We start from the raw sequence: 57,671 nt of genomic DNA, 5'->3' as shown, positions 1-57,671 counted from the left end.
AAGACGTATTAAAGCGATTAATAAAAGTAGAGTTTGCTTTATTTTCTTTTTTATTATGTGGTTTTAATAATAAAGCGCAAAGAGCAGGGGACAGTGTTAGGGCATTGATGGCTGAAATAACTATAGAAATAGCCATAGTTACACCAAACTCACGATAGAAAGTACCTGAAGTACCACTTAAAAACGAAACAGGAACGAAGACGGCAGCCATAACAAGAGTGATAGAGATGATAGCACTTGAGAGTTCGTTCATGGCATCAATAGAAGCCGTTAAGCTTCTTTTATATCCTATGTCCAGCTTAGCGTGTACGGCTTCCACTACTACAATAGCATCGTCTACTACTATTGCAATAGCGAGTAATAAAGCAGATAGAGTGAGCAGGTTAATAGAGAAGCCAAACATCCATAAGAATAAGAAAGTACCTATTAATGAGACAGGGACAGCAATCAATGGGATAAGTGTAGAACGTAAGTCTTGTAAGAAGATATATACTACAAGAAATACTAAAGCCAAGGTTAAGAATAGTGTAAAAAACACTTCTTCGATAGAGGCAAATAAGAAGTCGGTAACATCAACAACGACATTCATCTTCATGCCGGGAGGGAAATTTTTTGCTTGGTTTTCAAATTCTTTTTTTACGCCATTAGCCACTTCGGTTGCATTCGATCCAGATACTTGTTGTACCGCACCAATAACGGCAGGCTTACCATCGCTTTCCATACTAACAGCATAAGATAATCCTCCTAATTCTATCTTTGCCACATCGCGAAGATATAAAGTATGTCCGTCGGTATTACTACTAATAATAATGTTGTTATATTCTTGTGGATTTTTTAAACGTCCTTTATAGCGCATAGTATATTCATACGCCATATCGCTCTGTTCTCCAAACTTTCCCGGAGCAGCTTCTATGTTTTGCTCTGCAAGAGCAGCAACTATGTCTTGCGGCATTAGGTTATATTGCTTCATCTTATCAGGTTGTAACCAAATGCGCATACTATAAGTTAATGCACCAAAAATCTGCACATTACCTACTCCCTTTACACGTTTTAGGGCAGGAACGATGTTTATATCACTATAATTGGTTAAGAACTTTTCGTCATAACGTCCGTCATCGCTTGTTAGAGCAAATATTATAACATTACTACTCTGACGTTTAGAGGTTGTTACTCCTACTTGTGTTACCTCCGAAGGTAATAGTGCCTGTGCTTGAGTTACTCTGTTTTGTACATTAACGGAAGCCATATCAGGGTCTGTACCTTGTTTAAAGTAGATAGTGATTTGAGCTTTACCTTCGTTAGTAGCTTGAGAGGTCATGTAAGTCATGTTCTCTACACCATTTATACTTTCTTCTAAAGGAACAATTACAGAGTTTAATACGGTTTGAGCGTCAGCACCTGCATAGCTTGTCGATACTTGTATGGTAGGAGGAGCTATGTCAGGATACTGCTCAACGGGTAAAGCTATTAATCCGATTATACCTAATAGAACAAAAAAGATAGATATTACTGTTGATAATACCGGTCGCTTAATAAAATTAGAAAAAGTCATATTTGTTTATCCTATGTGAGAATATTAATATTATTTATTGTCATTACTTTGCATAGCTTTTACAAAGGCAGAAGCAGAAGATTGACTCTTGCTTAACTCTTGTGCCTTCTTAATGGCTTTAGCGTATTCGGCTTCTGTTAAAGCCTTTATCTTTTCACCATTAGTAAGAGCAGATACTCCTTTGACAACAATTCTCTCACCCATCTTTAGCCCATGAGTAACAATGTAGTTTTTGCCATCGTTCTCTGTAGCAACGATAATTTCGGTATAATGCACTTTGTTATATTTATCTACTTTATAAACAAACATTTTGTCTTGAACCTGCACCACTGCTTCTTGTGGGATAACTATAGCATGGTTGTCAGTCTTTGCTATTATAATCTGACCACTACCACCACTCTTTAATAATCTTTCTGGATTAGGAAAACGAGCTATAACGCTGATAGTCCCTGTTGCGGCATCTACTATACCACTTGTTTTCACTATAGTACCCTCATGGTTATAGATAGATCCATCTATGAGCTGTAAGCTAACAGAAGGGAAAGTCCTAATAGCTTTAGTTAATCCATTTTCTGTGCGTGATAGTTTTAGCATATCTGATTCTGTTAAGGAGAAATAAACCTCCATAGTAGAAACATTGCTCACAGTAGTAACAGCCTGTATAGAAGAAGGGCTTACCAGTGCCCCCTCCTTATATGGCAAACTTCCGATATATCCAGAAGTAGGACTCTTTACATAACAGAAGCTTAGGTTGTTCTTAGCTGTTGATAATCCTGCTTGAGCTTGTTTTACTTGTGCTTGAGCTTGGCGCACAGCTGCTTCAGCCTGTGATATTCCGCTTTGTGCTTGGCGCACAGAAGCTTCTGCTGTGGTATATGAATTTTTTGAAGATTGTAGCTCATATTCCCCAATAACCTTGTTAGCATAAAGATTTTTACTGTTACTATAAGTTAAATAGGCAGTAGCTCTTTGTGCAGTAGCCGAATTTAAATTAGCTTTAGCAGTAACAACTCCTGCTTGAGCTTGCATTACAGTGCTTTGTGCTGCTGCTACTTGTGCTTGTGCTTGGCGCACAGCTTCTTGGTAGGTAGAGTTGTCTATAACGAATAATACTTGCCCCGTTTTAACATATTGACCTTCATGCACATTAAGTTGAGTAATAAACCCACTAACTTTTGGTCTTATCTCTACATCTTGAATACCTTTTATAGTGGCAGGATATGTTGTTTTTGATTGTGCATTTGATGCTCCTATAGTAATTACAGGATATTCATCACTTGTAGGCAGGGTATGCTGGCTCTTATTGCAACCAACTAAAATTATAGACAAAGTGATTGTAACTAATAATAATTTGTTTATTTTCATATATTGTTTTATTATAATATTATTTCAGTTGGGAGATATTTAACAACTCATTTTTAGATGTTCCTAATAACTATTAAATTAATAAAGTACTAAAAGAAATGATAACTTGAGTTGTTAAAATGCTTATCCTTTTAATGCAAAAGTACTCAATTTCTTTTGTAAATATATAAAGTGGTGTGCTCTTTTTAACAATATTTACTTTGTAAAAATAAAAGAGTTAAAACTTATATTAAGCCTAACTCTTTTGCAGTTTCGTTTAGTAATTTTAGTAAAGGCTCACGTTCGTTTGGCACTTTGTTGTCTAAGATAGCTTCTTTTAATGATTTTTTAAGTAAGCCTACTTCATAGCTTGGTTTTAAATGGAATATTTCCATAATTTCATTTCCATCAATACATGGTTGTAGAAGGCGTTTGTAATCTTGTTCTTTAAGTGCTTCTATCTTTTCCCTTACTATTTTAAAATTATTTAAAAAGCGTTGTTTGCGTACCTCGTTTTTGCTTGTTATATCTGCTTCACATAGTGTCATAAGGTCGTCAATATCATTTCCAGCGTCATTTATAAGTCGTCTTACAGCAGAGTCGGTTACCTCTTTATCAGCAATAGCAATAGGACGCATATGCATATCTACAAGTTTGCGTACATATTTCATTTTCATATCCATGGGCAACTTCATTCTTCTAAATAGTTTAGGTACCATGTTTGCACCTACTATGTTGTGGTTATGAAATGTCCAACCTATAATGTTATCCCAGCGTTTACATTTAGGTTTCCCAATATCATGTAATAGAGCTGCCCATCTTAGCCAAATGTTATTTGTTTTTTTACAAATATTATCAAGCACCTCAAGTGTGTGATAAAAGTTGTTTTTATGTGCCCTACCATTTTTTATGTCTACAACGTCCATAGATGTAAGCTCTGGCATAATGATTTGTAATAGCCCACAACGTTGCAAGTCTACAAATCCTTTACTGGGAGTTTTAGTCATAATTATCTTATTTAGCTCTTCTATAATGCGCTCATTGCTAATTATTTTTATGCGTTCCGCATTACGTTCAAGTGCGGCAAAAGTGTCGTCTTCTATGAAAAAGTTGAGTTGTGTAGCAAAACGTACACAACGCATCATGCGCAATGGATCATCAGAAAAGGTAACATCAGGGTCGAGAGGTGTGCGTATTATACCGTCCCAAAGGTCATCAATGCCTCCAAAGGGATCTATTAGCTTTCCAAAAAGATGGCTGTTTAGGCATATTGCCATGGCATTAATAGTAAAGTCGCGACGATTTTGGTCGTCTTCTAAGGTGCCATTTTCCACTAAAGGCTTTCTGCTATCATGGCTATAGCTTTCTTTACGAGCACCAACAAACTCTACTTCTATGTTTTTATATTTTACCTGAGCAGTGCCAAAATTCTTAAAAATAGATATATGTGCTTGCTTTCCTAAGATATTTTTCAGCTCATGAGCTACCTTAATGCCGCTTCCTACTACCACTACATCTATATCATTAGATGGGCGTTCTAAAAACAAATCGCGAACATAACCACCTACAACATAGCATTCTAATCCTAATTTATCGGCAGCTTTGGAAATATTATGAAATATATCTTTATTTAATAAATGTGCTAATTGTGCATCTGAGAGATCTTGCATAATAATAGTTTAATTCTAAATATGCAAAGGTAGTTAAAAAGAATGATATTTCAAAGTCTTATATATCTTGATAATAAAAGAAAGAACATCTACAAGGTTTTATACCTTATAGATGTTCTTTACATTATATATATACTAAGTATTATATTTATGTGTTTTTTATTTATATATTTCAGACAAGACTTTTTGCAGCTCTTCTCCCATTAGGTCTATCTTTACTATTTTGCCTTGTGGGTCTATTAGTATGTTAGAAGGAATGGTCGTGATGCCATAAGTCTTAGCAGCAGCACATTGCCAACCCTTTAAGTCGGACATTTGTGGCCATGTCATGCCTAAGCTCTTTACTGCAGCTGCCCATGACTCTTTCTTTTGATCAAAGCTAACACCTACTATTTCAAATCCTTTAGGGTGAAATTGTTTGTATGCTTTTACGACATTAGGCATTTCCATACGACAAGGGGCACACCATGAAGCCCAAAAGTCTACGAGGACATATTTGCCTTTACCTGCATAATCGCTAAGGGTAACAGCTTTACCATTAAGGTCTGCCATTTTTAGTTCATGGAATTTTATTCCCGGCTGACGAAGTTGTAATGATTCCCATCTTTTCTTTACCAATTCCATGCTTTTGTCATTGTAATAGCCAGAAGAAGGGTCGCACACCTCTTTCATCTCGTCAAAGTCGAAGCTATATACTAAGTCAGAAACATATTTGGCAGGGAAAGTAGTGTTTTTAAATTTACGTACTATCTCTAAAGTTGTTGCTTTCTGTAAGGAGTCTAAGCGTTCAGCTTTAGCTTTTATCTCTTCTATCTTATTAGCATCTTCTGTTGTGATAGATGTTTTAGATCTTTTCTTAATAGCTTGATATTCATTGAGCAATACTTTGTATTGAGCTTCAATACTATTCATTTTCTCCTCATAAGGCTTAGTATCTTGAGCATGTAAAGCAAAAGTGCACACTGCAAGCGTAGCCATTATTAAAAACTTTTTCATAATCCTGTATTTGTAGTTAGTTTCAATGCGTACAAATGTAGTAATATTTATTTATATAGGACGCAGGTTTTATAATAAAAACACTACTTTTACTTTTTATTCATATCTTAAAATGTATATGTTACTAAAAGTTACAATATTTTTTGTAACTTTGCACCACTTTAATTATTACAGGGGTACTTGCTAAACCCTCTTTAAAAAAACAAGATATGCAAAAAACAAAACAACAGGTAAGCGTACTGTTCCTGCTTTTCAGTGTGCTTTTTTGTGTTTGCCTTATTGCGGCAAACCTATTGGAAACAAAGCAGATTTCAGTGTTAGGTATTAGTTTGACAGGTGGTTTGATAGTGTTTCCTGTGTCTTACATTATTAATGACTGTGTATGTGAGGTATGGGGGTATAAGAAAGCTCGTCTGTTAATATGGTTAGGCTTTGCCATGAATTTCTTTTTTGTAACAATGGGTGCTATATGTGATTGGATTCCGGGTGCTCCTTATTGGAAAAATGATGCAGGTTTTCATGCAGTCTTTGGCTTAGCCCCTCGTGTAGCAGTAGCTTCTTTTATAGCTTTTGTGTTAGGCTCGTTTGCAAATGCTTACGTTATGAGTAAGATGAAATTGCGTGATGGAGGTAAGCGTTTCTCTGCTCGTGCTATTCTTAGTACTATAGCAGGTGAGAGTGTAGACTCTATAATATTTTTTCCTCTTGCTTTATCAGGAGTTGTTCCTACGGAAGAACTACCCAAGCTGATGCTTTGGCAGGTGTTCCTTAAAACATTTTATGAGGTGTTAGCCTTACCTATAACGATAAGAGTAGTTAAGGCTTTGAAGGCGCATGAAGGTGAAGATGTCTACGATACAGGTATTAATTATAGTATTTGGAAGGTATTTAGTCTTAATTAAACACAACTAATTTTCCCCCCAAGCATATTAAAAATGCTTGGGTATATATTTTAAAAGATGGATAGAGAAGAAGATAAACTACAGTTATTAGGTAAAAAAACTGAATATAAGAGCGATTATGCTCCAGAGGTTTTAGAGTCTTTTGAGAATAAACATCAAGGTAATGATTATTGGGTGCAGTTTAATTGTCCAGAGTTTACCAGCTTGTGCCCTATTACAGGTCAACCAGATTTTGCTGAAATAAGAATATCATATGTTCCTGATGTGCGTATGGTGGAAAGTAAGAGCTTGAAGCTCTATTTGTTTAGTTTTCGTAATCATGGCGACTTTCATGAAGATTGTGTAAATATTATCATGAAAGACCTTATAAAGCTGATGAGTCCTAAGTATATAGAGGTAATAGGAATATTTACTCCACGTGGCGGTATAAGTATATATCCATATGCTAATTATGGTAAGACAGGCACAAAGTATGAGAAATTAGCAGAATATAGGTTTATGAATCATAAGATGTAGCATATCTTTTAAAGAGTAAAATTATTAATAAAGATGTAGCCTTTCTTTAGAATATTCTTTTTATAGCGTATTAGAATGATAAAGAAAGGCTTTTTAGTAGTAATTATACCGTGCAAGAAAACTGTTCTTTTATTTGTTTAAAATAGCTCCTATTTGCTTCTTTCCATCCATCATTATTGTTAATGGGTGTGTAAAACGTATATGACGAATATGCTCTGTTTCATATATAGCAGGCATAGCATCGAGCATATTTTTATTGAATAGGCTCCCTTCTTCAGGCTTATTAGTGTCTACCATGAAATATCCTACTCCGAAAGAAGTGAGATTTTGAAAGAAGTGTGTACCTTGACTAGGGTCTATATTATAGTTTTTCAGAGCTACTTCCACTATTACTCGTGCGGCAGATATATGTGCCCATTTTACAGGTATTCCAAGCCATGGCTCGCTACTTCCCCAGCGTCCCGGCCCTACAAGCACATAGCTTTTGCCATTGGCAAGGAATTGGTCGTTAATTTTTTCTATTTCTAAAGCTATTTGTGAGTTGTAGCGAGCATCATATTTATCATTATATTTCACATAAACAACATCGTAAACATCATTTGATATACCATGTCCTAAAGAGTTATTGCTACGTAAGATACATTTTTCATCAGGTATTTGTTCTATATCTTCATCTAAAATCTGTTTAGAGTCGACTATTGGTCGTATTTGTAAAAGATAGAATTCTGCTGTGCGGTCTGGGTTAATATTACAAGCAAACTCTATTTCTACGGGGCGACGCATAGCTTCTTCACCATAACGCATCGACATACGTAGTAGTTCGGGTAATGGTATAACATCATATTGTAACACGCCTGCAAAGGAAATAATTTTAGGACCTTTACCTATATGTGTGTCGCGAATGCGTCGATCGTTTATGTCATAAGTAGAGGCTATGAAATTAAGAGAGTTGTCTTCGATAGCTGTTTGTATATCAAACTTTTTTATGTTAAAGCCATCATCTACCTTAAAGTCAGTGCCAGCGAGAGTCATATCTATAGCATAGAAATAATTTTGTGTGTCTCGCATAGCGAAATCGTTGCGTGAAAGCTGAATAATATGATTAGGGTGATAGGGTGATACACGCAGAGTTTGTCCTCCATCTACAATATATTTACCCAGCCCTAAAGCTAACGAGGCTATACCTTCTTCTGCTTTTTCGTTATTAACAGGGTAATAATTAATGCTACGTAGCACTCCAGAGATGTTAGGATAGTAGTGATCACCATAAGTTTTTCCTACTACTTCTTGAAGAATGACAGCCATTTTTTCTTGATCTATAACATTGCTTGTTGCTGTCATATATGCTTTTGACTCTTTATAAAAGACCGAAGCATATACACCTTTTATAGCAGCAGCCATCATGTGTAACATCTGTTCGTGGTTACTTAAGTAAGGTATCATATAAGTGGAATAGACACCCGCAAAAGGTTGGTAATGGCTATCTTCTAAAAGAGAGGAGGACCTAATAGCTATAGGCGAGCGAGTGGCATCTATAAAGGTTAGAAAGTCGTCATGATAGCTGTCGGGTAATTGCGCTTTAAGGAAAGCTCTAAGTATCTCTTCATCGTTAGCATTGCTTAAAGCAAGCTCGTATAGGTTATTATTTTCCATGAACTGATCGAACACATCAGTGCAGAGAACTACTGTTTTGGGTATCTGTACTTTAACATTGTCATACTTGTTAAAGTCGGTTTGTCGCTTAATGACATTATCCAAGAAAGCCAGCCCACGCCCTTTGCCTCCTAAAGAGCCGTCGCCAATGCGTGCAAAATGTGCATAACGGTCGAAACGTACACGGTCGAATTCTGCAACAACGCCAATATTTTTCATTTGTCTATATTGCACTATAGCATCGAAGATAATCTGCCTATGTGCATTAATATCTTTAAGCTCATGCCATGTAACGTGTTTTAAGAAGCTACTTACAGGAAATATAGCACGTGCACAGAGCCAGCGGCTCATGTGATTGCGTGATACATGATAAAGCATAGAGTCGTTAGGAATAGTAAAGATGTTGTCTTGTAGCTCTTTTAGGTTATGAATGCGCATTATCTCTTTGTGTGTCTTAGGGTCTCGAAAGATAAAATCGCCAAAGCCCATACGCTCTTCCATAAGGTGGCGAAGGTCTACGCTAAGCATTTTAGAGTTTTTATCTACAAAATTAAATCCTTCTTTTTCTGCACGTTCACGGTTACTTGTTTCGGTGCTTTCCATGATAAGAGGTAGATATTCATCTTGAGCACGGATAGTTTCTAATAGTTTAAATCCAGCTTCTTCATCTTTCTCTTTTAGTGTATATCCAGCCATGGCTATTTCCGACTCTTCTATTGTTGACATAGGGAAACGCACATCGCTAATTACTCCTAAGCAGTTTTCTTTATATTTTTCATATATCTCTATGGCTTCTTTATATGTACGTGCTAAAACTACTTTAGGGCGTCCTCTCATACGCATAGTAGCTGCATGCCTGTTAAGAGCTTCTGTGGCAAAGTTTTTGCTTTGTTTTAAGACATAGCTATACAGATTGGGCAGGATAGAGCTGTAATAACGTATGCTATCCTCTACGAGTAGCAGCATTTGTACCCCTGCTTGTGCTATGTCGTGCTCAATATTCATTTTATCTTCTATGAGCTTTATTATAGAGAGAATGAGATTAGTGTTTCCAAGCCAACAGAAGACATAGTCGAAGATACTTAGGTCTTCGTTTTTCATACGGCGTGTTATACCATGGGAGAAAGGTGTAAGAACCACACAGGGCATTTGTGGAAACTTTTCTTTTATACCATGTGCTATAGTAAAGGCATCGTTGTCAGCATTGCCAGGCATACATATAACAAGGTCTATCTGTGTGGAAGCGAGTATGTCTTCGGCTTCTTCTGTCGTAGAAACTTGGGTAAACATAGGGGGATAGCGTAACCCTAACTCCATATATTCATTATATATTTTTTCCTCTATGCGTCCATCGTCCTCTAACATAAAGGCATCATAGGGATTTGCCACAATGAGAACGTTAGTTATTCGTCGTAACATAAGATCTACAAAGTTGGCATCTTTTAATATAAATTTAGTCCATGATTGTGGTATGTTAGTTAGTTTTCCCTCGTTTTCCATACATATAAAAAGTGTATATAGTTATTTTGCGAAGTTACAAAAGAATTTTAAAAGGCAAGATAATTTACTGTGTTTTATTTTATTGTTATTTTATAATAAAACTTATTGGGCTAAAAACGAAGTAATATCTTTTCGGAATTAAGATTCAAAAATGCTCTTATAATGTTAGTGTAGATGATGTACACTATCGGTGTAGGTGATATACACAAGTAGTGCAGGTGATGTACACTACTTATGTATGTGTGTTACATTTATGATTAGATAATGTTTTTTAGTTATGCTTTATCCCAGTCGATAGACTTAATATACTCATCAAAGGTAGGTGGCGTTATTTTATAACTATTAAAGATATTAATAATTTCAGCTTGCTGTGTAGGGTGTAAAAGGCGTTCGCCATTGCGATAGTAGAAAAAGACGCGTTTACTTCCAAAAACGGCTATTACGGCTTTGCGTATTTGAGGGTATATAGCCATAGGCACTTTATCAAAGATATGTGTCATGCCTTTTGCAAAAAGTAATTCTTCCTTAGAGTTATAATATTCGCATTCACCCTCTTTTTGTACATGTGCAAGATATGATGGCGACACGGTTAGCTCTATTTTGTTGTTTATAGCGTCTTGGTTACGAAGTTTTGCAACATGCTGATGTATGCAGTCGTTAATGTGTTTGCACTGGCTATTGTTAGCATAGCATGAGATGGAATAGGTTGTAAGGTCTTGTTTGTTCATTGTTATGGTTTGTGTTATTTAGTTGTTATTTTTTTATTAGCAGTTATTGGTATAGTTTTTTGAGCTTCTTGTGCTCTTTTATTAGCTTCTATTGCACTTGCTTTGCGATGATATTGCATTATTTTTTTTCCAAATTTAGCAGCCATCGAGTCGGCTGAAAGAAATATCATCGTACCGTCATCATGCCCAACGGAGTCGTTAGGTATACGTTTCCCATGGTTATCAATAGTATCTTTATATAGGTATAACTTTCCGTTATAAATGTGCCATGAAGTGTATACAGTTACTTTAGGATATTCTACCGGGCTTTCGTCCTCTAAAGTGTTATTTTTCTTAACATATCCCACGGGTGAAGCTTGGTTAAAACTTTTTAGAGTAAATCCATATTCGCGTGGTATAAATAGTGCTTGTTTTAGAGAGTCGCTCATTTCTGCCATTATTTGGCTTTCTGTTTTTAAGGGATTTGGCTTTAAAGTGGGTATTACTTGGAAAGTCCATGTGCCTTTCATTTGTTCTAAGTCTATAACAAGTATGGCTTCTTTTTTGTTGTGTGGGTTAAGTAATATTGCTATTTCGTCGCCTATATTAAGTGTTCCAAACACCTTATTGTTCTTGCGTGCGTTGACAATGTTTAATCGAATAGGGTTACCACCATCGTTAGGCAGGAATACAACGATAGAATCGGAACACCCATCACAGGCTAAGCCATATAATGTTTTGTCGCCTTTTAGCTTCGTGCTATTATTTATAGCTCCATAATCGTATGTAGCTTTTTTATTATAGCAAGATACTACACAAAGTAAGGTGATAATTAGTATATATATATTCTTCATATTAGTGTGTTAAAATCTATTTGCAAAGATAGTCAATTATTGCAAAAAGTAGGTCGTTAGCACTTGTTTTTGGTATTTTTTATCTACTTTTGCACTACTTATTGCGTATGTGCAAGAGGTATACATTAGCAAATTATAGCATTAAATATGGCAAAACAAATAAAATTTAGTCTCATTTATAGAGATATGTGGCAGAGCTCAGGAAAGTTTCAGCCACGCAAAGATCAGTTAGTAAAGATAGCTCCGGTGTTCATAGAAATGGGTTGTTTCGCACGTGTAGAAACAAACGGTGGTGCTTTTGAGCAAGTTAATCTGCTGGCTGGTGAGAATCCTAACGAGTCAGTTCGTGCTTATACAAAGATACTTCATGAAGCAGGTATTCAGACACATATGCTTGATCGTGGATTAAATGCTTTACGTATGTACACTGTTCCTGATGATGTTCGTGCTATGATGTATCGTGTAAAGAAGGCACAGGGTGTAGATATTCCTCGAATATTTGATGGTTTGAATGATATCCGTAATATAGCACCTTCAATAAAGTGGGCTAAGGAAGCAGGTATGATACCACAGGCAGCTCTTTGTATTACTACTTCTCCTATCCATACAATAGATTATTACACTAATCTTGCAGAAGAGTTGATAGCTGCAGGTGCAGAAGAGATATGCTTGAAGGATATGGCAGGTATTGGGCAGCCAGCTTTATTAGGACAGCTAACTAAGAACATAAAGGATAAGCACCCTAACATTGTTATAGAATATCATGGCCATTCTGGTCCGGGTCTTTCTATGGCATCTATGCTTGAGGTGGCAAAGAATGGTTGCGATATCCTTGATGTTGCTATAGAGCCTTTGTCATGGGGTATGGTACACCCTGATGTTATTTCTGTTCAAAGTATGTTAAAGCATGCAGGCTTTGATGTGCCAGAAATAAATATGGACGCTTATATGAAGGCGCGTGCTATGACTCAAGAGTTTATTGATGAATGGTTAGGATATTTTATTAATCCTAAAAACAAAATATCCAGTTCTTTACTTCTTGGCTGCGGCTTACCCGGAGGTATGATGGGTTCTATGATGGCAGATTTAGGTGGTATTCATGCTACTATAAATAATCTTCGTAGAAAGAAAGGAGAGCCAGAGCTTTCTACAGACGACCTTTTAATTAAGCTCTTTGACGAAGTAGCTTATGTTTGGCCTCGTATAGGTTATCCTCCATTGGTAACACCTTTCTCACAGTATACTAAGAATATAGCTTTAATGAATTTGTTAACGCTTGAGCAAGGCAAAGGACGCTTTGTCATGATGGACGATTCTATGTGGGGAATGATATTAGGTAAGAGTGGTAAGGTACCGGGCAAGATAGCTCCAGAGATAGTAGCTTTAGCCAAAGAGAAAGGATTAGAATTTACTACAGCCGATCCTCACACCCTTATACCTTTATCATTAGACGATTTCCGAAAAGAGATGGATGAGAATGGTTGGGATTATGGACAAGATGATGAAGAGCTATTTGAGCTTGCTATGCACCCAGAGCAGTATCGTAACTATAAGAGTGGTCAGGCAAAGAAAAATTTCCTTGCCGACTTGCAAAAAGCTAAAGATGCAAAGTTGGGCGCAAGTGTTAGCATAGAAGAGGCTACTGCTTTCAAACATGCTAAAGCCGATGCGTTAGTAGCTCCTGTTAAGGGACAATTGTTCTGGGAGTTCCAAGGAGATGGCGAGGCAGCACCTGCTATAGAGCCATTTATAGGTAAGGAATATAAGGAAGGAGATGTCTTCTGTTATATTGTAGCTACTTGGGGTGAGATAGTTATAGTACCAGCAGCTCTTGGTGGTAAACTTGTAGAGATTAATGCAAAGCAAGGAGCTAAGGTAAATAAAGGAGATGTTATTGCTTATATAGAGCGAGAGCACAAAGATTGATAACTTTCTATAATAAATAAAAATAGCAATCCATACGATAGAACACTTCTTACGTATGGATTGTTTTATTTTATAAGATCATTTTATTAATGGATTATATTGCTATAATAGATAAATATTATTCTGATAATGATAAGTTAAGACATCTTTTGTTAGAACATAGTATGGATGTTGCAGATAAAGCTCTTGCTATAGTAGACTCTCATTCTGACTTAAAGGTAAACAGAGCCTTTATAAAAGAGGCGGCAATGTTACATGACATAGGGATTTTCCTTTGTGATGCTCCCAGCATATTTTGCTTTGGAAGTGAGCCTTATATTTGTCATGGGCGTTTAGGAGCTAACCTGTTGCGTAAAGAAGGTTATCCGTTACATGCTCGAGTTTGTGAGCGACATACAGGAGCAGGTATAACAAAGCAGCAGATAATAGATTGTAATTTGCCTCTTCCCAAGCAAGACTTTTTACCAGAAACGGTTGAAGAAGAAATTATTTGTTATGCTGATAAGTTTTTCTCAAAAAGCAAACCTAATGTTACTAAAACGTATGAGCAGGCTATAAAGAGTCTTTCTAAGTTTGGTGAAGAAGGTATAATACGTTTTAAAAACTGGGCAGTGAGGTTTGAATAACATTTAATAGTAGTGTTTTTATATTATAAAAGTAGATGCGTTTTCTTATGGTGAGACATAAGGATAAATATAAAATAAGACCGTGTATTATTATAGCATAAAACTATTAATACACGGTTGATAATATTATTAAAGACAAAACAAGTAAAACGTTCTCTATTTATTTAGCTCTATAGTTTTTTCTACATCTAAAGCATCTGCAATAATAGATATAGGATTAAGCACCTTATAGCCTGAAGACATTTCTATTTGCCATTTGCAAGTTTCACAATCTGTAGTAACATAGTCGGGATTAACGTCCTTAATCTGCTTGAAAAGGTCATTACCTATTGCTTGAGAATTGGCATAGTTTTCTTTTTTGAAGCCATAAGTTCCTGCTATACCACAGCATTGAGAGTTGAGTATAGTGAGTTTTAACCCAGGTATCATACGTAAAAGCTCTGTACTATAAATAACCCAGCCCATACGTTCCATGTGGCAAGCCGAATGATATGCAGCATGCATCTTGAAATCTTTGCGGAAAGCGAGTTTTATTTTCCCCTCTTCTATAAGGCGATATAAGAAACGAGTAGCTAAAGTTATGCCTTCGCGTATATCATCATTATCTATATTGAGAAGATGTTTATATTCGTCTCGCATGGTAAACGTACAAGTAGAACTTGTTGTAAGGACTATACGATTATCATTCTTGTATGATTTTCGTATGCTTTCCATATTTATTTCTCCCTGTCTGCGCGCTTGCTTTGATAGTCCATTAGCTATTAAAGCTACTCCGCAACATTTTTCTTTTTCCAACAAGTGGACACCATAGCCACAAGCATTCATGATTTTTACAAGATCTTTTCCAAGTTGTGGGAAGTTATAATTTACATAGCAACCATGAAAATAGCTGACATGCTTATCATAATCATTTTGTTTAGATGCAGCATACTTCTTATACCATGTTTCAAATTTTTGAGTAGTATATGCAGGGAATTGTCTGTGTTTGTCTATTCCCATGACATTATGAAGTATAATCTTTGTTGGTTTTAAGGATAAAGAAAAATTGACAAGTGGTGCTACCATGTTTGACATTGTTCCGACAAAGTCAGTATTTGCCAACATTACATCGCGCAACTTAGGAGTCTTTTTACTATATTTAATACGCGAACTTTGTATGATGTCTGCAATTCGTACATTATGTGGGCAAGCTACTTCACATCTTTTACAGTTAAGACACAGCTTGAGTATCTCTTCAAAATATTTTTCGTTCTTTAAGCGATAACGTTCTACGTCAGGACCTGAATGTTTAGGACCGGGATACTTAGGCTCAACAGCTGATACAGGGCAATATGCTGTACAGATAGAACATTTTAAGCATTGTTCTAAGTTGTTTTTACTTATGTTTTTTAATTGAATACCTTCCATAGTCATTAGCTTATTACTTTAATATATCCTTTGTTACTTGCAAAGCTGTTAATAATGAAACACCAGTACCATCAGCTTGCTTGATATGGTTATGCCCTTCGAGCACAGAGCCTATGGCATACATATTAGTAATGGTAATATCTTTTTTAAAAGGATGAAACTTTGAGTCGGTTGCAACTCCATAGTTCATATAGGCTTGAGGCTCGAAAACCGATTCTTCCGACCATTCTTCACGATTAGAAGAGGCATGTACGTCGAGGTTAAGAATAGGCTCAAAGATATGTTCATAATCACTTACTAATCCTTGACTCATAAATGATCCTGTTGCAAGAATATAATTGTCAGCTTTTAATTTCTCTTCAGGAAGATGGTCGGCAGTAAGGTATTGTACCTCACCATCATTTATTTTACCACCATTTATCCTGTTGCTTACAAGCTCAACTCCACCATGTGCCTTAAAACTATTCATCATTGTCATAGCAACGCGTACTCCCATCACAGAAGGGGGCATAGGCATTATATAATATAAAGGTGTAGTTACCAGTTTGCGTAGCATTTCATCTTCGGTAGAATTGCGTAATCCTGCTACTGCAGGGAAAAGAATAGTATCATATCCTGATAACTTATTTATTTCTATAGCTATACGTTCTATTAGATTTTTGTCGTGGATTACCTTAGCTATATTTGTAGCTCGCATTTCAGTAGGATTGCGACGTATATAATCGAACTCTTTTAAATGAATGCTTTTTAATTCTATATTTAAGCCACAGTTGGAAAGTCCGGCTAAAATAAAGTTAGTAGGAAGATCCAAAAAACCAGCAATATTTACTAAAGCAACCTTTTTATGTGCAAGTTTTTCTCCCATTTTACATGTAGCCATTCCCTTAATACTTATCCATGTTGGCTTTAATGTTCCCATTGGGGTGATACGATAGTGGTTTCTTTCAGCACTTCCTATGGTTTGGATACCGCATGAATTTAATAATACTTGTGCTTCATTAGCTAACAAAGCTATCTTTTCTGCCCCTATTTTAGTATATGGATGTTTTGCATTTAGATACTTTATAGCCTCTAAAGTTTTTTCTATTTCTTTGCCATTAGCATCATATCCTAATAAATCGAACGAACCAGACGCGAAATGTAAGCTGCTTTGCCCATTAGTAATAATAGCTACCCGTTGTCCTTTTGTAGCTAACACATTAGCTGCAGTTAAGCCACTTAGTCCACCTCCTATAATAATAGTATCAAATTTCATTATTTTTCCTCCAAAGATGCTTTAAGTTTGTCTAATCCACATAAATCTTGATAGATATGTGCTGATAGCTGCGCCTCGCTAAGCGATTGTCCCCATGCTACAGGGCGCATACCTTTCCATCGTTCATTAATAAATTCTAATAAATCTTCTTCTGACTTTTTTACATTATTTCCACAGATAAAATTAGCTGCACGACAAGTACAAAGCTCTCCTTGGCAAGTACCCATACCTACACGAGTGCGTCGACGAAGATTTAATAGGTTATGTACATGTAATTTCTCTATTGCAAATTTTGCTTCTGCAACACTGACTTCTTCACATTCGCATATAAGAGCAGAATCTTCAACGGTGTCTAATTTTAGGTCTTTCGCAAACTGTCCATGTCTGCCTTCAGCAGCATTTATTGACGTGCTGTATCGTTTGCCATGTGAATCTTTTATGATTTCTTCTGATCCTGGTAATGGTATGGTTGCAGTTTGGCAAGGCTTATTAATGTTAAGTTTTTTACAAGCAAGGTTAGTTGCTTCTTCTGCCATTAAGCGATAAGTCATCATCTTGCCGCCAGTGATGGTGATAAATCCCTCCATTCCATCTCGTGAGGCATGATCTAAACATACAATACCTCGGCTAATATTCCTTCCTGAGGGATCGTTATCTGCTGCAACTAATGGGCGTACACCAGCATATGCACGTAAAACACGTGTAGTAGCAAGGCTTGGAGCTAATTTTTCGCCTTCTCTTATTAATAAATCTACCTCGGCGTTTGTAACCTTTAGATTGTCTATAGTATCGAAAGGAACACGATCGCTCGTAGTACCAATAACACAAACGGTATCATCTGGCACTAATATGTCGGCATTAGCAGGCTTACGACAACGATTTATAACCATATTGTTAACACGATGTCCAAATATAAGCAATGTTCCTTTGGCAGGAAACATATTAACAGTTATTCCTGCACGTTTAGCTACAAGATGCCCCCATATTCCTGCTGCATTTATTGTTAATGAGGAGTGTATATCATAAACGTCTCCTGTTAAGTTGTTACGAAGAGTTACACCTACCACTTTGTCTTGTTTTACAATAAGGTTTGTTACTTCATGGTAAGTTAGAATATCAGCTCCATGATTTCGTGCGTCAAGAATGTTAGCTGCAGTTAGGCGGAAAGGGTCGATAGAAGCATCAGGGATACGTACCGCACCTATTAGATCAGGGTTAACCGCAGGCTCTATGTGGCGCGCTTCTTCGGGATCTATGATCTCTGCGTTAATGCCAGCTTTTTGACAAGCTTCTACAAAAGTAGCCTGATAAGCCAAATCGTCTTCGGGAAGAGTGATGAAAAGTCCATCGGTTTCTTCTACGCAATGGCGTGCTACTTTGCGAAGGATCATGTTCTCTTTAATACATTCTGTAGCCGAGCTTTGATCTGTTACGGCATAACGTGCACCACTATGGAGTAATCCGTGATTACGTCCAGTAGCCCCATTAGTAAGGTCATCTTTCTCTACCAATAGTACTTTCATGCCTCGCATAGCACAATCGCGTGCTGTTCCTGCACCAGTAATACCACCGCCAATGATAATTACATCATAATGTTTAGTTGTAAAATCCTTCATTTTAAATATGTCGGTTGTTTAATAGATTATTGTTTATGTTCAACGAGACTAAGACCAGTTGTTTTTTTTTGATACGAAATATAAAACATTTCTTTGCGAAACAAAAATACAATAAGACGTTTTTATATCCAAAGAATAGCTTTATTTTTAACTATTTTTTAAGATAAGAAAGTCTTTCTTCAGTGTTCTTTTTAGCTGTTTGCGCAAACATTTCACTAAGTTATAGTAAATGTATATAGTATGTTGTATAAAAATAAGTGTTTGGTAGTGTGTCTTTAAAATGTAAAATAATATGATTTTTACGTAATGAAAGTGTTTTTTGAAGCCGTTAATATCATATAAAAAAGTTATAAAAAAGCACTATTCCCTAAAAAAGTAAATAACTTTGAGAAAAAGTATTATCTTTATTAGTACCTTTGAAAAATATATTTAGTATACTATTAAATAAATAAGAAATAAAAACTTATCTTCATATGACAAAAGAAGAAAGACATTCTATCATTTTAGATCAGCTAATAAAGAAAGATTCTGTTCTTGTTACTGATTTAGCTTCCATACTTAATGTAACCTCGGTAACAATCCGTAAGGATCTAACAGAATTAGAAATACAAGGTAAGCTATATCGTAGTCATGGTAAAGCTATTCTTATAGATCCGTTTACAATTAACCGTTCTGTTAATGATAAAGAGCGTTTATATCAAGAGGAGAAGATGTCTATAGGTTACGAAGCAGCTCAGCTTATTACTCACGACGATTCTATTTTGATAGCATCAGGTACTACGTTGCATAATTTTGCTCGTTGTATTCATCCTAAACATAGGCTAACGGCTATGACCTCTTCTACATCTATTTCGCAAATTCTATCTCAAAAAGAAGATATAGATATTATACAGTTAGGTGGAACACTTCGTCACAGTTCGTTATCAGTAGTGGGTGATTATAGCAAAATGATGTTAAGCGAGTGTTCTTTTAGTAAGCTTTTCCTTGGAGTAGATGGTATAGACTTTGATTTTGGCATTACAACAACTGATATACGTGAAGCCCGCCTTAACAAAGCCATGATGGAAGCATCTCAAAAGATTATAGTTTTGGCCGATTCATCTAAGTTTGGTAAGCGTGGCTTTGCAAAAATTTCTAATTTAGAAGAGATTGATATAATTATTACAGATGAGCATATAAAGAAGGCTGATGTATTACGCATAGAGGAGTTAGGTATAAAGCTGGTTATAGCTCGCGGTAATACACAAGTAAATAGTAAACAATAATTACCTTTTTCTTATACGAAAATTAAACAATAAAATATTTTTTAAATCAATGAAAATTCCAGATATCTTTAATGATATTCGCCCTTTTGAGCCAGAGGAGTTGCCTGCTGTGTACGATAGGTTGCTTGCTAACCAACAGTTTAGGGCTGTTTTAAGTTTTTTATATCCAGATGTACCTTTGGAAGTGATAGCACAACAGATGCGAGCTTGTAAGACTAATTTAGACTTTCAGTTAGCTTTTTGTTATAAGTTTTTGAAAGAATTGCTTGCTAAGCAAAGTACTGGTTGCGATATGGATATATCAGAGATTTCTAATAAGGAGTGTTATACTTTTATGAGTAACCACCGTGATATAGTGCTCGATTCAGCTTTATTAGATATGTTGCTCATAGAAAAGAAATTTTCTACTACTTGCGAAATAGCTATTGGAGATAATTTGCTTAGTATTCCATGGGTACTCGACATAGTACGTGTTAATAAAAGTTTTATAGTAAAGCGTGGGTTATTGGCTCGTGAGCGTTTAGCCTTTAGTCATACGCTGTCTGCCTATATGCATTTTGCTATAAAAGAGAAACATGAAAATTTATGGATAGCACAACGTGAAGGTCGCTCAAAGGACTCTAAAGATAGAACACAACGTTCTATTCTTAAAATGTTAACTCTCGCAGGAGAGGGTAGTGCTTTAGACAGGCTTAAATCTTTACGCATATCGCCATTAGCTATTTCATACGAATATGATCCTTGCGATTATCTTAAAGCTGCAGAGTATCAGGCACGGCGAGATAACATTAATTGGGAAAAAGGTCCTATGGACGATGTTATAAGTATGCGTACTGGTATAATGGGATATAAAGGTAAGATTCATTTGCATGCAGCTTGCTGTATTAACGATTACCTTGATTCTTTAAAAAAGGTAGAAATGAACAATTCTGAGCTGCTTGACACTGTAGCATTACATATAGATAAAGAGATATATCGTAATTATAAATTGTTTCCAAATAACTATATTGCTTTAGATCTATTAAATGGTTGCGAGGATTATAAGGATTATTATACGTTAGAAGAGGAGCGTAAGTTTGAGCAATATCTTAATAACCAGCTCAATAGGATAGAGATACCTAATCGTGATGAGGAGTTTTTAACTAAACGTATGCTTGAGATGTATGCTAATCCGGCTAAGAACTATTTAGACTCTATTTAGTAAACTGCTTTTTATGACTTCTGTTTTTTAATTTTATATATAAAAGTTGTTGTGCTATTTATGTTACAAAACAGCATTTATAAGTAAAAAATGAGGGTGTGCCAAAAATGGTATACCCTCTTTCTTTATAAGATATAATCTTGTTAATGTATGGTGTTTTATATACTACAACTTACCTGTTGTTCTTTTATTAGTAGTATTTTATACTAAGCATCTGTTACTTTTTATAATACTTCTTTTAAGTATTTACCCGTCAAACTTGCATTACATTTTACTATTTCTTCAGGTGTTCCTTCTGCAATGATACTTCCTCCGTTATCACCTCCCTCAGGTCCCATGTCTATAATGTGGTCAGCACATTTTATTACGTCTAAATTGTGTTCTATAACGATTATGGAATGACCACGTTCTATTAGTGCATAAAAAGCCGTAAGTAAGCGTTTAATATCATGGAAGTGTAAGCCTGTAGTGGGTTCATCAAAAATAAATAAGGTAGGCTCTATCTGTTCTTGTCCTATGAAATAAGCTAATTTTACGCGTTGGTTCTCTCCACCGGATAATGTAGAGGAACTTTGTCCCATTTTTATATATCCTAATCCGACATCTTCTAAAGGTTTTAATCGTTTAACAACCGACTTATTTTTATTTTTTGTAAAAAAGGAAATAGCCTCCGATACGGTCATTTCTAAGATATCGTATATGTTTTTTCCATTATATTTTATTTCTAAAATTTCTTTTTTGAAGCGTTTGCCGTGGCATGTTTCACATTTTAGTGTTAAGTCTGCCATGAATTGCATTTCTACTGTAGTTACTCCTGCTCCTTTACACTCTTCACATCTTCCTCCTTCTGCATTAAAAGAAAAGAATTGTGGTGTATAACCCATCTGTTTTGATAGTTTCTGATCTGCATATATTTTACGAATTTCATCGTAAGCTTTAACGTATGTAGCAGGATTAGAGCGAGTGCTTTTCCCTATAGGGTTTTGGTCGACGAGCTCTACATGCTTTATTTTTTTCCAATCTCCTTCCATGCTTGAGTATTCGCCAGGCATATCAGCAGCTTCGTCTAACTTACGTTTTAGTGCAGGGTAAAGAATTCCTTTTATAAGTGAAGATTTTCCGCTACCACTTACTCCGGTAATAGCTGTAAAAATGTTAAGAGGAATCTTTACATCAAAGCCTTTAAGATTGTTCATACGCGCACCTTTTATGTTTATGTATAAATTCCATGGGCGTCGTGTAGATGGAACTTCTATCTTCTCATTATGAGTAAGATATGCAATGGTATGCGATAGTGGATATTTCTTTAAAAGTTTGTTTATAGCATCTTTGTCGTTTAGCTTACTGTCTAACGTTTTCATGTTGCCTTCAAACACTATTTTTCCTCCCAAGTTGCCTGCATCAGGCCCCATGTCTATCAGATAATCGGCTGCTCTCATTATTTCTTCATCATGTTCTACCACTATTACCGTGTTACCACTTTTTTGTAATTCTTTAAGAACATAGATAAGGCGTTCGGTATCTCTGCTATGAAGTCCGATAGAGGGTTCATCTAAAATATAAAGAGAGCCTACTAAAGGCGAACCTAATGAGGTAGCAAGATTAATGCGCTGACTTTCACCTCCGCTTAATGTGTTAGATTGTCTGTTAAGGGTAAGGTATCCCAGTCCTACGTCTATGAGAAATTGTAGCCTATTAATTATTTCCACCAGCAGACGTTTACTTATATTTTTTTCATTATTAGGCAGCTCTAAATTGTCAAACCACTTTTTTAGTTTTATAATAGGCATATTTATTAAGTCGGTTATGGCTTTATCTGCTATTTTCACCCATGATGCTTCTTTTTTTAAGCGGTTTCCGTTGCAGTCAGGGCAAGTAGTTTTCCCTCTATACCTACTCAACATTACACGATACTGTATCTTGTACTGATTTTCTTTCAGCATTTGAAAAAAGGCATTAATGCAAAATTTGTCATGAATGTCCATGTTTTTTTCGCAAGGTAGTCCTTTCCAAAGCTGGTCTTTCTGTTTTTGTGTCAGCTTATGATACGGCTTAAAGATAGGGAAATCGTCTTTTGCAGCACGGCGGCAAAATTCTTCTTTCCATTGTTTCATCTTATCGCCATGCCAGCATTGCACGCAGCCATCGTATACAGATAGTGTGGTGTCGGGAATCACTAACCTTTCGTCTATTCCGATAACACTACCAAACCCTTCACATGTAGGACAAGCTCCTATAGGCGAGTTAAAAGAAAACATATTATCATTAGGCTCATCGAAAATAATACCATCTGCTTCAAAGCGTATAGAGAAATTGTAAATAGTTTTTGAGGGTAAAAAGAGTAATAATAGCTCTCCGTGTCCTTCAAAAAATGCTGTTTCACAAGAGTCTGTAAGTCGAGAGATATTATCTTTTGTGCCATCTAAAGAGAGACGATCTATTACAAGGAAAACATCTTTTTCATTTATATTCTTATCGTGAGACTTTTCTAAATAGTCATCTATTCTTATAAAGTCGCCATCTATATAAATGCGGTTATAGCCTTCTTGCATATTCATTTCTAACTGTTGTGTAAAAGTCCTATCTTCGGCTATATGTATAGGTGTTAAAATGCAGAATTTAGTCCCTTCTGGATATTCTTTTACCTTTTCTATTACATCTTCTATAGAGTTGTGTTTTACCTCTTTTCCGCTAATAGGACTATATGTGTGCCCTATCCTTGAAAAAAGCAAGCGTAAGTATTCATATATCTCGGTAGATGTCCCTACTGTAGACCGAGTATTCCTTGAGATAACCTTCTGCTCTATAGCTATAGCAGGAGGTAGCCCTTTAATAAAATCGACATTAGGTTTTGCCATTCTGCCAAGAAACTGCCTCGCGTATGCTGATAAGCTTTCAACGTATCTGCGTTGTCCTTCTGCATATAAAGTATCAAAAGCTAAAGACGATTTTCCTGAACCTGATACTCCTGTGATAACGATAAATTTTTCTTGTGGTAATTTTACATTTATGTTTTTTAGGTTGTTTACCTTTGCACCCTTTACCTCTATATATTTCTGCATAAAAAGATTTTGAAATCCTGTATTTAGCCCACTGTTTTTTTGTGAGTGATATGAATATTGTTTATGAAAAACAAAAGTACAAAAAAAGCGCAACATGACAAAATAGTTATTATGTCCTTGCAATATATTAAAAATCATTATTTTATAGTTTTACTAATGTTGTTTGCTTTTAGGTTTTTAAGGTATGAGATATTTGTTTTTCATTATAGCTCTATACTTTAAAAGGGAAATTTGTTAGCACTTTACAGAAAATATGTACCTTTGTTAGTGGATAAACTATGCAATATGTTTTAAGCATTAAGTATGCTTACTTTGTTTGTGCTATATCATAAAAATATAATAAAAGGCAATGAAAGCAAACTTTTTATATAAGGATCTCTCTATAAAAGAACACAATGGGCGACGTTATGTTTTAGATATACTTCGTCGTAAATATATAGCCTTAACACCAGAGGAATGGGTGCGACAAAGTTTTATACGTTTTGTCGTTGAAAAGAAAAATTATCCTCAAGCACTTTTAGCAAACGAAATTAGCCTCAACTTAGGTAATAAAAAGTTGAGAGCCGATAGTGTTTTATACGATAAAATGTTAAAGCCCCGCATGATAATAGAGTATAAAGCTCCTAAAATATCTATCACTCAAAGGGTTTTTGATCAGATTTTTAGTTATAATATCCTTCTTTCAGTGCCATATATTATAGTAACTAATGGAATAGAAATATATGTTTGCAAGCTTAATGAAAAGGAGAAAAGATATATGTTTTTAGATGATATACCATATTATGAAGAGTTGTAGAGAAATTATATTAAAACATTATTGGCACATTTATTGCAAAAGACTTATTTTAAAAACAATAAATATATAGATAATGGCTAAGAGAAAATGGATAGGTGCAGCACTTGGCTGGATACTTTCAGGTGGTAATATATTAGGAGCTTTGGCAGGTTACTGTATCGGTAGCCTGTTAGCAGATGCAGCAAAAGGGGCAGACGGCAAAGTTAATAATAGCGGTTATGACGGAGAATCGTCGGCAGAAAATTATAGAGAAACATCTTTTGAAGAGATGCGCAACTCTTTTCTCTTTTCCCTGCTTGTGCTATCTTCTTATGTCATTAAGGCAGATTCTAAGGTTATGCATTCTGAAATGGAATATGTTCGTAAGTTCCTTCGTTATAATTTTGGTGATGAAGCTGTTTTGCAAGGTGAGATTATTCTTAAACGTCTTTTTGAAAAAATGGATAATGAAGGTATGCTTGCTTTTAAGAATGTTATCCATAGAAGTTGCATGGAAATATCGTTTAACATGAGTGAAGAGCAGCGCCTTCAGCTTCTCGATTATCTTATAATGATAGCCAAAGCAGACGGAACGGTGTCTTTTCAGGAAGTAGAGGTATTAAAGGATATAGCCCTTCATCTTCATCTTAGCGTGCAAGATGTTGAATCTATGCTAAATATGGGGTATTCATACGAGGGAAAGCAAAAATATTCATCTTCGAAAGCGGATCTTAATGTATATTATAAGATATTAGGAATATCACCTTCGGCAACGGATAAAGAGGTAAAAGACGCTTACCGCAAAATGGCTCTTAGGCATCACCCAGACCGTGTGGCATCGCTTGGTGAGGATATAAGGAAAGCCGCAGAAGTTAAATTTCAAGAGATAAACGCAGCTAAAGAAGCTATATATAAAGCAAGAAATATATAGTATATGGGCGTCTTTTATGTTTAGGAAGGGGAAAAGATGTCTATACACTGGAAAACTTATGCTTCTTTGTAAGAAAAAGGTCTGCTTTCTTTATGGTAAAAATCATGTATAGAAAAGAAAAATAACCTATTTTTGGTTTAAAAATAGGTTAAAAATGAATCAAAAATAACTTATTTTTAATCTTTAAGTATGTTTCTCTTTTCTGAAAAATCTTATTTTTAAGAATGTAGAAGATGGCTTTTCTAATAGTCTTTTTTGTTAGTTAATTTGGTAACAGCTATACTGTCAATAGACTTTATATAGTTGTCGAAGTGTTTGTTAAGTAATGTTTCTTCGTTATCATTGATATGTAGGCTTGTGCTATTTTTGCGTTGGCGTGCCTTTGTTCCAAGTAGCGAGCGAATGATAAAGCCCATTGTAAGTTTGGAAGAGTCGTGGTTAAGCGTAAATACTTCTATATTGTTTTCATTAAGGGTTTTGGTTATTAGTTTTGCTTTTATAAGGTCGTTAATAGAGCGCATAATCTGTGTATAAGTATAGCTTGTTAGTTGTTGTAGCAATTGAGCGTCAGTAGGTCCTTCCGCGTTCATTTGTCTACGCCCCATAATGCTCATTATAACGCAGGCTTTGCGTAGCTTTTCTCGTGGGCTATCCTTACGCATCTCGCCGATATATCTTCCGTCTGTAAGCTCCTGATTAGCTCGTCCTAACTCAGCAAAGCCTATACAGATATACCATGAAAGCTGTAGCCATAACATAAGTAGGGGTAAGGCAGCTAAAGAGCCATAAATGAGATTATAACTTGCAAAAAACACTTGGCAATGTATGTAGATACTTTGTATAATAATAATGCTGAATGCAGCCATTAAAGCAGGAATAAATATCATAGATACACGCACTTTAGTGTTAGGTAAGAGCGTGTACATAGAGATGAAGAGAAGTGTTAGTATAGATAGAGGTAGCATAAAGCTGATAAGCTCTTGCAAGATAGGCGTGAGAAGTTGGAACTCTGGAAGATGTCCTATTACAGATTGAAAGAAAATGCTAAGCCCGGAAAGTAAGATTAATGTAAGAGGCAGGAATATCAGTATAGAGACATAATCGGTAATAGCCCTACCCATGCTACGTTCTTTCTTTACTCCCCAAATGCCATTAAAGACAGCTTCTATGTTGTTAAAGAGCGATATTACAGAATATAGCATCCATACTAAGCTAATGCCAAGGATAACACCAGTATGGGTATAGTTGATATACGATTTTGCTAAGTTTAATACTACTTTAGCAGTATTAGGCTGATTAGCAAAGAGCTGTCTACACCATTCTACGATATAGTCCTCAAATCCGAACCCACGTGCGATAGCTAAGATAGCAGCAAACATAGGTACAAGTGCCATCAGGGTGTTGTATGTTAATTGTGCAGCATATCCCCAATGGCGTTCTACGAAAAGTCCGTTAAACACAAGATATAGCCTTTGAGCTATATATATTAAAGGATTATCCTTAAAACGTACATAGGAATGTCTCCATATTTGGCGTTTAAAGAAGAAGATTAGCTTATTGATAGTTATAGCTTTTTTTGCCATTATATATTTGTATGTCTTGTGGTTATTTTACTGATTGATTAAAAGTTATATTGAAATCCGATGGAAGCATATTCCTTAAACTGCCAAAAGCCATGATTATTATCACGAGCCACACCGTCATCGAAGCGCGGATATATAAATAGCTGTGTAGAAATATATCTGTTGAATTTGAATGAAATGAGGTTTTCCCATTCTATTTCTGTACGTGAATAGGTGGTATATCCGTAAAGGCGAGTACGCCATAAAAGCATTTCGAGTATTTTCCAGTCTAACTGTATATTAAATTCAGAACCTATATCGTTAAGAACATGTTTGTTTGTCCCTATTCCTAAACGTGATGAGAGGTCTAAAAGTCTGGTATATTTCATGTTGTATGCCAAAGGCGCTATATGTATGTTTCCTTTTAAATGATGATTAGCCCAGTCTATGGAATAGTCCATACCGAGAGATAAATTTAAGTTGAATGGTGCAAGAAAGTCTGAATATACTTTAGGGTCGTTGGCTTTATATGAGTGTGCAAACTGCGTGTTGGCAATGATCTGCACAGAGTAATACCAACGCTTTGTAGCTTGTAATCCGAATTTTGATGTAAGACGTATAAGGTCGTTTGTAGTTTTTACTCTGTGTAAGGAGTCTGACCGTGTGCTTTGAATGCCGAAACGCATTTCAAGAAAATTATCCCACTTTATTTTTTGTTTGTTATTATAGTTGGCTTGCATACTTATAGCTCCCAAGGCAGAATAGTTGCTTTCACCTCCTTGAAACCAATTGTCGGTAACAATGTTCTGCATCATCTGTAAAGAATAATCGCCTTTGAAAGCCCAGAAATTAGGCTTCTTTATCATGACTTTTATGGGGGCTGCTATAGGCTCTGGAGTTTTCTCCTCTGCTTTTTTTACTATTTCAGCATCATGATGAATAGTAACCCTAAGATTGTCAATAGTGTTAATATCTTTTGTTAGCTTAGTAGAGGAGTTTTCTACGAGATAAGGGCGTTGTAAGTAAATATTAAGCAGTGTGTTGTCAAAGCTGGAGAGTGTGTTATTTGGTGCAAACGACTTATGTATAATGTCGTGGTAAAAAGTAGTAGGCATAAATAGCCTCACTTCTTTATATTTTATTTTATCTTTAGGCGATAAGCTAAAGTTTTTACTATATAATATTGTGTCCCTTTTTGCTTGTAGAGAGTCGATGTATTGTAGGTAAATGTCTTTAGTAGGGGTTTTTATAGGTGCAGTAGTAGTGGCTTGTGCGAAGCCATATAATAAGATTAAGAAAAGGAAAGTTATAGCTGTTAGAAAACGTTTCATGTTGACTTTGAAATATTTTGATTAAAATAAAAAGAATCTCTTGTTTGCAAAATTACAATTCTTTTTTAATCTATGCTATATAAAAGGCATGTAAAAAGATATAATTTATATAGGTAGTAATGACTGTTTAGAAGTTATTTTCTTGTGAAATAGCTTTATTTGTTTTGTTGTAATGTTTTCTTTTGTGAGAAAAATATAGATATGAAACGATTAATACACATATTTTTGTATCTTTGCACTTTAGTTTGGGGCAATTATGCCTTTATACTTATAAACTTAAAAAATATCTATCGTGGCTGAAACAAAGTATATTTTCGTAACAGGTGGTGTTGTTTCTTCTTTAGGGAAGGGAATTATATCTTCGTCAATAGGTAAGCTCCTACAGGCAAGAGGCTATAATATTACAATTCAAAAGTTTGATCCATATATCAATATCGATCCCGGAACATTAAATCCTTATGAGCATGGAGAGTGTTATGTAACCGTTGATGGTATGGAGACAGATCTTGACTTAGGGCACTATGAGAGATTTACCGATATTAAAACGACTAAGGCTAACTCGATGACAACGGGTAGAATCTATAAAAGTGTTATAGATAAGGAGCGTCGTGGCGATTATTTAGGTAAGACCATTCAGGTGGTACCTCATATCACAGATGAGATAAAGCGTAACATAAAGATGTTAGGCAAGAAGAAGCATTACGATTTTGTTATTACAGAGATAGGAGGTACTATTGGCGATATAGAGTCGGCACCTTTCTTAGAAGCTATTAGGCAGATGAAATGGGAGCTTGGTAAGAGAGCCATAAACCTACATTTAACATACGTACCTTATCTTAAAGCAGCAGGAGAGCTTAAAACAAAGCCTACACAGCATAGTGTAAAAGAGCTGCAAAGTGTAGGTATACAGCCTGATATACTTATTCTTCGCACCGAGTTACACCTTGACGAGTCTCTTAGAAAGAAGGTGGCAGCTTTTTGTAATGTCGATTTAGACTGTGTCGTTCAGAGCGAAGATTTGCCAAGTATATATGAAGTGCCTTTAAAGATGTTAGAGGAAGGGCTTGATGTGGCTATATTACGTAAGTGTGGTGAGCCTATAGGACCTACACCAGAGTTAGGTCCATGGAAAGCCTTTCTTGAGCGTAGGCGTAAGGCAAAGAAAGAAGTACATATAGGGTTGGTAGGCAAATACGATTTACAAGATGCTTATAAGAGCATTCGTGAAGGGCTTTTGCAAGCAGGTACTTATAATGATTATAAGACTGTGCTTACTTTTATCAATTCCGAAGAGCTTACCCAAGATAATGTAGCAGAGCATCTGAAGGGGCAAGATGGTATAGTGATATGTCCTGGTTTTGGGCAGCGAGGAGTTGAAGGAAAGATAGTTGCAGCTCATTATACCCGTACTCATGATATTCCTACTTTTGGTATATGTTTAGGTATGCAGATGATGGTTATAGAGTTTGCACGTAATGTTTTAGGTTATAAGGACGCTAACTCACGTGAGATGGACGAGAAGACCAAGCATAATGTAATAGACATTATGGAAGAGCAAAAGAACATAACCAGTATGGGAGGTACAATGCGTTTAGGGGCTTATGAATGTGTTTTGAAACAAGGTTCGCGTACATTTAATATATATAAGCAAGAATACATACAGGAACGTCATCGCCATCGTTACGAATTTAATAGCGATTATATAAAGGAATATGAGCGTAACGGCATGAACTGTGTAGGAAAAAATCCTGAGAGCGAATTAGTGGAAATAGTGGAAATACCAAGTTTGAAGTGGTATATAGGTACACAGTTTCACCCAGAATATCAGTCTACAGTGCTAAACCCGCACCCTCTTTTTGTAGATTTTGTAAAAACAGCAATTGAAAATAAGAAATAAGAATAATGGATAAAAACACTATTACAGGCTTTGTCCTAATGGCGTTAGTGCTTTTTGGCTTTGCTTGGTGGCAACAGCCTTCAAAAGAACAGATAGCACAACAGAGAAAACAATTTGTAGCCGACTCTATAGCTACTGCTAAAAAAGCACAAAAGGATAAAGAAGATAGCTTTAAGGCAGAGCAAGTAAAGCAAGCTGTAGCTTTAGACACAACAAAGCTTTTTTATGAAGCGTTGAAAGGAAAAAAGCAGGATATAGTCTTAAAAAATAACAATGTGGCTCTTACGTTAAGCAGCAAGGGAGGTGTTGTTACAAAGGCTATTATAAAAAACTATGTAGGGCATAATATAGCTGTTAAGGATGGATCAAAGGATTTGCCGTATGTAACCCTTTTTGATAGTAATGATCAGAGTCTTAACTTTGCTTTAGCAGCAAAGGCTAATAATATAGAGACAAAAGATCTTTATTTTACTCCTACTAATCAGACCGATTCTACTGTAACTTTTACAGCAAATGCAGCACAGGGAAAATCATTGACATTAACTTATAAGTTAGGTAAAGACTATCTGTTGCATCTTAGCGTTAAGGCGCAGGGCGTAGAAGGGTTATTTAGTCCTACTAATAATCAGATGGAGGTAGAGTGGCTTGATAAGGTGCGGCAGCAGGAGCGTGGCTTTTCTTTTGAAAATCGCTATGCAACGCTTACGTATAAGAAGAGCGAAGGAGGTACAAGTTACCTAAGTGAGGGGGCTGAAAAAGAAGAAACTACAGAGGAAACTACAGACTGGGTAGCTTTTAAAAATCAGTTCTTTTCGGCTGTTATGATTTCTAAAGACAACTTCTCTTCAGGTGCTAAGCTAAAGAGTGTGCCACAAGATAAATCTTCTGGCTATCTAAAGCAGTATGAAGCTAATATGAAAACAGCTTTCGATCCCAGTGGAAAGAAGCCTTCAGAGTTTGAGTTTTATTTTGGACCAAACGACTTTCGTAAGCTGCAAGCAGTAGAGGCAGAGAGCACTTTTGGTAAAAATCTTGAGATGCAACGTTTGGTTTACTTAGGCTGGCCACTGTTCCGTATCATTAATCGTTGGTTTACTATATACGTGTTCGATTTTCTGAGCAAGCTGTTCCCTATGGGTATAGTATTAATACTAATTACTTTGCTGCTTAAGGCCATTACTTATCCTATGGTAAAAAAGAGCTATATGAGCTCTGCAAAGATGCGCGTATTAAAGCCAAAACTCGATGAGGCTACTAAGCAGTATAATGGTAAAGAAGATCAGATGAAGAAGCAGCAGGCTATGATGCAGATGTATTCAGAGTATGGTGTTAGCCCGCTCTCGGGCTGTTTGCCAATGCTTATACAAGCACCTATATGGATAGCTATGTTCAACTTTGTTCCTAATGCTATACAGCTGCGTGGTGAAAGCTTCTTATGGATGAAGGACTTAAGCACGTATGACCCAATTGTAGAGTGGGGGCATAATGTTTGGTTGATAGGCGATCATATCTCGCTTACTTGTATTTTATTCTGTGCAGCTAACTTGCTTTATTCTTGGTTTACTATGCAGCAACAGAAAGACCAGATGGTAGGCTCGCAAGGCGATCAGATGAAGATGATGCAATATATGATGCTATTTATGCCACTGTTCTTCTTCTTTGTTTTTAATGATTACTCTTCAGGATTAAATTTCTATTATTTTGTTTCACTATTCTTCTCTGCAGCTATTATGTGGGCTCTTCGTAAGACTACAAATGAAGAAAAGCTGTTAGCTTATTTGGAAAACAGAAGGAAAGAGAACAAAAATAATCCTAAGAAGAAGATGGGCGGCTTAGCTGCTCGTATGCAAGCCTTGCAGGAGCTTCAGGCAAAAAAGCAGGAAGATATTAGGCGTAGGCAAGAGGAACTTAATAAAAGAAAAAAATATTAATATCTAATCTGATATTTTTCTATGTTATGAATAAAGGAATAATAATTGCTATGACTGCGGCTTTATTATCAGGAGGAAGTATGGCTAAAGCGCAAAATGTTAATATAGGAAGGAGCGAAATATCTCTTTCGAGTAATGTGATGACACCAGAAGTGTTATGGGCAATGGGCAGGATTACCTCTGCCCAGTCGTCGCCAAATGGTAGACAAGTGGTGTATCAGGTAGGTTATTATAGTGTGAAGGAAAATAAGGGGCATCAAGTTATCCGTGTAATGGATGCCGATGGAAAGAATGACCGCTTATTAACAAAGTTGTCAAGCAACGAGACTGACCCTATATGGATAGATAATAACACTATAGCTTATCTTTCTAAAGGGCAGTTGTGGGTGATGAGTGCTAATGGTGATAATAGGAAGCAGTTGTCCCATTCTTCTATTGATATAGAAGGTTTTAAGTTTTCACCTGACCGAAAGCATGTAGTTCTTCTAAAAAGCATACCCTATTATGGTACGATAAAAAAGAATCCTGCTGACCTTCCTAAAGCCTCTGGTATGGTAATAACAGATATGAACTATCGACACTGGGACCATTATGTGCAGACTAATACACACCCTTTCTTATCTGAAGTAAGTGATAAGGGAGTATCTGAGGGTATAGATATTATGGAAGGTGAGCCTTTTGAGAGCCCTTTAGCACCTTTTGGAGGCATAGAGCAGATAGCTTGGAGCAAGGACTCAAAGAAGATAGCTTATACTTCTCGCAAGCGTGAAGGTGTTAAGTATGCAATATCTACAGATGCGGATATATATTTATATGATATTGCTACTAAAAACACTGTAAATCTTTGCAAGCCAGTAGGGTATAAAGAGCCGGAGATAGATGCTACAAAGAGTATGCGCGCCCAAAAAGTAAACAGCCAAAGTGGCGATATGCAGGTGGGTTATGATGTTAATCCTCAGTTTTCGCCAGATGGTAGATATATTGCTTGGCAGAGCATGAAGAATAATGGTTATGAGAGCGATCGTAATCGTCTTTGCGTAATGGAGTTGGCTACAGGAAAGAAAGTTTATGTTACAGAGAAGTTCGATTCTAATGTAGATGGTTTTACATGGGCTGCTAATTCTAAAGACTTGTACTTTTATGGTTGCTGGCATGCATGTGTAAACCTTTATCAAACCAATTTGAAAGGTGAAGTTAAGCAGCTTACCACAGGTCAGCACGATTATACAAGTGTGGCTCTTTTAGGTGATGCTGGAAAGAAGCTTTTGGCAATAAGGCAGAGTATGTCTGCACCAGCAGATATATATGTAGTAACTCCTTCTAAAAAGGAAAAGGCAAGTGTGCAAACACAGATAAGTTTTGAAAACAAACATATCCTTGATCAGCTTGCAAAAGCTAATGTAACTGATCGTTGGGTTAAAACTTCTGACGGTAAGGATATGCAGGTATGGGTAATCACTCCTCCTAATTTTGATGCAAGTAAAAAGTATCCTACATTATTATATTGTGAGGGGGGACCGCAGAGCCCTGTATCTCAGTTTTGGAGCTATCGTTGGAATTTTCAGATGATGGCAGCAAATGGGTATGTTATAATTGCGCCTAACAGGCGTGGCTTGCCGGGATATGGCAGCAAATGGAATGAAGAGATTTCAGGCGATTGGACAGGTCAGTGTATGAGCGACTATTTATCTGCCATAGACGATGCCGCAGCACATTTGCCTTATGTGGATAAAGATCGTCTTGGAGCAGTAGGTGCTTCTTTTGGAGGCTTCTCCGTTTATTATTTAGCGGGTCATCATAATAAACGCTTTAAGTGTTTTATCTCGCATGATGGTGCTTTTAATCTTGAGAGTATGTATACCGATACAGAGGAAGTCTGGTTTAGCAATTGGGAGTATGATGATGCTTATTGGAATAAGGATCGTACAGAAGCTGCAAGAAGAACATACGAGAACAGTCCTCACTTAAGTGTGGATAAGTGGGATACACCTATACTTTGCATTCATGGAGAAAAGGATTATCGTATAAATGCTAATCAGGGTATGGGGGCTTTTAATGCTGCTCGCTTGCGTGGTATACCAGCCGAATTACTACTTTTCCCTGATGAAAATCATTGGGTGTTGAAGCCACAGAACGGCATATTATGGCAACGTACTTTTAAGAATTGGCTTGATAGATGGTTAAAGAAGTAAAAAGAGAAACAAAACAGAATATTAATATAGACAACTAATAAAAAGATAAATATGTCAGATCCAAACCAAAAAACAACACTTAGAGATTCTGCTGGAATCCGTTGGACAGCACTTCTTCTTTTAGCACTTGCTATGTTTTGTGCTTATATTTTTGTAGACATCTTGTCGCCTATAAAAGACTTAATGGAGAGCCAGCGCGGCTGGAGTTCTAAAGCATTTGGAACTATGCAGGGGTCAGAAACTTTTCTTAATGTTTTTGTGTTTTTCCTTATTTTTGCAGGTATTATACTTGATAAGATGGGGGTACGTTTCACTGCATTGCTTTCAGGCTTGGTAATGCTTTGTGGTGCATGTATAAAATATTATGCTATAAGTGAAGGGTTTAAAGGTAGCGGCTTAGACCACTGGTTTACAGCTAATCTTAACTATATACCTGTTTTCGACCAACTTGGAGTGTCGCCTTTTTATGAAGGAATGCCCGCATCGGCAAAGGTTTCTTCTATAGGTTTTATGCTTTTCGGTTGTGGAACAGAGATGGCAGGTATTACTGTTTCACGAGGTATAGTGAAATGGTTTAAAGGTAGAGAAATGGCTTTAGCCATGGGTTCAGAAATGGCATTGGCTCGTTTAGGTGTTGCTACTTGTATGATCTTTTCTCCTTTCTTTGCAAAGTTTGGCGGAAACATTGATGTATCTCGTTCGGTAGCCTTTGGTGTAGTGCTTATTTGCATTGCTTTGATGATGTTTGTTGTTTACTTCTTTATGGATAAGAAGCTCGATAGTCAGACTGGTGAGGCAGAAGAACAAGACGATCCCTTTAAGCTCAGCGATCTTGGTAAGATATTAAGCTCTATGGGCTTTTGGTTAGTATCATTACTTTGTGTGCTTTACTATTCTGCTATCTTCCCATTCCAGAAGTATGCTGTAAATATGCTTCAGTGTAATCTTACTTTTAAGCCAGTGCCAGCAGACTCGTTTTGGGCTTCCAGTACGGTAACCTTTGTGCAATATGGCTTGATGTTAGTTATTGCTGCTACAGCTTTTATGTTCAATTTTATGAAAAATAAGAGTGTGAAGTATGGTGTTCTTTGTCTTTCTGTATGCTCTTTAGTGGCATATTGCTATATGGGGTATATGCGACAGTCTGCAGAAACAATATTTGCCGTGTTCCCATTGTTAGCAGTTGGTATAACTCCTATACTTGGTAGCTATGTAGACCATAAGGGTAAGGCTGCCTCTATGCTTGTGTTAGGCTCTATATTGTTAATAGCTTGTCATCTTACATTTGCTTTTGTGCTTCCTATGTTTAGGGGTAATGATGTAGGTGGAGTTATAGTAGCTTATCTGACAATACTTGTTCTTGGAGCTTCTTTCTCACTTGTACCTGCTTCTTTATGGCCATCTGTTCCTAAACTGGTAGATGCTAAGATTATAGGTTCGGCATATGCTTTAATCTTTTGGATACAGAACATAGGCTTATGGTTAATACCTTTGCTCATAGGTAATGTTCTCGATGCTACTAACGTGGGTATTACAGATCCTACAAAGCTCAATTATACTTCTCCTTTACTTATGTTAGCCGGGCTTGGAGTAGCAGCTTTGGTTATTGGATTGTTCTTAAAAGTGGTAGACAAGAAGAAGCATTTAGGTCTTGAAGATCCAAATATAAAAGCGTAAGCGCGCTTTTAAGTGTATAAAAAGTTAAGGGTATTTCCTTTGAGAGGAGATACCCTTTTAATGCTTTAAAAAGGCATTAGTATAACAGAAAGATTGCTTTTTAGCTGTTATTATGCTTGATATTAATATATAAATAAATATTGAAAACTTTGGACATCTAACTATTAATTGTTACATTTGCATATATAAGTTGGGACGGCAGATGATGGTCTTTAGGCTTATATTTACAAGCATTTATTATATAAAGAGATACTTCTAAAAACATAAAACGTATGCAAAACATATTTCGAGGATTAGGTATAGCTCTTATTACACCTTTTAAGAAAGATGGAAGTGTGGATTATAAAGCCTTAAAAAGTTTAGTCGATTACCAGATATGTAACGGAGCCGACTTTATAGTTATCCTTGCAACAACAGGTGAAACGCCATGCTTGGAAAAGGGTGAGAAAGACGAAATTACTAAAACGGTCATAGACGTAGTAAAAGGGCGTGTACCTATATTGAAATATTGTGGAGGAAACAATACCGCAGCAGTTGTGCGTGAAATAAAAGAGTCTGATTGGTCAGGTATAGATGGTATATTAAGTATTTGTCCTTATTATAATAAGCCGAGTCAGGAAGGACTGTATGAACATTTTAAAGCAATAGCCAATGCAAGCAAATTGCCCATAGTGCTTTATAATGTACCGGGAAGAACAGGCGTTAATATGACGGCAGAAACAACTATAAGGATAGCTAATAGCTTCTCTAATGTGGTAGCTATCAAGGAGGCTTCAGGTAGCTTAGAGCAAGTAGATGAAATTATAAAATATAAGCCAGATAACTTTGAAGTTCTCAGTGGTGATGATGCTCTTACTTTCCCTATGATAGTGAGCGGAGCAGTAGGGGTTATATCTGTTATAGGTAATGCTTTGCCTAAGGAGTTTTCGCGTATGATACGTTTAGAGCTTAATGGTGAGTTTGAGGCGGCTCGTGCAATACATCATAAGTTTACCGAGCTTTATAAGCTACTTTTTGTAGATGGAAATCCTGCTGGTTGTAAAGCTTTGTTAAACGATATGGGAATGATAGAGAATATACTTCGTTTACCATTAGTACCTACTCGTATAGAGACAAAGCAAAAGATGAATGACATCTTAAAGGGGCTGAGGCTATAAGTAATGTAAGAGCAATATTGTGTTTATGGGTGATAAAAAGCGATAAAAAGGCTAACCCTTTGAAATATATTTAATACCTTTGTAAGCTGTTAAAACAGAAATCTAACTAAAAGTATTCTGCGGGGCATTGTATATATAGCCTCAAAAGTGGAGTTTTTTATTGGATAGGGATATGTTTTTGTATATACTTTCTTTGTTTAATACATAAGAAAGAAGGGAAGATGTGCCTATAAGTCAATAAGAAAAACCATTTTAAGTTATCTCCCTGCGTTTAGTTATGAATAAAGCTTAATTTATAAAAGGTCTTATAATATAATATTTAGTTTTCTTATAATAAAAATATAATGGATAACCGTTTTCAGTTTTTTGATGTTATAAAAGGAATAGCTATTTTAGGTGTAGTCTTATTTCATATAGGTTTGCTTAATTATGGTTACTTAGGAGTGGATGTGTTTTTAGTTATTAGCGGCTATTTAACAACTATAAGTCTTCTAAAATATAAGTCAATGAATGGGTCGAACTATTCTAATTTTATAAAGAGAAGGATAACAAGACTTGCCCCTATGTCATTAATAGCAATAGCCATATCATTATTTATTTGCTATTTTGTTATGGTACCTGCCGACTTTAAGCTATGTAGTGAAATGGTTGTAGGTAGTAGTATCTTTATGGGTAATGTAGTGCAATATATTACAAGTAGAGATTATTGGGACTCAATAAATGATTTTAAGCCATTAATGCACCTTTGGTATGTTGGATTAATCTTCCAGTTTTATATTTTATTTCCTATAATATTTATAGTTAAAAATAGTAAAAATCGGGGGGGGCGAATGCTGGAGTTATTTCTTTGGATAATATTTATAGCCTCTATAGCTTTTTATCTTATACCTATAGGAGAAGATGAGATAGATACTTCTGTAAAATTTTATTTATTACCAGCAAGGTTATTTGAGTTTGTAGCAGGGAGCATAGTGGCTTTTAATTATAGAAAGGAAAAGGCTTGTAATAGCTTAACAAAATATGTTTTATTTATATTAATAGCATTAATATTAATAATATCGATTAATTTTGAAATAGATGCAAAGAAAATACGCCTTATAATAGCAGTGGCCTTAACTACAGGTTTATTGATATTAAAGGAAAGAGATAAAAGGTTATTAGAAAGCTATAAGCTGCCAGCAATAGCAAAATTAGGAGTTGCCAGTTATAGTATATATATTTTTCATCAAGTTATTATAGCATTATATAGATATATAGTAAATTACGATTTTAGCATAACAGAATATTTAGGACTATTCTTTATGTCCATTATAATAGGATTGATATGTTATAAGTATATAGAGAAGCCATTATCTGACATTGCGCGTACTAAAAAAGGAAGTAATTATATCATCATTTTTTCTATAGTGTTAGCAATAATGTTGATAGCAGTAGGAGCTTATGTGTATAATAAGAAAGGTGTGATGAGGGACGTTCCTCAGCTTAACATATATAAAAATGATCCTTCAAGCTGGGAGCAACAAGGATATAACGAACGTATAAATAAGTTTAATAAAGATTTCCCAGCTAATGGTAGGAAAAATATTTTAGTTTTTGGCGATTCTTATGGACGCGATTGGATTAATATAATGTTAGAAAGCAATATAGATACCACAAAATATAATATATCTTATCATGGAATAGATGTAGATAGTAGTGCTATAGCAAGAGCTAAAAAGGCTAATGTTATTTTTGTAGCAAACTCTAATGAGCTAAAAGTGTTTTATTATATGTTACCATATTTTTACGATAAAAAGTTTTGGCGCGTTGGTTATAAAAAGTATTATTCGTCTATTGGTCCAATGTATAATAATATCTTTAGAGATAAAAACTATTATAAGAGGCATGTTGTAGAGCCTGAAAGAAGTAGGGAAATAAATGATATAGAAAGAAAATTATATAGAAGTAGATATATAGATATGATGGGTGTGTTAAAAAACAAAGATGGCGAAATAACCGTATTTACACCAAATCATAAGTTTATATCCCACGATGGCTTACATCTTACAAAAGAAGGTGCCAAATATTATGCAAAAAAGCTTAATGTTAAGAAATATTTGTGAGAAGATTAGTAAAAAGATAATATAAAAAACGGTTTAATAAAATGAAAGTGCAAGTACCCCCCCCCAGTTCTGTTACAGATAGTTATGTAAAACATGAGAGAAGTTCTAATTTGGAACTATATAGGATAATAGTGATGTTGCTTATAGTGATGCATCATTATGTTGTAAATTCCGATTTAGTACATGTTATGGAGCAGTATCCAACAGCTATAAAAAGTATATATTTATATATCACCGGAGCATGGGGCAAAACAGGTATAAACTGTTTCGTACTTATAACAGGCTATTTTATGTGTAAATCGCATATAACGTTACATAAGTTTTTAAAGCTAATACTGCAAATGGAGTTTTATAGTATTATAATAGGAAGTATCTTTCTAATTACAGGATATTCTACTTTTTCTTTGCAAGGATTAATAGATATGGTAAACCCTATCGGTGGTATAAGTAGGAATTTTTCTGCTTGCTTTATAATATTTTTTCTTTTCATTCCTTTTCTTAATGCATGCATTAATAATATAAGCCAGCGACAACATTTAGCTTTATTATCATTATGTGTTTTTACATATACTATCTTAGGAACAGTGCCTTTTATAAATGTGGAGTTCAACTATATTACGTGGTTTTCAGTATTATATGTTATAGCTTCATATATACGAAAATATAAAATACCGTATAACGATAATTTTAGGGTATGGGCTATAGCAACAATGGCTTTCATAGTGATTTCTGTTGTGAGCATGTTTTTTATTCTTTATTTATATAGCACATTGGGTAAGTCTGCAACTATGGGGTTTGTAATTTTCTTTGTTTCTGAAACTAATAAGGCTTTAGCTCTTGCAGTAAGTATATGTTCCTTTATGATGTTTAAAAATTTACCATTAAAACATAGTCGTGTCATAAACACTATAGCTTCTTGTACGTTTGGTGTGTTGCTAATACACGCTGCTTCTCGTGATATGCGTCGTTGGCTATGGCATGATGTATGTAATAATGTAGGAATGTATTATCAAAGCGGCATTTATATTCATGCTATAGTAATACCTATTATAGTGTTTTGTTCTTGTGCTTTAATAGATTATATCAGACAAAAGACAATAGAGAAAGCTTTGATTAATATTGTTTTTAATATAATATCACATAACAAGATATTGACAAAATATTTAAAAATAAATGGATGAAAAATTGATTACAGTAACATCACCACTATTACCAAAACTTGAAGATTTTAATCTTATGCTTAAAGATATTTGGGATAGTAAGTGGATAACTAATAACGGCTTGTTTCATCAACGTTTAGAGGACGCTTTATGCGAATATCTGAAAGTGCCTTATATTAGCTTGTTTACCAATGGTACGTTGCCGCTTATTACAGCTTTACAAGCATTGCATATTACAGGCGAGGTAATTACCACTCCTTATAGCTTTGTAGCCACTACCCATGCTTTATGGTGGAATGGTATTAAGCCGGTGTTTGTAGATATAGACCCACATACAGGCAACATTGATCCTAATAAGATAGAAGCTGCCATTACCCCACGTACTACAGCCATATTACCAGTGCATGTTTATGGAAAGCCTTGCGATGTAGAAGCCATTCAGAGTATAGCCGACAAGTATGGCTTAAAAGTGATTTACGATGCTGCACATGCCTTTGGTGTAGAGGTGAATGGTGAGAGTCTTATAAATGCAGGAGATGTTGCAACGCTCAGCTTTCATGCCACAAAAGTATATAATACTATAGAGGGAGGAGCTATGGTAATGCATGACGCCAAGCTGAAAAAACGCATTGATTATCTAAAGAATTTTGGTTTTGCAGGCGAAACGGAGGTTGTGGCTCCGGGCATTAATAGTAAGATGGACGAGATGCGCTCTGCTTATGGCTTGCTTAATCTGCAACAGGTAGATGCAGCCATTGCTGCTCGTAGAGAGGTAGCAGTAGCTTATCGCGAAGCGTTAAGAGACGTAGCAGGAATAACATTTTGGGACGATATGCCAAAGGTGAAGCACAACTATTCTTATTTCCCCATTTTTATAGATGCTGCGCTGTATGGTATGACTCGAGATGAGCTATACCTTAAACTAAAGCAACATAATATCCTTGCCCGTCGCTACTTTTATCCGCTAATAAGCAGTTTTTCTACCTATCGAGGTTTAGAGAGTGCCTCTGCAGACAACTTACCAATAGCTACTCATCTTGCAAACACTGTTATATGTTTGCCTATGCATCATGCATTATCACAAGAAGATGTACAAAGGGTTATAGAAGTAGTAAAAAGATAAATGTAGTATAAGAATTATTTAAGATATAGCTATAAAAAAAAGGAATGAAACAAAAAAGACTGATGCTGTTGGGTGGATTAAGCTACCTGCTCCCTGTTATAAGAGAAGCTCATAATATGGGTATATATGTTATTACAGCCGATTATTTACCCAATAATATCGCTCATAAATATTCTGATGAATATTGTAATGTTAGTATTATAGATAAAGAAGAAGTACTGAAGAAGGCTCAAAGTTTGCAAATAGATGGTATTATGTCGTTTGCAGTAGATCCTGGTGTTGTTTCAGCAGCGTATGTTGCAGAGAAAATGCAATTACCTTTTCAGTGTTCATATAAGGCTGCTACTATTTTACAAAATAAGCATTTGTTTCGTCAGTTTCTTGCAGAAAATGGTTTTAATAGTCCTAAAGCAAAAGGATATAACAATGTCAATGAAGCCTTAGAAGACGTTGACTTTTTCTCTTGGCCTGTTATTGTAAAACCTGTAGATTCTGCAGGAAGCAAAGGAGTAAGCAAGGTTGAAAGGAAAGAGGATTTATCTGAAGCTATATCTTATGCCCTATCAGAAGCACATAATGGTTATTTTATAATAGAAGAATTTTTAGAAAAGGAGGGCAATTCTTCTGGGATAGAGGCTTATATACAAGGAGAACAAGTCCTTTGTAATGATTTATATGATCAGCTTTTTGATGATAATGCAGTTAATCCGTTTACACCATCTGCAGAAATATGGCCTTCCTCTATGCCCTTAAATTATCAATGTGAGATAAAAGAAGAATTAAAAAGATTATTTATATTGCTTAATGTCCGTACAGGTATATTTAACGTTGAATGTCGTGTAAGTACAAATGGTAAGGCTTATCTTATGGAAGTTTCTCCACGAGGTGGGGGAAACCGTATAGCAGAGTTGCAAGATATGGCTACAGGACAGTCTTTAATATCTGCTGAAATTTGTAAAGCAGTATCTTTGCCTTTACCAAAAATAGAATCTCCTTCTTATAAAGGTGCGTGGTGTAATTATGTTTTACATTCTTCTAAACCAGGTATTTTAGGTTCAATAGATTTTGATAAAGATTTCTTGCATAAATATGTTAAAGACGTTTCTTTAACAGTAAAACAAGGAGATGCTATTTCTACATTTACAGGTGCAAACACATCTCTTGGAACAGTCTTCTTATATGCTGAAAGCAGACCAGAGCTTGATGAGGTGTTAAGGAGGATAAATGATTATATACATATAAATATCTTATAAAATAATTGTATGAAAAAAGATATAGGAAGTATTTTTCCTTTAACTGCTACAGACTTATCTTCATCTAAAGATGATGTAAATATTTTCAAGGAAACTATATATAATCGTATATACTTCTCTCTTTGTAGAGAGGCTATATATGCTGTTGCAAAGAAATATGAAAAATCAAAAAGAGTAGTTCTTATACCAGCCTATACTTGTCAGACAGTAATAGAGCCTTTTGAACAACAAGGTTGGACTTATTATTTTTATGATATAAAGAAAAACTTACGCATAGATGCACATAATTTGCTAAGTCTTGCAAATATATATCACCCAACAATGATAGTAGTACATCCATATTATGGTATGGAACTAAATTTGGACGAACTTAAAGTTTTATATAAAATAAAGCAAAGCGGTTGTATATTATTGGAGGATCTTACTCAATGCATTTATACGGATAAAAGACCAGACATATTTGATTATTTTGTAGGAAGTAGTCGTAAATGGTTAAAAATACCAGATGGAGCTTTTTTAGAGTCAACATTGCCGAATGAAAGTATAGAACAGCCAATGATAGAAAACGCTTCTTTTATTCAAAAACAAATAGATGCAATGTATTTAAGAGGAAAATATTTTGAGTTAGGCGATGAAGAAATAAAGTCGATATCTATTAGAATTAGTAAAGAAGCTGCTGCTGCTGCAAATAATATTAAGTGTCATAAAATGGCAAACTTTTCTAAAAATATTTTGGCTAAAGGTGATATATCAAAATATGTGGAAAAAAGGTTTAGTAATTATAAATATCTTTTTAAACATATAAATGCATGTGTGGGGGGGATAGAATTAGCTTGTAGTTGTTTAGAAGAGGTTACAACTGCACCATTATATTTCCCTTTTTATGCTGAAGATAGAGCAAATTTGCAAAAAGCTTTAGCAAAAGAGCATATTTATGCTCCTGTTTTATGGCCAGTAAACACAGATAAGGTATTAATAAACGAAAATATAAAATATATTTATTCTCATATTCTTGCTATACCTATAGATCAAAGATATAATTTAGATGATATGTGTAAGATTTCAGATATAATTAATTCGGTATATGAAAAATAGAATTTACTTGAGAGCATTAGAAGAAGATGATTATATAACATCGGTAAGTTGGCGTAATGATAATAGTATAACAAGTCTATTGGGGGGGGGTAAATACTTCGTTTCCAAGCAGATAGAGCGTTCGTGGGTGCAGAAAGCTATAAATGATAATCTGAATATACGATTAGCTATTTGTACTATAGAAAGTAATTTATATATAGGAAATATTTATCTAACAGAGATAGATTATATAAATCGTAAGGCTAACACGCAAATACTTATAGGAAATCATAAGTTTTGGAATTGTGGGTATGGTACAGAAGCTATGCTTTTATTATTGGATTATGCATTTAATCATAAAAATTTACATAAGGTTCAAGCTATAGTTTTAAAGGATAATATAGCATCTTTAAAGATGCATAAAAAGCTTGGATATATTGAAGAAGGCTTACTTAGAGAGAATATATATAAGGATGGAAAGTATAAAGATCAGGTAATACTTTCACTTTTAAAGTCAGAATATAAGGAAATTTGTTTAAGTAAAAAGTCATATTAGAAGAGTTTGTTTGTTATAAATAGAATTGATATTGTGTTGTATGAATAAATATATGTTATTACCAAATGGGGTGAAAATGCCGATGATAGGGTTTGGCACATATCCAATGCTAAATGAAGATTTATATAAAATACTACCTATTGCCTATTCTTTAGGTTTTAATCGATTTGATACAGCATGGTATTATAAAAATGAGTCTGTATTAGGTTCTTTTATAGAGGATAATAATATAGATAGGAAGAATATATTTATAACAAGTAAGGTGAATTTTTATGACATATATAATGTTGTTGATGAGAAAGTTGTAAAAAAATCATCTTTAATAGATGAATATTATAAGTCATGTTCAAAGTTAAAAACTAATTATGTTGATTTGTTGCTTATACATTGGCCATGGTTTAATAGTTGTGAAATGTGGGAAGAAATGGAGTTACTTTATAAAGAAAAAAAAGTACGTGCTATTGGTGTTAGTTCTTTTGAGCCATCACATTTGGATGAACTTATTTGTAAGTCTGAAATTTCGCCCATGGTAAATCAGTTTGAGATAAGTCCTTATAATACAAGAAAGTATTTAATAGATTATTGTAATAAAAAAAAGATAGTAAGTGAAGCTTTTTCTCTTTTTAATGTAGGAAAAAGTTATAAAGGAGTTCCTCCGATTATGTATGATAGAGTTTTACAAACTATTGCAAAAAAGAAAGGAGTAACAGTTGCACAGATTGTTATAAAATGGGCTATTAATCAAGGATTGTGTATGTCCATACGCTCAATAAATAGAAAACATTTATTAGAAGATTTGAAATGTTACGGGATAATCATAGGTAGTGAAGATATGAAATATATAGACTCCCTTAACCAAGATAAATTTGTTTATGCAAATAAACAAAAATTAGACATTTCTTATATTAAACAATTTAATAAAAAAAGTATATTATGATTAGTCAATTATTAAACAAAATACGTGTATTTTTGCAATATATGTATACAGATGGGCACATTACAAAATTAACATTATCACAAATAAATTATCCTAAAATTCTTGAAGATAAAAAGATTATTATTACGGGAGGAAGCGATGGAATTGGGCTTTGTATGGCAAAAAAATGTATAGAATGCGGCGCAAAAGTAGTAATAACAGGTAGAAGTATAGATAAATTGAAAAAAGCTTCTTTATTTATAGGAAGTGAAAATTTATTTACTTATCAATGGGATGTACTTGATTTTGATAAAGAAGAAAGTTCTATTTTAGAATGTGCTAATATGTTAGGAGGAATAGATGCTTTGGTAAATAATGCGGCTTTTGTGAAATTCAATTCTAATCCAGCCGATGATTACGACATGATGTTAGATACAAATTTAAAATCAGTTTATTTTATTTGTAAGAAATTTATAGAAATAATAGAGAGATTGAATGGTTTCGGGGGGGGCAAAGTTTTAAATATATCATCGGTAAATAGTTTTGAAGCAGGGGATCACCCTTATTTTTTAGCAAAGGCAGCATTGAATACATTGACAAGAGGTTTAGCTAAATATAATATTAATAAAAATATTATAGTGAATGGTATAGCTCCAGGGATTTGTAATGCGTCTGTAAATAAAGTTGATATTGAAAAGAATGCATATGAGGGAAGTCATAAAAATCATAGAATAACTATACCAGAAGAAGTAGCAGAACTTGCAGTGTTTTTATTAAGTGATGCTGCTAATGGAATTGTTGGGCAAATTATAGGTGTAGATGGTGGACGTTCTTGTAATTAATATTTTAGTTTGTTAGTTTTAATGTATAGTTTTTAAATAATATTATAAAGTGTAATGGATAAAACAAAAAAAGAAGATTTATTGGGCGCAGGATACGCTTTAAATCGAATAAAGGAATATGTGGGGACTATGAATGCTGAAAATCTTCAGGAGATTTATAACAAAGATTATAGAGAGTGGGCACATTCAAAAGGTTTTTGGGTTCGTAATGCTTGTTATTATAACTTAGATGAAAATAATCTTAATGATTATCTTTCTGATTATGATTATCAACTGGTGTGGCCTTTAAATGATTGGGAAAGAATATGGATAAATGATAAATTAACTTTAAAGCTCATTTTAGAGGGAACAAAATTTAATAATATTATGCCAAAATATTATTATTATTCTACACCGAAAGGATTATGTGAATTGGTTGATAATAATAATATAGGAAATAGTGATAGTGCTTTTTTAATGTCTTTACAGAGTCATAGGGTTATGGCTTGTAAACCCAATAACGGTTCTTTTGCCCAAGGATTTTATAAACTATCTTTTTTTAAGGGTAATTATTTTATTAATGATGATATTGTTTCTGAGAAAGATATAATTTCTTTTGTGCGGAATCATCCAAATTACATATATACAGAATACCTTATACCTTCTAACTTCTTCAGTAAATTTAGCCCACTTATTCACACGATTCGTATAAATGTGTTAAATATACATGGAGATGATCCTGTAGTTGTAGGAGAATGGGTTAGAATACCTACAAAACAAACAACTATAGTAAATAATGCTTCTCTAGAAACATCTGATAAATATAATTTAATTACTAAAATTAATGTAAAAAAGGGAGATTTAGAGAAATCTTATTTAGCTTATGCCGATAGGATTGTAGAAACAAAAAAACATCCAGACACAGGACTTGATTTATCTGGGCATATAGAAGATCATGAAGCAATAATAGATTTTATCTTATCTTTTTGTCGTAAATATAATACATTAGAATGGATGGGATTTGATATAGGAGTTACTCCAAATGGATTTAAATGTATGGAAATAAACTCTCATCCAGGAATAATGTATGATCAAATGTTTACTCCATGGATGAAAGATCCAATGCTTAAAGATTATTTTGTAAAAAAAATAAAAAAAATCAATAACTTAACGTTGGAAGAGAAAAGGAGAAGAAATAAAATACAGAGGTAAGAGCATACTATTTATATTCTAAGAAATTAGGTTCCCCTTTAGGAATATATATATAAGTATAGTAGGAGCAAGTCTAGGGCAAAGTAAATCAATGGTGTGTAAAAGCATCACAATATAAAAAAGGATATGTCAGATAATTTACGTCAGAAGACAAAAAACGGATTAATATGGAGTACGGTAGAACGTTTCTCTAATCAGAGTGTAGGTTTTGTGTTTTCTATTATTCTTGCGCGTTTGCTTTGCCCCAGTGATTATGGTATAGTAGCTATGATTACTATATTTTTTGCAGTGGCTCAAGCATTTGTAGATAGTGGCTTTGCAAATGCACTTATACGAAAAAGCAATAGAACAGAAAAAGATCTTTCTACTTGTTTTTATTTTAATATAGTAGTAGGGCTTTTTGCATATATAGTGTTTTTTATCGCAGCACCATGGATAGCTAATTTTTATAATCAGCCTATACTGACTATGATTATAAGATTAGAATCTGTTACTATGTTTTTAAACTCATTATGTATAGTACAGCAAGCATTGCTTACTATCCAGATCAACTTTAAGACACAGGCTAAAATATCTCTTGCATCAACGATAATGTCTGGTATTATAGGTGTAATATTGGCATACAATGGGTTTGGCGTTTGGGCTTTAGTATGGCAGGGTATAAGTAATGCTTTAGTTAGAATGATTTTGTTATGGAAGTTTTCTATGTGGCGACCACGATATGGGTTTTCTAAAGAATCGTTTCATTATCTTTTTGGTTATGGTTCAAAGCTATTAGCTTCAGGATTATTAGATACTACATATAATAATATTTATCCTATTATTATTGGTAAGCTGTTTACTCCTGCAGACTTGGGATATTTCTCAAGAGCTCAAGGTTTAGCAACATTGCCTTCTTCTAATCTGACAAGTGTGTTGCAGCGTGTTACTTTTCCAGTGTTGAGCGAAATACAAGATGATATGGAAAGGCTTGAAACTAACTATCGAAAGCTTTTAAAGATGTCAGCATTTATTATTTTCCCGTTGATGATGTTGTTAGCTGCCATTGCCAGACCATTAGTAGATATTTTATTAACAGATAAATGGGATAATTGTGTTATATATCTACAAATATTATGTGTTGCGCTGATGTGGCATCCTATACATGCTATTAATCTTAATTTGCTGCAAGTAAAAGGCAGGTCTGACCTGTTTTTACGGTTAGAAATAATAAAAAAGATATTAGGTGTAATTATTATTTTAATAACATTCTCTATGGGCCTAAAAGCTATGTGCATAGGGTTGGCAATCAACTCAATAATAGCACTAACTATAAACACTTTTTATACTGGTAAACTTATTTCTATAGGATTTATAAGGCAAGTAAAAGATTTGTTACCTATCATTTTAAGCTCTATATTATTATTGATAGTATCAAGTGGTTGTGTCTATTTTATAGAAAATGTGATATTACAAATAATAGTAGGAACAGTTATTGGAATAGGCTGTTATGTAGGTGTCGCAATACTATTTAGATATAATGAGATAGAATATATAAAACAATTTATAATAGCAAAATAATGAGAATATTACATTGTATAGTAGATGATAAATTCATAGATGAAGAAATAAATATTTTTGAAGATACTAAAGGTAAACACTATATGGAGTATATCTTTATAGCTGAAAATAAAAATAATCACTTTACTTATATTAAGAATAAGGAGCTTATACGTGTTATACCTATGGGAGAAAGTGTAGAATATATTAATAAAGGTGATTTTGATTTAGTTATATTACACAGTCTTAACTCTATACCTATAGACTATATCTCTAAAATAAAAAACAATGTAAAAATATTATGGAAAGCTTGGGGTTTTGATTTATATAGGTACCCTAATGAGATTAGACCATTTATACGACTAAAGAGATTGAAATCTCTAACAAAAAAGTATTGGAATAAAAACTACAAGAAGCAAAGAATTATAAATCTGAAGGTTTTTATTTATGATTTAATATATAATAAGAGGATAAAACAGTCAATAGAGCGTATAGATTATTTTTCTGGTTGCCTACCTATAGAATATAAGCTTATAAAAGATAGTGTACCATATTTTAAAGCTAAACATTTACCATTTGCTTATTTTGATAGAAAAGATCCATTTACTGATGAGCACATAGATCATTATCCACAATTAGATTCTTATATACTTGTTGGGAATGCGGCAGGAGTACCAAATAATCACCTTGATATATTAGCAAAATTAAAATGTAACACTACAGCGGAACGTAAAATAGTGTTACCTCTAAATTATGGGGGTGATGGAAAGTATATAGACTATGTGATAAATGACGCTAAGAGCTATTGGGGAGATAATAATATAGTTGCACTTAGAGATTTTATGCCAAAAACAGAGTATTTTAAGCTATTAGAAAAATGTGGATATGCTATATTTGGACATGAGCAGCAGGCTGCGTTAGATAATATATATAAAATGCTGTGGCAGGGAAGTAAGGTTTTTCTATCAGAAACATCAGTGAACTTTAAATATTTTAAATCGATAGGAATGATAGTTTTCTCTATTCAAAGCGATTTGACATTAAAATCCATTAATAGGTCTTTATCTATGGAGGAGAAAAAGAATAATAGAGAAGTGATATTAAAACATTCTTCTGTAAAAGATGCTCTAAATGAGATTTGTAATATATACACAACAGTAGAAAAAGACAAGGTATAACTAAAAGTAAAGAAGAAATGAATAAAAGTTATATTTCATATCTTATAGAGATAATAAGAAATAAGTTTTATGCAGAGCTGTTTCGCTCTAATTATTTCAGAAAATTACAGGAAAAGAATCTTAAAAAGGCTTTTTCTTTAAAGTATAGAGCATCACATAAGGATTCGTTAAACTGGGAAAATCCGCAAACGCTCGATGCTAAAATAATGTGGCTTGAAGCTTTGAGCGATACCTCTGTATGGTCTGACTTAGCAGATAAATATAAGGTTAGAGATTATATTATCCAAAAAGGATATGAAGAGATATTACCTAAGTGTTATGGTGTGTGGGACAGAGTGGAAGATATTGACTTTAATATTTTACCAAAGAAGTTTGTTATAAAATGTACACACGATTGTGGCTCTGCTATAATGATAAAGGATAAGGCAGCAGAAGATTTAGATAGCATAGCTAACTATCTAAAAACCAAGCTAATACCAATAGGGAGGGGTATGGTAGTAGAGCCACATTATAAAAAGATAAAGCCTCGAATTATAGTAGAGGAGCTGTTAGAGGACCAAGCAACACAAGGCTTATCGTCTTCGTTGGTAGATTATAAGGTGTGGTGCTTTAATGGTAAGCCTTATATAGTATTATTGTGTTATGATAGGAAGAAAAAAGAAAATGGACATTCTTCAGTAACCGTCGATTTATATACCAAAGACACATGGCAGCATAGGCGTGATTTGCTTACTGATAAAAGTGCAAAATATAAGGATATTCCTCGTCCCAAATGCTTAGAGAAGATGCTTGATATAGCAAAAGATTTGTCTGATGGTTTTCCACAAGTGAGAGTAGACTTTTATATAATAAACAATAAACCATATTTTGGAGAATTAACCTTTACATCTGCTGCAGCGTCACATTATTATTTTACGGAAGAAGCACAGAGAGAGTTTGCTAAAGCTATAGATCTAACAAACGTAAAACTAAAGTAATGATGAGCATATATAACATATTAATTAAGATAATTAGCTACGGTTATAACACTGTTGTTAATATTGTGTTTAAGATATATGTTAAGATAAAGTTTAATAATATTTGGCAACTTAAAGAGCATCTTAGGTTAAACTATCCTAAAACAGGGGGTAAAAGGCTACTTGCCATTTACGATACTACTTTTTCTAAATATGGTAGCTGGATAGGACATGAATGTGTTATGGATAGTATACCTTTCTTCCCTCATGGTTTTACAGGTGTTTTTATTTCAAATGGAGCTAAAATAGGCAAGAATTGTATAATATTTCAGCAAGTTACTATTGGTAGCAATACTATAAAAGGGCATCCTAAATTTGGTTCTCCTACAATAGGTAATAATGTGTATATAGGGGCAGGAGCAAAGATAATAGGTAATATTAAGATAGGAGATAATTGCAGGATAGGGGCTAATGCTGTTGTTGTTACAGATATTGAGCCTAATACAGTGGCTGTCCCTGAGACAAGGCTAATTATGAAGAAAAATATATTAGATAATAAATTTTATTCTAAGAGAAATAATAAGTGGTGCTATTACGATTTTAATAAAGAGAAGTTTGTTTCATGTTAATAAAAGATTAAAGTGAAATGGGTATATAATAAAAAATATTAGTTGATATTAGTAAAAATAATTAATTTTGTTTTATGAAGATGAGCCTTTTATATTAATGCTTCATTTTTTATTCTTCTTAGAGTTTTATATAAAATATCCCTTAGATGCATTGCTGCATATAAGGGATATTTTTTATATAGATAAAGAAAGTAAAAAGATAGGATACTTATTTAATATAAAAGATAAAAAAAGGCAATAAGCTACTATGAAAAAAAAAATACTTACCTTTGCTACTATCTATAAAACAACTAACAGATTGTAATGAGCATAAATAACAATTATAAAATAGCCGTTGCCGGGTCAGGTTATGTAGGACTAAGTATTGCTACTTTGCTTAGCCAACACAACGAAGTGGTTACTGTTGATATCATGGAAGAGAAGGTAAGAATGATAAACAATGGCATTTCACCTATTCAAGATGATTATATTGAAGATTATTTAAAAAACAAATCGCTCAATCTTAAAGCTACCACTAATGGGAAAGAAGCTTATAAAGACGCTCATTTTGTAATTATAGCAACACCTACTAATTATGATCCTGTACGCAACTATTTCGACACGCAACATGTGGAAGAAGTAATAAGACTTGTTACTGAGGTTAATCCACAAGCTATTATGATAATAAAATCTACTATTCCTGTGGGGTATACAGAGAGTGTTCGACAAAAATATAAAAGTGATAAAATTATTTTTGCACCAGAATTTCTACGCGAAAGTAAGGCTCTATATGACAATCTTTATCCTAGTAGGATTATTATTGGGCGTCCAGAAAATAATGAGGAATTAGATAAAAATGCTCATCTTTTTGCTCATCTTTTACAACAAGGTGCTATAAAAGAAAATATTCCTACCCTTTTTATGAATCTTACAGAGGCAGAGGCTGTAAAACTTTTTGCTAATACTTATTTAGCCTTACGTATAAGTTATTTTAACGAATTAGATACTTATGCAGAAGTAAAAGGATTAGATACAGCTAATATAATACAAGGGGTATGCTTAGATCCTCGTATAGGAGCATTTTATAATAACCCTTCATTCGGTTACGGTGGTTATTGCTTACCTAAAGATACAAAGCAGCTGTTAGCAAACTATGAAAATGTTCCAGAAAACTTAATACAAGCAATAGTAGAAAGTAATCGTACTCGCAAAGATTTTATTGCCAATCAGATATTACATACTGCAGGATATTATGACTACAATGATTGTGGTGATTATAATCCTAAAAGTGAAAAAGAATGTGTTATAGGGGTTTATCGACTTACAATGAAATCAAATAGCGATAATTTTAGGCAAAGTTCAATACAAGGTGTTATGAAACGCATAAAAGCTAAAGGAGCTCAAGTTATTATATATGAACCAACTCTAAAAGATAATACAACCTTTTTTGGTAGTAAGATAGTTAATAATCTTGATAAATTTAAACAGCTTTCACATGCTATTATAGCTAATCGTTATGATAGCTGTCTTGATGATATTAAAGAAAAAGTATATACAAGGGACATCTTTAAACGAGATTAATAATATTATTTACATTATAATAAAACATATAATAGGATAAACTATAACCTTACCTACTCTTATATCTCGCATTTATTTCTTATCTTTGTACTCTTTAATATTGTAGATAAGAAAAGCGGTTATTATGGCAAATTTTAAAAGGGTTATAGGGCAAATAGATGCTATACAACGATTAAAAGCACTTGTAAAGGAAAATCGTGTGCCGCATGCAATACTATTTTGCGGAGAAAAGGGGGTAGGCAAAATGGCGCTTGCTATGGATTTTGCTTGCTACCTTCTATCTGAAGGAATGCAAAAAAGCAATACAATATTAAATGCTGATGCACATATAGAAGCTATGCTTCGTAAGTGGGAACACCCTGACCTTCACTTTACTTATCCTACAATAAAAGATGCTTCTATGGGGGCTGAACATCAACCAATAAGTTCTGATTACATAAAAGAATGGCGAAATATGATTTTACAAGGCTCTTATTTTACTATACAGCAATGGATGGATCACATGAAAGCCACTAACCAACAGGCAATTATAACAGGTGCTGAGGCAGATGAACTGACACGTAAATTATCACTTAAATCGAGTCAAGGAGGATTTAAAGTATCTATTATATGGTTACCTGAACGCATGAACCAAACATCGGCTAATAAAATGCTAAAACTTTTAGAAGAGCCTCCTTCGGGTACTATCTTTCTTTTAGTAAGTGAAGAGCCAGACCAAATCCTTGAAACTATACGCAGCCGAACGCAACGTATTGATATTAAACGTATTGATGATGCTACTATAGAGCACTCTCTTATAGAACAACGCGGTATAGATAAAGATATGGCACGCCGTATAGCACACCTTGCTAATGGTAGCTGGCTTAAAGCTTTAGAAACTATAAATACAGATAATGAAAATAAAGAGTTTCTTAAACAGTTTCAAGTATTAATGCGCCTTGCATATCTACGTAACTTAAAAGAGCTAAAGACTTGGTCAGACAATATAAGTATGTACGGTAGAGAGAAACAACGCCGTATGTTATACTATTTCATGCAGCAAATACGAGAAAATTTTATGTATAATTTTTCTCAACCAGAGCTAATATATCTGACTATGGAAGAGGAGAATTTTGCAAAGAATTTTTCTCGCTTTATTAATGAAGCAAATATAATAGAAATAAATGAATTGTTAGAATTAGCATATAGGGATATTCATCAGAATGCAAATGCAAAAATAGTTTTTTACGATTTAGCATTAAAGATGATATTACTCATATTAAAGAAATAATAAATACATGTTTATAAGCATATATATATATTAAATAAGAAAGTTTTCAATGGACTATAATAATATGAAATTTAAGGTTTGGCATGGCTGCGCAAGAGGGCTTAGTAATGCTGGATGTGGGCGCCAAAACAAGCAGCTGAACACATATGACTGGTTAGCTGATGTCCCTGGCAATAGCTTTAGCACTGACCTTGTAGAAATACAATTTAAAAATACAAGAAAAGGATATTATCACAATATTAATCGATTAGATCTGAAGAAAGGAGATATTGTTGCTGTAGAGGCTAATCCTGGTCATGACATAGGAGTGGTTACTCTAACAGGTAGACTTGTAACGTTACAAATAAAGAAAAATTCTAACATCAAATCGCCCGAAGACATCAAACGCATATATCGTATAGCAAAAGATGTAGATATGGAAAAATATCACGAAGCAAAAAGTCGTGAGCATAATACAATGATAAAAAGTAGACAAATAGCAAAAAGCTTAGGTCTAAAAATGAAAATAGGTGATGTAGAATACCAAGGCGATGGAAATAAAGCTATTTTTTATTATATTGCTGATGAACGAGTAGATTTCAGACAGTTAATAAAAGACTTAGCAGCGACTTTTCATGTGAGAATAGAAATGAAGCAAATAGGTGCTCGTCAGGAAGCAGGACGTATTGGTGGCACTGGACCTTGTGGAAGAGAACTTTGTTGTGCTACATGGATGAAAAACTTTTCAAGCGTTTCTACCACTGCCGCACGCTTTCAAGATATATCTCCAAACCCCACCAAGTTAGCAGGTATGTGTGCTAAACTAAAATGTTGTCTTAACTATGAAGTAGATACTTATATGGAAGCTGCACGTAAACTACCAAGCAAAGAGGTTGTGTTACAGACAATGGAGGCTGACTTCTATCTTTTTAAGACAGATATTCTAAGTGGTCAATGTTCCTATTCTACAGATAAAAATTTCCCAGCTAATATAGAATCAATAAGTGCAGAGCGTGCTAAAGAAATTATAGAGCTAAATCGCCGTGGAGAAAAACCTCTTTCTTTACAAGAGAATAGTAAGGCAAAGCCTAAAAAACTTTCTGCCGATTTATTAGCGAATGCTGATATAAGCCGATTTGACAGAGCTAAGAAAAAAAGACGAATAAACAATTCTCAGCAAAGCTATAGTAAAGAGGAACAATTAAATAGTATTACTAAAAAGCAAGAAAATAGTAAGCAGCAACAAAGTACAGAACGACAAAATAAAAAACAGTCATATAATAATCGTCAGCGTCAAGGACAACGAAAGTATAATACCAATTCTTCAAAACAAGAAACTAAAAATGAAATTTAAGGGTTGTAACTTATTATGTTTTATAGCGTTTATAGCTTTTATTATAAACGCTATTTCATGTAATGACCCACGCATATACGATAAATATCAAAATGTTTCCTTACAAGGTTGGAATCGTAGAGATACTTTGACTTTTGATATTCCACGTCAATGGGAAGGTAGATATTTGCTTTTTCTAGGAATAAGAACGGCAAAAAACTTTCCCTATCGTAATCTTAGCGTCATAGTTAATGAGCAAATAATTTCTGTTAAAGGAAGAAAAAGAACTATTCGTTATAGTAATTGTAATATTATAAGGTGTAAGATTGTTAATAAAAAGGGGCAAATAATTGGTCATGAGAATATTAGTAACAATACTATCCGTTCATATATAAAGTCTTTTTATCTGAAACGTAATGATTCTATACATATTACTATTAATCACAATATGAATGAAGATGTACTACAGAGTGTTTCCAATATAGGAATAACACTTATAAAGCAATAAGAATATTTTATAAAAGATAAAAAGATTTAGATAATATGAAATTCTTCCAAAGTATAGATATATAAACAAAATATAAGGGAAATAGGGGTTGGATTTTTTAGTTTAAGAAAAAGAAATGAGATTAAATGACGTTATAAGTGCCATATTTCGTGGAGTAGGGCAAGTAATGTTCCAGAATAATATACTTTCAGGAATATTAATGTTAGTAGGTATAGGTTTTAACTCTATATTAATGTGTTTATTTGCATTATTGGGTACTATTATAAGTACATTAACAGCAATATTTCTTAATTATAATTCTAATAATATAAAAAATGGTCTTTATGGTTTTAATGGAACTCTTATTGGTATAGCTGTTCCATGTTTTATGTCTATTAATATTTGGTCTGTTTTGCTAATGATAATTGCTTCTATTGTTACAACTTTCATTGTATATGTTTTTGAAAAGCAAAAAAAGCTACCCACTCTTACAGCACCTTTTGTAATAATTACATGGTTAATGTTGCTTATAAGTTATGCTTTCCCTATTTTACAGCAATTTACAATAGAACAAAATATATCAAAAGAACCGTTTTTATTACTTCAAGCTTTGTCTTTAAATTTTGGTCAGATAATGCTTCAAGGTAAAAGTCTTTTTACAGGCTTACTATTTTTTCTTGCAATATTAGTAAATTCACGTAAAATGGCAATAGAATTTTTCTTAGCAGGTTTATTATCTTTAATAGTTTGTTGGCTTCCTTTTGTGGAAACTCATTCTATAAATAATGGTATGTATGGTTATAACGTTGTTTTAACTGTTTTAGCTATTGCTAATATTCTTAATACAAAGACTCATATATATATTAAGGTTTTAGTAGGATTTATATTATCTCTTGTAATTCAATTTGTAGGTTTAAAATTAGGTTTTATTACTCTTACAGCACCTTTTGTAATTTCAGTATGGATAGTTGCTTTATATAACACATTCTTTGATAGCAAAAAATAAAATTTATTTTTT

At 34.3% G+C, this 57,671-nt stretch carries 44 protein-coding genes (1 of these 44 running past the window's edge); 31 read left to right on the top strand and 13 right to left on the bottom strand.

Going from position 1 to position 57,671, the window contains the following annotated elements; genetic code table 11:
* From HMPREF9018_RS07675 to HMPREF9018_RS07660, 4 genes are all read right to left on the bottom strand, one after another.
* Nucleotides 1-1,552, bottom strand: the start of a protein-coding gene (locus HMPREF9018_RS07675; protein ID WP_008450120.1) for an efflux RND transporter permease subunit. The gene continues 1,673 nt to the left of window position 1, outside the view; the window shows 1,552 of its 3,225 coding nt (coding positions 1-1,552); it begins with the start codon at nucleotides 1,550-1,552; the stop codon falls past the left edge of the window.
* A gap of 30 nt (nucleotides 1,553-1,582) precedes the next feature.
* The gene (locus HMPREF9018_RS07670; protein ID WP_008450203.1) at nucleotides 1,583-2,917 is read right to left on the bottom strand and encodes an efflux RND transporter periplasmic adaptor subunit; all 1,335 of its coding nucleotides are present in this window, start codon (nucleotides 2,915-2,917) and stop codon (nucleotides 1,583-1,585) included.
* A 224-nt stretch (nucleotides 2,918-3,141) separates the two neighbouring features.
* On the bottom strand, nucleotides 3,142-4,566 hold the full coding sequence (locus HMPREF9018_RS07665) for a CCA tRNA nucleotidyltransferase (protein WP_008450067.1): 1,425 nt from the start codon (nucleotides 4,564-4,566) through the stop codon (nucleotides 3,142-3,144).
* A gap of 159 nt (nucleotides 4,567-4,725) precedes the next feature.
* Nucleotides 4,726-5,562, bottom strand: a complete 837-nt coding sequence (locus HMPREF9018_RS07660; RefSeq protein WP_008450201.1) for a peroxiredoxin family protein — start codon at nucleotides 5,560-5,562, stop codon at nucleotides 4,726-4,728.
* 209 nt (nucleotides 5,563-5,771) lie between these two features.
* Between HMPREF9018_RS07660 and HMPREF9018_RS07655 the strand changes: the two genes are divergently transcribed.
* Complete coding sequence (locus tag HMPREF9018_RS07655; RefSeq protein WP_008450087.1) at nucleotides 5,772-6,464, top strand: queuosine precursor transporter; 693 nt, start codon at nucleotides 5,772-5,774, stop codon at nucleotides 6,462-6,464.
* Nucleotides 6,465-6,521: 57 nt separating this feature from the next.
* Complete coding sequence (gene queF / locus HMPREF9018_RS07650; RefSeq protein WP_008450070.1) at nucleotides 6,522-6,980, top strand: preQ(1) synthase; 459 nt, start codon at nucleotides 6,522-6,524, stop codon at nucleotides 6,978-6,980.
* A 129-nt stretch (nucleotides 6,981-7,109) separates the two neighbouring features.
* On the opposite strand, the gene HMPREF9018_RS07645 is transcribed toward queF, so the two are convergent.
* From HMPREF9018_RS07645 to HMPREF9018_RS07635, 3 genes are all read right to left on the bottom strand, one after another.
* Complete coding sequence (locus HMPREF9018_RS07645; protein ID WP_008450106.1) at nucleotides 7,110-10,133, bottom strand: PEP/pyruvate-binding domain-containing protein; 3,024 nt, start codon at nucleotides 10,131-10,133, stop codon at nucleotides 7,110-7,112.
* A 275-nt stretch (nucleotides 10,134-10,408) separates the two neighbouring features.
* Nucleotides 10,409-10,861 (bottom strand): DUF6078 family protein, encoded by a 453-nt coding sequence (locus HMPREF9018_RS07640; protein ID WP_008450091.1) that lies wholly within the window; start codon nucleotides 10,859-10,861, stop codon nucleotides 10,409-10,411.
* Nucleotides 10,862-10,875: 14 nt separating this feature from the next.
* Complete coding sequence (locus HMPREF9018_RS07635) at nucleotides 10,876-11,694, bottom strand: hypothetical protein (RefSeq protein WP_008450131.1); 819 nt, start codon at nucleotides 11,692-11,694, stop codon at nucleotides 10,876-10,878.
* A gap of 147 nt (nucleotides 11,695-11,841) precedes the next feature.
* On the opposite strand from HMPREF9018_RS07635, the gene HMPREF9018_RS07630 reads away from it, so the two are divergent.
* Together HMPREF9018_RS07630 and HMPREF9018_RS07625 are read left to right on the top strand one after the other, a co-directional pair.
* Entirely contained in the window at nucleotides 11,842-13,620 is a 1,779-nt protein-coding gene (locus HMPREF9018_RS07630) for a biotin/lipoyl-binding protein (RefSeq protein WP_008450092.1), read from the top strand.
* 89 nt (nucleotides 13,621-13,709) lie between these two features.
* Complete coding sequence (locus HMPREF9018_RS07625) at nucleotides 13,710-14,246, top strand: HDIG domain-containing metalloprotein (RefSeq protein ID WP_008450110.1); 537 nt, start codon at nucleotides 13,710-13,712, stop codon at nucleotides 14,244-14,246.
* Nucleotides 14,247-14,402: 156 nt separating this feature from the next.
* Here HMPREF9018_RS07625 and glpC read toward each other — a convergent pair whose 3' ends face one another.
* The 3 genes from glpC to glpA are packed head-to-tail and all read right to left on the bottom strand — an operon-like array spanning nucleotide 14,403 to nucleotide 18,524.
* A complete protein-coding gene (gene glpC / locus HMPREF9018_RS07620) occupies nucleotides 14,403-15,653 on the bottom strand; it encodes an anaerobic glycerol-3-phosphate dehydrogenase subunit GlpC (RefSeq protein WP_008450147.1) in 1,251 nt (416 codons plus the stop codon).
* A 13-nt stretch (nucleotides 15,654-15,666) separates the two neighbouring features.
* A complete protein-coding gene (gene glpB / locus HMPREF9018_RS07615; protein WP_008450096.1) occupies nucleotides 15,667-16,908 on the bottom strand; it encodes an anaerobic glycerol-3-phosphate dehydrogenase subunit GlpB in 1,242 nt (413 codons plus the stop codon).
* On the bottom strand, nucleotides 16,908-18,524 hold the full coding sequence (gene glpA / locus HMPREF9018_RS07610) for an anaerobic glycerol-3-phosphate dehydrogenase subunit A (RefSeq protein ID WP_008450077.1): 1,617 nt from the start codon (nucleotides 18,522-18,524) through the stop codon (nucleotides 16,908-16,910). Before glpA ends, glpB begins: the two co-directional genes overlap by 1 nt.
* 473 nt (nucleotides 18,525-18,997) lie before the next feature.
* Here glpA and HMPREF9018_RS07605 point away from each other — a divergent pair, with 473 nt between their 5' ends.
* Both HMPREF9018_RS07605 and HMPREF9018_RS07600 read left to right on the top strand, forming a co-directional pair.
* Nucleotides 18,998-19,789, top strand: coding sequence for a DeoR/GlpR family DNA-binding transcription regulator (locus HMPREF9018_RS07605; RefSeq protein WP_008450061.1), 792 nt, complete (start codon nucleotides 18,998-19,000; stop codon nucleotides 19,787-19,789).
* 49 nt (nucleotides 19,790-19,838) lie between these two features.
* Nucleotides 19,839-20,990 (top strand): hypothetical protein, encoded by a 1,152-nt coding sequence (locus HMPREF9018_RS07600; protein ID WP_008450075.1) that lies wholly within the window; start codon nucleotides 19,839-19,841, stop codon nucleotides 20,988-20,990.
* A gap of 224 nt (nucleotides 20,991-21,214) precedes the next feature.
* On the opposite strand, the gene uvrA is transcribed toward HMPREF9018_RS07600, so the two are convergent.
* Nucleotides 21,215-24,052, bottom strand: a complete 2,838-nt coding sequence (gene uvrA, locus HMPREF9018_RS07595; RefSeq protein WP_039864669.1) for an excinuclease ABC subunit UvrA — start codon at nucleotides 24,050-24,052, stop codon at nucleotides 21,215-21,217.
* Between the two features lie 349 nt (nucleotides 24,053-24,401).
* On the opposite strand from uvrA, the gene HMPREF9018_RS07590 reads away from it, so the two are divergent.
* Together HMPREF9018_RS07590 and HMPREF9018_RS07585 are read left to right on the top strand one after the other, a co-directional pair.
* Nucleotides 24,402-24,848, top strand: a complete 447-nt coding sequence (locus HMPREF9018_RS07590) for a type I restriction enzyme HsdR N-terminal domain-containing protein (RefSeq protein ID WP_008450155.1) — start codon at nucleotides 24,402-24,404, stop codon at nucleotides 24,846-24,848.
* 73 nt (nucleotides 24,849-24,921) lie between these two features.
* The gene (locus HMPREF9018_RS07585) at nucleotides 24,922-25,758 is read left to right on the top strand and encodes a DnaJ domain-containing protein (protein ID WP_008450151.1); all 837 of its coding nucleotides are present in this window, start codon (nucleotides 24,922-24,924) and stop codon (nucleotides 25,756-25,758) included.
* A gap of 242 nt (nucleotides 25,759-26,000) precedes the next feature.
* Here the strand turns inward: HMPREF9018_RS07585 and HMPREF9018_RS07580 are convergent, their stop codons facing one another.
* Together HMPREF9018_RS07580 and HMPREF9018_RS07575 are read right to left on the bottom strand one after the other, a co-directional pair.
* On the bottom strand, nucleotides 26,001-27,341 hold the full coding sequence (locus tag HMPREF9018_RS07580) for a YihY/virulence factor BrkB family protein (RefSeq protein ID WP_008450174.1): 1,341 nt from the start codon (nucleotides 27,339-27,341) through the stop codon (nucleotides 26,001-26,003).
* 38 nt (nucleotides 27,342-27,379) lie between these two features.
* On the bottom strand, nucleotides 27,380-28,651 hold the full coding sequence (locus HMPREF9018_RS07575) for a DUF3078 domain-containing protein (protein WP_008450149.1): 1,272 nt from the start codon (nucleotides 28,649-28,651) through the stop codon (nucleotides 27,380-27,382).
* Between the two features lie 292 nt (nucleotides 28,652-28,943).
* On the opposite strand from HMPREF9018_RS07575, the gene HMPREF9018_RS07570 reads away from it, so the two are divergent.
* From HMPREF9018_RS07570 to HMPREF9018_RS07460, 23 genes are all read left to right on the top strand, one after another.
* Nucleotides 28,944-30,548, top strand: coding sequence for a CTP synthase (locus HMPREF9018_RS07570; RefSeq protein WP_008450146.1), 1,605 nt, complete (start codon nucleotides 28,944-28,946; stop codon nucleotides 30,546-30,548).
* 5 nt (nucleotides 30,549-30,553) lie between these two features.
* Nucleotides 30,554-32,479, top strand: coding sequence for a membrane protein insertase YidC (gene yidC / locus HMPREF9018_RS07565; RefSeq protein WP_008450141.1), 1,926 nt, complete (start codon nucleotides 30,554-30,556; stop codon nucleotides 32,477-32,479).
* A gap of 26 nt (nucleotides 32,480-32,505) precedes the next feature.
* A complete protein-coding gene (locus HMPREF9018_RS07560; RefSeq protein WP_039864662.1) occupies nucleotides 32,506-34,671 on the top strand; it encodes a dipeptidyl-peptidase Dpp5 in 2,166 nt (721 codons plus the stop codon).
* Between the two features lie 51 nt (nucleotides 34,672-34,722).
* The gene (locus tag HMPREF9018_RS07555) at nucleotides 34,723-36,348 is read left to right on the top strand and encodes an MFS transporter (RefSeq protein ID WP_008450098.1); all 1,626 of its coding nucleotides are present in this window, start codon (nucleotides 34,723-34,725) and stop codon (nucleotides 36,346-36,348) included.
* Nucleotides 36,349-36,620: 272 nt separating this feature from the next.
* The gene (gene dapA / locus HMPREF9018_RS07550; protein WP_008450108.1) at nucleotides 36,621-37,505 is read left to right on the top strand and encodes a 4-hydroxy-tetrahydrodipicolinate synthase; all 885 of its coding nucleotides are present in this window, start codon (nucleotides 36,621-36,623) and stop codon (nucleotides 37,503-37,505) included.
* Nucleotides 37,506-37,849: 344 nt separating this feature from the next.
* Nucleotides 37,850-39,607, top strand: a complete 1,758-nt coding sequence (locus HMPREF9018_RS07545) for an acyltransferase family protein (protein ID WP_008450138.1) — start codon at nucleotides 37,850-37,852, stop codon at nucleotides 39,605-39,607.
* Between the two features lie 41 nt (nucleotides 39,608-39,648).
* Nucleotides 39,649-40,788 carry an acyltransferase family protein gene (locus HMPREF9018_RS07540; protein ID WP_008450117.1) on the top strand — a complete coding sequence of 380 codons (1,140 nt, stop codon included), beginning with the start codon at nucleotides 39,649-39,651 and terminating at the stop codon, nucleotides 40,786-40,788.
* Entirely contained in the window at nucleotides 40,781-41,890 is a 1,110-nt protein-coding gene (locus HMPREF9018_RS07535; RefSeq protein ID WP_008450179.1) for a DegT/DnrJ/EryC1/StrS family aminotransferase, read from the top strand. Before HMPREF9018_RS07540 ends, HMPREF9018_RS07535 begins: the two co-directional genes overlap by 8 nt.
* Nucleotides 41,891-41,934: 44 nt before the next feature.
* A complete protein-coding gene (locus HMPREF9018_RS07530; RefSeq protein WP_008450184.1) occupies nucleotides 41,935-43,143 on the top strand; it encodes an ATP-grasp domain-containing protein in 1,209 nt (402 codons plus the stop codon).
* A gap of 9 nt (nucleotides 43,144-43,152) precedes the next feature.
* Nucleotides 43,153-44,238 (top strand): hypothetical protein, encoded by a 1,086-nt coding sequence (locus tag HMPREF9018_RS07525; RefSeq protein WP_008450121.1) that lies wholly within the window; start codon nucleotides 43,153-43,155, stop codon nucleotides 44,236-44,238.
* Entirely contained in the window at nucleotides 44,228-44,773 is a 546-nt protein-coding gene (locus tag HMPREF9018_RS07520; RefSeq protein ID WP_008450063.1) for a GNAT family N-acetyltransferase, read from the top strand. Before HMPREF9018_RS07525 ends, HMPREF9018_RS07520 begins: the two co-directional genes overlap by 11 nt.
* A 40-nt stretch (nucleotides 44,774-44,813) precedes the next feature.
* Entirely contained in the window at nucleotides 44,814-45,710 is an 897-nt protein-coding gene (locus HMPREF9018_RS07515; RefSeq protein WP_008450158.1) for an aldo/keto reductase family protein, read from the top strand.
* Complete coding sequence (locus tag HMPREF9018_RS07510) at nucleotides 45,707-46,531, top strand: SDR family NAD(P)-dependent oxidoreductase (protein WP_008450165.1); 825 nt, start codon at nucleotides 45,707-45,709, stop codon at nucleotides 46,529-46,531. Before HMPREF9018_RS07515 ends, HMPREF9018_RS07510 begins: the two co-directional genes overlap by 4 nt.
* Nucleotides 46,532-46,585: 54 nt before the next feature.
* Nucleotides 46,586-47,722, top strand: coding sequence for a sugar-transfer associated ATP-grasp domain-containing protein (locus HMPREF9018_RS07505; RefSeq protein WP_008450057.1), 1,137 nt, complete (start codon nucleotides 46,586-46,588; stop codon nucleotides 47,720-47,722).
* Between the two features lie 126 nt (nucleotides 47,723-47,848).
* Nucleotides 47,849-49,282: a lipopolysaccharide biosynthesis protein gene (locus HMPREF9018_RS07500; protein ID WP_008450065.1), complete on the top strand. Its 1,434-nt coding sequence runs from the start codon at nucleotides 47,849-47,851 to the stop codon at nucleotides 49,280-49,282.
* The gene (locus tag HMPREF9018_RS07495) at nucleotides 49,282-50,439 is read left to right on the top strand and encodes a TDP-N-acetylfucosamine:lipid II N-acetylfucosaminyltransferase family protein (RefSeq protein WP_008450100.1); all 1,158 of its coding nucleotides are present in this window, start codon (nucleotides 49,282-49,284) and stop codon (nucleotides 50,437-50,439) included. The genes HMPREF9018_RS07500 and HMPREF9018_RS07495 overlap by 1 nt, the downstream gene beginning before the upstream one ends.
* A gap of 17 nt (nucleotides 50,440-50,456) precedes the next feature.
* Nucleotides 50,457-51,416: an ATP-grasp fold amidoligase family protein gene (locus HMPREF9018_RS07490; RefSeq protein ID WP_008450126.1), complete on the top strand. Its 960-nt coding sequence runs from the start codon at nucleotides 50,457-50,459 to the stop codon at nucleotides 51,414-51,416.
* Nucleotides 51,416-52,024 (top strand): serine acetyltransferase, encoded by a 609-nt coding sequence (locus HMPREF9018_RS07485; RefSeq protein WP_008450083.1) that lies wholly within the window; start codon nucleotides 51,416-51,418, stop codon nucleotides 52,022-52,024. The genes HMPREF9018_RS07490 and HMPREF9018_RS07485 overlap by 1 nt, the downstream gene beginning before the upstream one ends.
* 303 nt (nucleotides 52,025-52,327) lie before the next feature.
* Complete coding sequence (locus tag HMPREF9018_RS07480; RefSeq protein WP_008450169.1) at nucleotides 52,328-53,584, top strand: nucleotide sugar dehydrogenase; 1,257 nt, start codon at nucleotides 52,328-52,330, stop codon at nucleotides 53,582-53,584.
* A gap of 124 nt (nucleotides 53,585-53,708) precedes the next feature.
* Nucleotides 53,709-54,854: a DNA polymerase III subunit gene (locus HMPREF9018_RS07475; protein ID WP_008450089.1), complete on the top strand. Its 1,146-nt coding sequence runs from the start codon at nucleotides 53,709-53,711 to the stop codon at nucleotides 54,852-54,854.
* Between the two features lie 49 nt (nucleotides 54,855-54,903).
* Nucleotides 54,904-56,187: a PSP1 domain-containing protein gene (locus tag HMPREF9018_RS07470; RefSeq protein ID WP_008450103.1), complete on the top strand. Its 1,284-nt coding sequence runs from the start codon at nucleotides 54,904-54,906 to the stop codon at nucleotides 56,185-56,187.
* Nucleotides 56,177-56,674: a gliding motility lipoprotein GldH gene (locus HMPREF9018_RS07465; RefSeq protein ID WP_008450113.1), complete on the top strand. Its 498-nt coding sequence runs from the start codon at nucleotides 56,177-56,179 to the stop codon at nucleotides 56,672-56,674. The genes HMPREF9018_RS07470 and HMPREF9018_RS07465 overlap by 11 nt, the downstream gene beginning before the upstream one ends.
* A 115-nt stretch (nucleotides 56,675-56,789) precedes the next feature.
* Nucleotides 56,790-57,659 carry an urea transporter gene (locus HMPREF9018_RS07460; RefSeq protein ID WP_008450199.1) on the top strand — a complete coding sequence of 290 codons (870 nt, stop codon included), beginning with the start codon at nucleotides 56,790-56,792 and terminating at the stop codon, nucleotides 57,657-57,659.
* Nucleotides 57,660-57,671 lie beyond the last annotated feature (12 nt).

It is taken from the genome of Prevotella amnii CRIS 21A-A (assembly GCF_000177355.1).
GTDB classification, from domain to species: domain Bacteria; phylum Bacteroidota; class Bacteroidia; order Bacteroidales; family Bacteroidaceae; genus Prevotella; species Prevotella amnii.
Note: the sequence above shows the minus strand (reverse complement) of the source record. Positions and strands in the feature narration are given on the sequence as shown.

What these genes read in the sequence shown, in the direction of transcription:
- HMPREF9018_RS07480 (WP_008450169.1), top strand. Translation starts at nt 52,328, where the DNA reads ATGAGCATAAATAACAATTATAAAATAGCCGTTGCCGGGTCAGGTTAT.
- HMPREF9018_RS07490 (WP_008450126.1), top strand. Translation starts at nt 50,457, where the DNA reads ATGAATAAAAGTTATATTTCATATCTTATAGAGATAATAAGAAATAAG.
- HMPREF9018_RS07515 (WP_008450158.1), top strand. Translation starts at nt 44,814, where the DNA reads ATGAATAAATATATGTTATTACCAAATGGGGTGAAAATGCCGATGATA.
- yidC (WP_008450141.1), top strand. Translation starts at nt 30,554, where the DNA reads ATGGATAAAAACACTATTACAGGCTTTGTCCTAATGGCGTTAGTGCTT.
- HMPREF9018_RS07600 (WP_008450075.1), top strand. Translation starts at nt 19,839, where the DNA reads ATGAAAATTCCAGATATCTTTAATGATATTCGCCCTTTTGAGCCAGAG.
- HMPREF9018_RS07500 (WP_008450065.1), top strand. Translation starts at nt 47,849, where the DNA reads ATGTCAGATAATTTACGTCAGAAGACAAAAAACGGATTAATATGGAGT.
- HMPREF9018_RS07585 (WP_008450151.1), top strand. Translation starts at nt 24,922, where the DNA reads ATGGCTAAGAGAAAATGGATAGGTGCAGCACTTGGCTGGATACTTTCA.
- HMPREF9018_RS07460 (WP_008450199.1), top strand. Translation starts at nt 56,790, where the DNA reads ATGAGATTAAATGACGTTATAAGTGCCATATTTCGTGGAGTAGGGCAA.
- HMPREF9018_RS07510 (WP_008450165.1), top strand. Translation starts at nt 45,707, where the DNA reads ATGATTAGTCAATTATTAAACAAAATACGTGTATTTTTGCAATATATG.
- uvrA (WP_039864669.1), bottom strand. Translation starts at nt 24,052, where the DNA reads ATGCAGAAATATATAGAGGTAAAGGGTGCAAAGGTAAACAACCTAAAA.
- HMPREF9018_RS07535 (WP_008450179.1), top strand. Translation starts at nt 40,781, where the DNA reads ATGGATGAAAAATTGATTACAGTAACATCACCACTATTACCAAAACTT.
- HMPREF9018_RS07505 (WP_008450057.1), top strand. Translation starts at nt 46,586, where the DNA reads ATGGATAAAACAAAAAAAGAAGATTTATTGGGCGCAGGATACGCTTTA.
- queF (WP_008450070.1), top strand. Translation starts at nt 6,522, where the DNA reads ATGGATAGAGAAGAAGATAAACTACAGTTATTAGGTAAAAAAACTGAA.
- HMPREF9018_RS07580 (WP_008450174.1), bottom strand. Translation starts at nt 27,341, where the DNA reads ATGGCAAAAAAAGCTATAACTATCAATAAGCTAATCTTCTTCTTTAAA.
- HMPREF9018_RS07660 (WP_008450201.1), bottom strand. Translation starts at nt 5,562, where the DNA reads ATGAAAAAGTTTTTAATAATGGCTACGCTTGCAGTGTGCACTTTTGCT.
- HMPREF9018_RS07525 (WP_008450121.1), top strand. Translation starts at nt 43,153, where the DNA reads ATGAAAAAAGATATAGGAAGTATTTTTCCTTTAACTGCTACAGACTTA.
- HMPREF9018_RS07465 (WP_008450113.1), top strand. Translation starts at nt 56,177, where the DNA reads ATGAAATTTAAGGGTTGTAACTTATTATGTTTTATAGCGTTTATAGCT.
- HMPREF9018_RS07605 (WP_008450061.1), top strand. Translation starts at nt 18,998, where the DNA reads ATGACAAAAGAAGAAAGACATTCTATCATTTTAGATCAGCTAATAAAG.
- HMPREF9018_RS07645 (WP_008450106.1), bottom strand. Translation starts at nt 10,133, where the DNA reads ATGGAAAACGAGGGAAAACTAACTAACATACCACAATCATGGACTAAA.
- glpB (WP_008450096.1), bottom strand. Translation starts at nt 16,908, where the DNA reads ATGAAATTTGATACTATTATTATAGGAGGTGGACTAAGTGGCTTAACT.
- glpC (WP_008450147.1), bottom strand. Translation starts at nt 15,653, where the DNA reads ATGGAAGGTATTCAATTAAAAAACATAAGTAAAAACAACTTAGAACAA.
- HMPREF9018_RS07630 (WP_008450092.1), top strand. Translation starts at nt 11,842, where the DNA reads ATGGCAAAACAAATAAAATTTAGTCTCATTTATAGAGATATGTGGCAG.
- HMPREF9018_RS07575 (WP_008450149.1), bottom strand. Translation starts at nt 28,651, where the DNA reads ATGAAACGTTTTCTAACAGCTATAACTTTCCTTTTCTTAATCTTATTA.
- HMPREF9018_RS07635 (WP_008450131.1), bottom strand. Translation starts at nt 11,694, where the DNA reads ATGAAGAATATATATATACTAATTATCACCTTACTTTGTGTAGTATCT.
- HMPREF9018_RS07665 (WP_008450067.1), bottom strand. Translation starts at nt 4,566, where the DNA reads ATGCAAGATCTCTCAGATGCACAATTAGCACATTTATTAAATAAAGAT.
- HMPREF9018_RS07655 (WP_008450087.1), top strand. Translation starts at nt 5,772, where the DNA reads ATGCAAAAAACAAAACAACAGGTAAGCGTACTGTTCCTGCTTTTCAGT.
- HMPREF9018_RS07530 (WP_008450184.1), top strand. Translation starts at nt 41,935, where the DNA reads ATGAAACAAAAAAGACTGATGCTGTTGGGTGGATTAAGCTACCTGCTC.
- HMPREF9018_RS07545 (WP_008450138.1), top strand. Translation starts at nt 37,850, where the DNA reads ATGGATAACCGTTTTCAGTTTTTTGATGTTATAAAAGGAATAGCTATT.
- dapA (WP_008450108.1), top strand. Translation starts at nt 36,621, where the DNA reads ATGCAAAACATATTTCGAGGATTAGGTATAGCTCTTATTACACCTTTT.
- HMPREF9018_RS07640 (WP_008450091.1), bottom strand. Translation starts at nt 10,861, where the DNA reads ATGAACAAACAAGACCTTACAACCTATTCCATCTCATGCTATGCTAAC.
- glpA (WP_008450077.1), bottom strand. Translation starts at nt 18,524, where the DNA reads ATGAAGGATTTTACAACTAAACATTATGATGTAATTATCATTGGCGGT.
- HMPREF9018_RS07625 (WP_008450110.1), top strand. Translation starts at nt 13,710, where the DNA reads ATGGATTATATTGCTATAATAGATAAATATTATTCTGATAATGATAAG.
- HMPREF9018_RS07475 (WP_008450089.1), top strand. Translation starts at nt 53,709, where the DNA reads ATGGCAAATTTTAAAAGGGTTATAGGGCAAATAGATGCTATACAACGA.
- HMPREF9018_RS07540 (WP_008450117.1), top strand. Translation starts at nt 39,649, where the DNA reads ATGAAAGTGCAAGTACCCCCCCCCAGTTCTGTTACAGATAGTTATGTA.
- HMPREF9018_RS07560 (WP_039864662.1), top strand. Translation starts at nt 32,506, where the DNA reads ATGAATAAAGGAATAATAATTGCTATGACTGCGGCTTTATTATCAGGA.
- HMPREF9018_RS07495 (WP_008450100.1), top strand. Translation starts at nt 49,282, where the DNA reads ATGAGAATATTACATTGTATAGTAGATGATAAATTCATAGATGAAGAA.
- HMPREF9018_RS07520 (WP_008450063.1), top strand. Translation starts at nt 44,228, where the DNA reads ATGAAAAATAGAATTTACTTGAGAGCATTAGAAGAAGATGATTATATA.
- HMPREF9018_RS07670 (WP_008450203.1), bottom strand. Translation starts at nt 2,917, where the DNA reads ATGAAAATAAACAAATTATTATTAGTTACAATCACTTTGTCTATAATT.
- HMPREF9018_RS07555 (WP_008450098.1), top strand. Translation starts at nt 34,723, where the DNA reads ATGTCAGATCCAAACCAAAAAACAACACTTAGAGATTCTGCTGGAATC.
- HMPREF9018_RS07470 (WP_008450103.1), top strand. Translation starts at nt 54,904, where the DNA reads ATGGACTATAATAATATGAAATTTAAGGTTTGGCATGGCTGCGCAAGA.
- HMPREF9018_RS07485 (WP_008450083.1), top strand. Translation starts at nt 51,416, where the DNA reads ATGATGAGCATATATAACATATTAATTAAGATAATTAGCTACGGTTAT.
- HMPREF9018_RS07590 (WP_008450155.1), top strand. Translation starts at nt 24,402, where the DNA reads ATGAAAGCAAACTTTTTATATAAGGATCTCTCTATAAAAGAACACAAT.